This window comes from uncultured Roseovarius sp. (genome assembly GCF_963972555.1).
In the GTDB taxonomy this organism is placed as follows: domain Bacteria; phylum Pseudomonadota; class Alphaproteobacteria; order Rhodobacterales; family Rhodobacteraceae; genus Roseovarius; species Roseovarius mucosus.
The window spans coordinates 1-49675 of record NZ_CAXAUM010000024.1 but is presented as its reverse complement, the minus strand read 5'-3'; the positions used below and the strand labels follow the sequence as shown (position 1 = coordinate 49675).

Annotated in this window: 44 protein-coding genes, 1 tRNA gene and 1 riboswitch; of the genes, 13 read left to right on the top strand and 32 right to left on the bottom strand. The window is 61.9% G+C overall.

Annotated features, from left to right (window positions below; genetic code table 11):
• From AACZ65_RS17005 to miaB, 4 genes are all read right to left on the bottom strand, one after another.
• Positions 1-571 (bottom strand): PhoH family protein (locus tag AACZ65_RS17005; protein ID WP_339672873.1); only part of this gene is annotated, 571 nt, incomplete at its 3' end.
• Positions 572-797: 226 nt separating this feature from the next.
• Positions 798-1103 (bottom strand): hypothetical protein, encoded by a 306-nt coding sequence (locus AACZ65_RS17000; protein ID WP_339672867.1) that lies wholly within the window; start codon positions 1101-1103, stop codon positions 798-800.
• Positions 1104-1115: 12 nt separating this feature from the next.
• On the bottom strand, positions 1116-1616 hold the full coding sequence (locus AACZ65_RS16995) for an OmpA family protein (RefSeq protein WP_339672871.1): 501 nt from the start codon (positions 1614-1616) through the stop codon (positions 1116-1118).
• A 261-nt stretch (positions 1617-1877) separates the two neighbouring features.
• The gene (miaB, locus tag AACZ65_RS16990) at positions 1878-3200 is read right to left on the bottom strand and encodes a tRNA (N6-isopentenyl adenosine(37)-C2)-methylthiotransferase MiaB (RefSeq protein ID WP_339672865.1); all 1323 of its coding nucleotides are present in this window, start codon (positions 3198-3200) and stop codon (positions 1878-1880) included.
• A gap of 113 nt (positions 3201-3313) precedes the next feature.
• Here miaB and AACZ65_RS16985 point away from each other — a divergent pair, with 113 nt between their 5' ends.
• A complete protein-coding gene (locus AACZ65_RS16985) occupies positions 3314-4189 on the top strand; it encodes a glycosyltransferase family 2 protein (protein WP_339672864.1) in 876 nt (291 codons plus the stop codon).
• Positions 4190-4196: 7 nt separating this feature from the next.
• Here AACZ65_RS16985 and AACZ65_RS16980 read toward each other — a convergent pair whose 3' ends face one another.
• From AACZ65_RS16980 to AACZ65_RS16925, 12 genes are all read right to left on the bottom strand, one after another.
• A complete protein-coding gene (locus AACZ65_RS16980; protein ID WP_339672863.1) occupies positions 4197-4427 on the bottom strand; it encodes a hypothetical protein in 231 nt (76 codons plus the stop codon).
• A gap of 146 nt (positions 4428-4573) precedes the next feature.
• A complete protein-coding gene (locus AACZ65_RS16975) occupies positions 4574-5365 on the bottom strand; it encodes an enoyl-ACP reductase (protein ID WP_037268917.1) in 792 nt (263 codons plus the stop codon).
• Positions 5366-5371: 6 nt separating this feature from the next.
• Positions 5372-6601: a beta-ketoacyl-ACP synthase I gene (gene fabB, locus AACZ65_RS16970; protein WP_339672859.1), complete on the bottom strand. Its 1230-nt coding sequence runs from the start codon at positions 6599-6601 to the stop codon at positions 5372-5374.
• Positions 6602-6917: 316 nt separating this feature from the next.
• Complete coding sequence (locus tag AACZ65_RS16965) at positions 6918-7196, bottom strand: HlyU family transcriptional regulator (protein WP_339672857.1); 279 nt, start codon at positions 7194-7196, stop codon at positions 6918-6920.
• 85 nt (positions 7197-7281) lie between these two features.
• Positions 7282-9267, bottom strand: coding sequence for an RNA polymerase sigma factor RpoD (gene rpoD, locus AACZ65_RS16960; protein ID WP_339672854.1), 1986 nt, complete (start codon positions 9265-9267; stop codon positions 7282-7284).
• Between the two features lie 118 nt (positions 9268-9385).
• Complete coding sequence (gene dnaG, locus AACZ65_RS16955; protein ID WP_339672851.1) at positions 9386-11335, bottom strand: DNA primase; 1950 nt, start codon at positions 11333-11335, stop codon at positions 9386-9388.
• 39 nt (positions 11336-11374) lie between these two features.
• Positions 11375-11662, bottom strand: coding sequence for a DNA primase (locus AACZ65_RS16950; protein WP_297542273.1), 288 nt, complete (start codon positions 11660-11662; stop codon positions 11375-11377).
• Positions 11663-11722: 60 nt separating this feature from the next.
• Entirely contained in the window at positions 11723-12280 is a 558-nt protein-coding gene (locus AACZ65_RS16945; RefSeq protein WP_339672848.1) for a sarcosine oxidase subunit gamma, read from the bottom strand.
• Positions 12273-15203, bottom strand: coding sequence for a sarcosine oxidase subunit alpha family protein (locus AACZ65_RS16940; protein WP_339672846.1), 2931 nt, complete (start codon positions 15201-15203; stop codon positions 12273-12275). Before AACZ65_RS16940 ends, AACZ65_RS16945 begins: the two co-directional genes overlap by 8 nt.
• Positions 15200-15457, bottom strand: a complete 258-nt coding sequence (locus AACZ65_RS16935; RefSeq protein WP_339672844.1) for a sarcosine oxidase subunit delta — start codon at positions 15455-15457, stop codon at positions 15200-15202. Before AACZ65_RS16935 ends, AACZ65_RS16940 begins: the two co-directional genes overlap by 4 nt.
• Positions 15458-15514: 57 nt before the next feature.
• Complete coding sequence (locus AACZ65_RS16930) at positions 15515-16768, bottom strand: sarcosine oxidase subunit beta family protein (protein WP_339672841.1); 1254 nt, start codon at positions 16766-16768, stop codon at positions 15515-15517.
• 132 nt (positions 16769-16900) lie between these two features.
• Positions 16901-18331 (bottom strand): Glu/Leu/Phe/Val dehydrogenase, encoded by a 1431-nt coding sequence (locus AACZ65_RS16925; protein ID WP_037268896.1) that lies wholly within the window; start codon positions 18329-18331, stop codon positions 16901-16903.
• A gap of 317 nt (positions 18332-18648) precedes the next feature.
• Between AACZ65_RS16925 and AACZ65_RS16920 the strand changes: the two genes are divergently transcribed.
• Genes AACZ65_RS16920 through AACZ65_RS16910 form a run of 3 tightly spaced genes read left to right on the top strand, consistent with a single transcriptional unit; the run spans position 18649 to position 21568 of the window.
• Entirely contained in the window at positions 18649-20448 is a 1800-nt protein-coding gene (locus tag AACZ65_RS16920) for a pilus assembly protein TadG-related protein (protein WP_339672838.1), read from the top strand.
• Positions 20445-20981: a TadE/TadG family type IV pilus assembly protein gene (locus AACZ65_RS16915; protein ID WP_037268894.1), complete on the top strand. Its 537-nt coding sequence runs from the start codon at positions 20445-20447 to the stop codon at positions 20979-20981. The genes AACZ65_RS16920 and AACZ65_RS16915 overlap by 4 nt, the downstream gene beginning before the upstream one ends.
• The gene (locus tag AACZ65_RS16910; protein ID WP_339672835.1) at positions 20981-21568 is read left to right on the top strand and encodes a TadE/TadG family type IV pilus assembly protein; all 588 of its coding nucleotides are present in this window, start codon (positions 20981-20983) and stop codon (positions 21566-21568) included. Before AACZ65_RS16915 ends, AACZ65_RS16910 begins: the two co-directional genes overlap by 1 nt.
• Here AACZ65_RS16910 and AACZ65_RS16905 read toward each other — a convergent pair.
• Complete coding sequence (locus tag AACZ65_RS16905; protein ID WP_339672833.1) at positions 21565-22044, bottom strand: hypothetical protein; 480 nt, start codon at positions 22042-22044, stop codon at positions 21565-21567. The two genes, AACZ65_RS16910 and AACZ65_RS16905, sit on opposite strands and share 4 nt — an antisense overlap.
• 155 nt (positions 22045-22199) lie before the next feature.
• On the opposite strand from AACZ65_RS16905, the gene AACZ65_RS16900 reads away from it, so the two are divergent.
• Complete coding sequence (locus tag AACZ65_RS16900) at positions 22200-23102, top strand: pirin family protein (protein ID WP_339672831.1); 903 nt, start codon at positions 22200-22202, stop codon at positions 23100-23102.
• 77 nt (positions 23103-23179) lie between these two features.
• Here the strand turns inward: AACZ65_RS16900 and AACZ65_RS16895 are convergent, their stop codons facing one another.
• Both AACZ65_RS16895 and AACZ65_RS16890 read right to left on the bottom strand, forming a co-directional pair.
• The gene (locus AACZ65_RS16895) at positions 23180-24382 is read right to left on the bottom strand and encodes an aminotransferase class V-fold PLP-dependent enzyme (protein WP_339672829.1); all 1203 of its coding nucleotides are present in this window, start codon (positions 24380-24382) and stop codon (positions 23180-23182) included.
• A gap of 147 nt (positions 24383-24529) precedes the next feature.
• Entirely contained in the window at positions 24530-25222 is a 693-nt protein-coding gene (locus tag AACZ65_RS16890) for a TIGR04283 family arsenosugar biosynthesis glycosyltransferase (RefSeq protein ID WP_339672827.1), read from the bottom strand.
• 64 nt (positions 25223-25286) lie between these two features.
• On the opposite strand from AACZ65_RS16890, the gene AACZ65_RS16885 reads away from it, so the two are divergent.
• Positions 25287-26033, top strand: a complete 747-nt coding sequence (locus AACZ65_RS16885; RefSeq protein WP_339672825.1) for a folate-binding protein — start codon at positions 25287-25289, stop codon at positions 26031-26033.
• A 52-nt stretch (positions 26034-26085) separates the two neighbouring features.
• On the opposite strand, the gene AACZ65_RS16880 is transcribed toward AACZ65_RS16885, so the two are convergent.
• From AACZ65_RS16880 to lepA, 3 genes are all read right to left on the bottom strand, one after another.
• Positions 26086-26160 (bottom strand) — tRNA-Val (locus AACZ65_RS16880).
• A gap of 19 nt (positions 26161-26179) precedes the next feature.
• Positions 26180-26707 (bottom strand): HU family DNA-binding protein, encoded by a 528-nt coding sequence (locus AACZ65_RS16875; protein WP_339672823.1) that lies wholly within the window; start codon positions 26705-26707, stop codon positions 26180-26182.
• Positions 26708-26799: 92 nt separating this feature from the next.
• Positions 26800-28599 carry a translation elongation factor 4 gene (lepA, locus tag AACZ65_RS16870; protein WP_339672821.1) on the bottom strand — a complete coding sequence of 600 codons (1800 nt, stop codon included), beginning with the start codon at positions 28597-28599 and terminating at the stop codon, positions 26800-26802.
• A gap of 165 nt (positions 28600-28764) precedes the next feature.
• On the opposite strand from lepA, the gene AACZ65_RS16865 reads away from it, so the two are divergent.
• Complete coding sequence (locus AACZ65_RS16865; RefSeq protein ID WP_339672820.1) at positions 28765-29274, top strand: PhnA domain-containing protein; 510 nt, start codon at positions 28765-28767, stop codon at positions 29272-29274.
• Positions 29275-29277: 3 nt separating this feature from the next.
• Here AACZ65_RS16865 and AACZ65_RS16860 read toward each other — a convergent pair whose 3' ends face one another.
• On the bottom strand, positions 29278-30066 hold the full coding sequence (locus AACZ65_RS16860; protein WP_339672819.1) for a crotonase/enoyl-CoA hydratase family protein: 789 nt from the start codon (positions 30064-30066) through the stop codon (positions 29278-29280).
• 109 nt (positions 30067-30175) lie between these two features.
• Between AACZ65_RS16860 and AACZ65_RS16855 the strand changes: the two genes are divergently transcribed.
• Positions 30176-31288 carry a pyridoxal phosphate-dependent aminotransferase gene (locus AACZ65_RS16855; protein ID WP_339672817.1) on the top strand — a complete coding sequence of 371 codons (1113 nt, stop codon included), beginning with the start codon at positions 30176-30178 and terminating at the stop codon, positions 31286-31288.
• Positions 31289-31303: 15 nt separating this feature from the next.
• On the opposite strand, the gene AACZ65_RS16850 is transcribed toward AACZ65_RS16855, so the two are convergent.
• The 4 genes from AACZ65_RS16850 to AACZ65_RS16835 are packed head-to-tail and all read right to left on the bottom strand — an operon-like array spanning position 31304 to position 36073.
• Positions 31304-31960, bottom strand: a complete 657-nt coding sequence (locus tag AACZ65_RS16850) for a DUF3726 domain-containing protein (RefSeq protein WP_339672815.1) — start codon at positions 31958-31960, stop codon at positions 31304-31306.
• Positions 31957-33636 carry a hypothetical protein gene (locus tag AACZ65_RS16845; protein WP_339672812.1) on the bottom strand — a complete coding sequence of 560 codons (1680 nt, stop codon included), beginning with the start codon at positions 33634-33636 and terminating at the stop codon, positions 31957-31959. The genes AACZ65_RS16850 and AACZ65_RS16845 overlap by 4 nt, the downstream gene beginning before the upstream one ends.
• Positions 33633-34622 carry a membrane dipeptidase gene (locus tag AACZ65_RS16840; RefSeq protein ID WP_339672810.1) on the bottom strand — a complete coding sequence of 330 codons (990 nt, stop codon included), beginning with the start codon at positions 34620-34622 and terminating at the stop codon, positions 33633-33635. Before AACZ65_RS16840 ends, AACZ65_RS16845 begins: the two co-directional genes overlap by 4 nt.
• Positions 34619-36073 (bottom strand): aldehyde dehydrogenase family protein, encoded by a 1455-nt coding sequence (locus AACZ65_RS16835; RefSeq protein ID WP_339672869.1) that lies wholly within the window; start codon positions 36071-36073, stop codon positions 34619-34621. The genes AACZ65_RS16840 and AACZ65_RS16835 overlap by 4 nt, the downstream gene beginning before the upstream one ends.
• 140 nt (positions 36074-36213) lie before the next feature.
• Between AACZ65_RS16835 and AACZ65_RS16830 the strand changes: the two genes are divergently transcribed.
• On the top strand, positions 36214-37119 hold the full coding sequence (locus tag AACZ65_RS16830) for a LysR family transcriptional regulator (RefSeq protein ID WP_339672808.1): 906 nt from the start codon (positions 36214-36216) through the stop codon (positions 37117-37119).
• An 11-nt stretch (positions 37120-37130) separates the two neighbouring features.
• On the opposite strand, the gene AACZ65_RS16825 is transcribed toward AACZ65_RS16830, so the two are convergent.
• Positions 37131-37817, bottom strand: a complete 687-nt coding sequence (locus tag AACZ65_RS16825; protein WP_339672806.1) for an arylesterase — start codon at positions 37815-37817, stop codon at positions 37131-37133.
• On the opposite strand from AACZ65_RS16825, the gene AACZ65_RS16820 reads away from it, so the two are divergent.
• The 4 genes from AACZ65_RS16820 to AACZ65_RS16805 all read left to right on the top strand — a co-directional run bounded on the left by AACZ65_RS16820 (position 37816) and on the right by AACZ65_RS16805 (position 43896).
• A complete protein-coding gene (locus AACZ65_RS16820) occupies positions 37816-38493 on the top strand; it encodes an ATP-binding cassette domain-containing protein (RefSeq protein WP_339672804.1) in 678 nt (225 codons plus the stop codon). The genes AACZ65_RS16825 and AACZ65_RS16820 overlap by 2 nt on opposite strands.
• Complete coding sequence (locus tag AACZ65_RS16815) at positions 38490-41012, top strand: FtsX-like permease family protein (RefSeq protein ID WP_339672802.1); 2523 nt, start codon at positions 38490-38492, stop codon at positions 41010-41012. Before AACZ65_RS16820 ends, AACZ65_RS16815 begins: the two co-directional genes overlap by 4 nt.
• A gap of 135 nt (positions 41013-41147) precedes the next feature.
• Entirely contained in the window at positions 41148-42014 is an 867-nt protein-coding gene (locus tag AACZ65_RS16810) for an inositol monophosphatase (protein WP_339672799.1), read from the top strand.
• 112 nt (positions 42015-42126) lie between these two features.
• On the top strand, positions 42127-43896 hold the full coding sequence (locus AACZ65_RS16805; RefSeq protein ID WP_339672797.1) for a helix-turn-helix transcriptional regulator: 1770 nt from the start codon (positions 42127-42129) through the stop codon (positions 43894-43896).
• Positions 43897-43960: 64 nt separating this feature from the next.
• Here AACZ65_RS16805 and AACZ65_RS16800 read toward each other — a convergent pair whose 3' ends face one another.
• The 4 genes from AACZ65_RS16800 to gcvT all read right to left on the bottom strand — a co-directional run bounded on the left by AACZ65_RS16800 (position 43961) and on the right by gcvT (position 49354).
• A complete protein-coding gene (locus AACZ65_RS16800) occupies positions 43961-44506 on the bottom strand; it encodes a YaeQ family protein (RefSeq protein WP_339672795.1) in 546 nt (181 codons plus the stop codon).
• A gap of 371 nt (positions 44507-44877) precedes the next feature.
• Positions 44878-47727 (bottom strand): aminomethyl-transferring glycine dehydrogenase, encoded by a 2850-nt coding sequence (gcvP, locus tag AACZ65_RS16795; RefSeq protein WP_339672792.1) that lies wholly within the window; start codon positions 47725-47727, stop codon positions 44878-44880.
• Between the two features lie 122 nt (positions 47728-47849).
• Positions 47850-48209, bottom strand: a complete 360-nt coding sequence (gene gcvH, locus AACZ65_RS16790) for a glycine cleavage system protein GcvH (RefSeq protein WP_297542206.1) — start codon at positions 48207-48209, stop codon at positions 47850-47852.
• Between the two features lie 20 nt (positions 48210-48229).
• On the bottom strand, positions 48230-49354 hold the full coding sequence (gene gcvT, locus AACZ65_RS16785) for a glycine cleavage system aminomethyltransferase GcvT (protein WP_339672790.1): 1125 nt from the start codon (positions 49352-49354) through the stop codon (positions 48230-48232).
• Between the two features lie 166 nt (positions 49355-49520).
• Positions 49521-49607, bottom strand: a riboswitch (glycine riboswitch).
• Positions 49608-49675: the final 68 nt, after the last annotated feature.

Sequence of the window (49675 nt, the reverse complement as noted above, 5' to 3'; positions counted from 1 at the left end):
CGTTCAGCGCATCATAGAGCGGCTGCATGTAGGGATCGACCTTGTCCTTCATATCCCCCGGCAAATAGCCCAGCTTCTCGCCCGCCTCGACGGCCGGACGGCTCAGGATGATCCGGTCCACATGCCCCTCGATGAACATATTGACCCCGACAGCGACCGCCAGATAGGTCTTGCCGGTGCCCGCAGGCCCGATGCCAAAGGCCAGCTCATGCGCAAACAACGATCGCACATAGGATTTCTGCGCCTCGGTGCGTGGCTCCACGTATTTCTTGCGGGTCTTGATCTCGACCGGGCCGCTCTTGAACATCTCGAGCTGATCGCCCGCCAGCGCGCCGGTCTCACTCTCCGATCCGCCCATCCGCAATTCGCGGTCCACGTCGCCACGCTCGACCGCGCGCCCGCTTTCCAGCCGGGAATACAGCGCCTGCAACACGCCTGTCGCCTCACGCACCGGACCATCCTCGCCCATGACCGACAGGTGATTGCCGCGCCGGACAATCTGCACCCCCAGTTTTCGCTCGATCTCGGCAAGGTTCCGATCATACTCGCCGCAGAGGTCAATCAGCAGCATGTTATCCGGGAATTCGATCACGGACTCTTGCAAAGAGGCCAGATCGGCGGCGGGGGGCGGCGCGTTATTACCCAAGCATATCTCCCACAGGGTCAGAGGTTCCCCTTCACAGTGCCAAGATGCCGCCGCCTGCGCAAGCAGACAGCCGCGATTCCGGGCAAACCGGCGAAAAAAATGCGGGCCAAAAGGGGCCCGCACATTGGTTCATCAGATGGGACAATCCCGATCAAATCGGATCGCCGATCAGGCTCGTGGAGCCTTGCTTGAAATTGCCCGTCGCCACGGTGGGCGGGGCAATGCCCGAACAGACCGGCTTGCCGAACTTGTCCAGACGTTGCGACAGATAGCCTTCGACGCCATCGTCGATGATCCAGTGGTCACAGCCGTTGGGATCAACCCAGATCCCGGCCTGCATCTGGCTCAGATGCCCCCTGTCAAAGATATTGCGGTCCACTGTCTTGTCCGGGCCCGCGTCACAGGCCGCCAATAGTCCGACCATGGGCAGGGCGAGCGCGATTTTATAGGTTTTCATAGCTCAGCCCCCTCAGCGCCAGCACAGGATTTCGACACGGCGATTCTGCGCCATGCCCTCGGCGGTGTTGTTCGACGCCTTGGGCATCCGCTCGCCATAGCCGCGCACATCCGCGATGCTGGCCCCGGCGCTGCGCGCCACCGCCGCCACCGAATTTGCCCGCCGCAGCGACAGGCCCATGTTGTACTCATCCGAGGCGCGGCTGTCGGTATGACCGACGATGGTGTAAGAGACGGCTTGCGTCTGCTGGAAGAACTCGCGCAGGCGTTGCTGCCCCGACGAGCTTATACGCGCGCTATCCGTTGCAAAGAGCTGGTCGGTGTTGACCACCCCGCACAGATTGACCTCACGACACACCGGAATACCTTGGCGCGTCACATGCGGGCTCATATAGCCCTCCGCGCCGTCGTCCATCACCCAATGTTCGCATCCATCCGGATCCACCCAGATGGTCGGAATATAGCGCTCCCCCAAAACGGTCCGTTGCTGCTGCGCGGCTGCACCGCTTGCCATCACCGCGACGCCAAGAGCAATGGCACTTGCCCCCCGCATGACCGCGTGAAGCGTATTCGAAATGCGTTTCGTCACGACCCCAGTCCTTTTATTGCCCCCAGAAGGTGGTCAACTCCATGACCCCCAACCATTTAATAAGACTGAATTGTATCAAGTCTTCGCTTAAAGTGAAGCAAATTTCACCAGATATTGTGCCCCTCAGGGAAACAATGCCACGCTCTGGCCACAATTCATCCACAGCGCAGGGAAATCGCCGTAGATTCAGGAGGAAATCAACTGACCGGCCAGTGAATTCGGCCCGCTCTCGATAATCTCGACCTGCCGCAAATCGCCAATCGCCACATCGCCGGTGACATGCACCGCGTGCAGGTGATCGGACTTGCCCACCATTTGCCCCGGCATTCGCCCCGCCTTTTCAAACAGCACCCCAACCCGGCGCCCGACCATCGCATCCTGCGCCGCGCGCTGCTGACGGGTGATCAACTCTTGCAACCGATAAAGCCGCTCGGTCTTGACTTCTTCAGGCACCTGCGGCCGCTCGGCAGCGGGCGTGCCGGGACGGGTGGAATATTTGAACGAAAAGGCAGACCCGTAGTTGACGGCTTCAATCAACTCCATTGTCGCCTGAAAATCGGCATCCGTTTCCTCGGGAAAGCCCACGATGAAATCCCCCGACAACAGGATATCCGGCCGCGCCGCGCGGATGCGCTCGATCAGGCGCAGATAGCTTTCGGCAGTATGGCTGCGGTTCATCCGCTTGAGGATACGGTCAGACCCCGATTGCACCGGCAAATGCAGATAGGGCATGAGTTTGGCACAGTCCCCATGCGCGGCAATCAGGTCATCGTCCATGTCATTGGGATGGCTCGTGGTGAACCGGATACGCTCCAGCCCGTCAATCTCGCTCAAGGCCCAGACCAGCCGCGCCAGCCCCCAATCACCACCCTCGCCAGCCCCGTGATAGGCATTCACGTTCTGTCCCAAGAGCGTGATCTCGCGCACGCCACGCTCGACCAGATCCCGGGCTTCTTCCAGCACACGGCTTGCCGGGCGGCTCACCTCTGCCCCGCGCGTGTAGGGCACAACGCAGAAAGCACAGAACTTGTCACAGCCTTCCTGCACGGTCAAAAACGCGGTCGGCCCGCGCCGCGCTTTGGGTCGGTGCCGCAACGTGTCGAACTTGTCGTCAATCGGGAAATCGGTATCGAGCGCCTTTTCCCCCGCACGCACCCGCGCTTCCATCTCGGGCAGGCGGTGATAACTCTGCGGTCCCACCACCAGATCGACCAGCGGCTGGCGGCGCATGATCTCTTCGCCCTCGGCCTGTGCCACGCACCCTGTCACCCCGATCTTCAGATCGGGCTTGTCCAGCTTGAACTGCTTCATCCGCCCCAGTTCGGAATAGACCTTTTCCGCGGCCTTTTCGCGGATATGACAGGTGTTGAGCAGAATCATGTCGGCCTCGGCCGGATCTTGGGTCTCGACATATCCTGACCCGCCCATGGCCTCGGCCATGCGCTCGCTGTCATAGACATTCATCTGACAGCCATAGGTCTTGATAAAGAGCTTTTTCACATCTGCCATGCGCCCGGCCTCCGCCCTTGGGTTCAGGCTGTCTGACTACATCAGGGGATAGGGCACTTGCAATGCCCCCGCGTTTGTCGGACTTTGCACAAAAACCAAGGGTAGAGCCGCGCATGACCGCCCCCGACCTCAAGAGCTTTCTCGCCAACTCCGGCAAGGCCCTCGCCAAAGGCCCCATCGCCATGGTCTTTGCAGAGGATGAGACCGAACTCAACTCTACCCTGCGCCACCATCTCGACACTGGCTTTGCCGCCGTGCTGCTCTTTGCGCCCGACAACTTTACCTTGGCCCGCGACGTGGCCGACACCCCCGGCCTTTACCGCATTCGCCACGACCTATCCTCTGGCGATAGCCTGACCGAGGCGGTCAACGCCGTCATCGCCGCCGCCCCCGGCCTCTGGATGTATTACTGCTACAACGCCGAATACCTGTTCTATCCCTTCTGCGAGACCCGCACCGTGGGCGAAATGCTGGCCTTTCACACCGAGGAACGCCGCGACGCGATGCTGACCTATGTGATTGATCTCTACGCTGGCGATCTCGATACCTACCCCGATGCCGTCTGCCTCGAGACGGCGCATATGGACAAATCCGGCTATTACGCCCTCGCGCGCCCCGACCCCGAGAACCACAACCACCCCAGAGAACGGCAGCTTGATTTCTACGGCGGCCTACGCTGGCGCTACGAGGAACATATCCCCGCCAAACGCCGCAAGATCGACCGCATCGCGCTCTTTCGTGCCAAACCAGAGCTGAAACTGCGCGAGGATCACACCTTTTCCGACGAGGAATACAATACCTACGCCTGCCCCTGGCATCACAACCTGACCAGCGCCATCGTGTCCTTTCGCACCGCCAAGGCGCTCAAGCGCAACCCCGGCTCAACCTTCGACATCCATAGCTTCAAATGGCACAACTCGATCCCGTTCGAATGGCATTCGCGGCAATTGCTCGATCTGGGTCTGATGGAACCGGGCCAGTGGTTCTAATTGCGGATTAATCCGCCACCCGCAGCAAAAGCGCCGTCAGCGGATCCAGCCCGGAATCCTTGGCCACGGCAATGCCACCGTCCAGCCGCGCCAAGAGGGCGCGCGCGGTCTCGTTGCCGTCAATCATACTTTGCGCCTGCGCAACCGCGCCCTGCAGCGCGTCATGCACCCCCGGCGCCAGCGCCCGCTCCTGCCAGATGGACACCAGCGCACAGAGACCAAGTGAGGCACTCGTCATCCACGCCCACCGCCGCGCGCGGCGGGCACGGGCAAGTGATCTGATCTCAGCGGGTTGGCCGACCTGGCGAAATTGCTCCATGCGCGCAGCCTGATGCAGCAACACGGCAAGACTTTGGCAACAACGAGGCCAGAGCCGGTCCGACCTCAGAGGTTCTCGGCCTGCGGCATGCCCAGAACGTGATACCCCCCATCGACATGGATGATCTCACCGCTGGTGCAGGCCCCCGCGTCCGACGCGAGATAGACCGCCGTGCCGCCAATCGCCTCCAACGTGGCATTCGCCCGCATCGGCGCATTCACCTCGGTATGCCGAAACGTCTTGCGCGCGCCACCAATCGCGGCCCCTGCCAGCGTTTTCATCGGTCCGGGGCTGATCGCATTGACGCGGATCCCATCCGGCCCCAGATCATTCGCCAGATAGCGCGTCGCCGATTCCAGCGCCGCCTTGGCCACGCCCATCACGTTGTAATTCGGCACAACCTTGTTCGACCCCTGATAGGTCAAGGTCAACAGACAGCCGCCATTGTCCTTCATCATCGGATAGGCCCGCCGCGCCACCTCGATGAACGAATAGGCCGAGATTTCCAGCGAATGTTTGAAATTCGCCCGACTCGTGTTCAGGAACCGCCCCGTCAGCTCCGACTTGTCGGAATAGGCCACCGCATGCACCACGAAATCAATCGTCGGCCACCGCTCCGCCAGCGCCGCGAAAGCGGCATCAAGCGAGGCGTCATCGGTCACATCCACATCAAGCAAGAGGTCAGAGCCAACGCTCGACGCCAGCGGCTCGACCCGCTTGGCAAAATTCTCACCCTGATAGGAAAAGGCCAGTTCCGCCCCCGCTTCATGCATCGCCCGTGCAATTCCCCAGGCGATGGAGCGGTCATTGGCCACCCCCATGATCAGGCCGCGCTTGCCCTGCATCGCAATCGTCATCTCATCTCACCCGTGAAATTTGCTCAGCAACATCGAGCCATTGGTGCCGCCAAATCCAAAGGAGTTGGTCATCACCGTATCCAGCCCGGCATTGTCCACCCGCACCGTCGCAATCTCTGCCGGATCAAGTGCCGGATCGAGCGTTTCGACATTGATCGAGGGCGCTATGAAATCATTCTCCAGCATCAAGAGGCAATAGATCGCCTCCTGCGCGCCCGTGGCCCCCTGGGAATGACCCGTCATCGACTTGGTGGAACTGATCGGCGGCGTGCTGCCTTGGCCAAAGACCCGGCGCACCGCCTCGACCTCACCCACATCGCCCACGGGTGTCGAGGTGCCATGCGCGTTGATATAGCTCACGCGCCGCCCCTCTGGCAGCGTCGCCACCGCCAAACGCATCGCCCGTTCGCCGCCCTCTCCCGAGGGGGCCACCATATCGGCCCCGTCCGAAGTGGCGCCATAGCCCGTCACTTCGGCATAGATCTTGGCCCCGCGCGCCTTTGCACGCTCCAACTCTTCCAGCACGACGATACCGCCCCCCGCCGAGATCACGAACCCGTCGCGCCCCACGTCAAAGGCCCGGCTCGCCGTGGTGGGCGTGTCGTTGTATTTCGACGACATCGCCCCCATCGCATCAAAGAGGCACGACAGCGACCAATCCAATTCCTCTCCACCACCTGCAAACATCACATCCTGCTTGCCGAACATGATCTGCTCTGCGGCATGGCCGATGCAATGCAGGCTGGTGGAACAGGCCGAGGTGATCGAATAATTCAGCCCCTTGATCTTGTAGGAGGTGGCCAGATTGGCCGAAATCGTCGAACACATGGTCTTGGGCACGGCGAACGGTCCGATCCGCTTGGTCGATCCCGTATCCAGCGCCACCTGATGCGCCGCCAACATCGCGCTTGTCGAGGGGCCGCCCGATCCCGCAACAACCCCGGTGCGAGGGTTGATCACGTCGCTTTCCTCAAGGCCTGCATCGGCAATGGCCTGCCCCATGGCGATATAGGCATAGGCCGCCCCGCCCCCCATGAACCGCAGCGCGCGCTTGTCCACATGCTGGGTCACATCGAGATTGATCGCCCCGGCCACCCGACTGCGAAAGCCATGCTCGGCCATCGCCTCGTTTGCGGTGATGCCCGACCGCCCCTCTCGGAGTGATGCCAGAACCTCTTGGGCGTTGTTGCCAATGCTGGAGACGATCCCCAGACCTGTGACCACGACACGACGCATGGGTGCCTCCCTCTGCTTTGTTACAGCCTCTGTAAGACAGCGTGAGTTGAGGGGCAAGCGGTTAGGGGGCGATCCGCTGACCAGCGCGCGCTCTGATTACGCTTTGTGCAAGGGACCGACAGCGCGCACGCCGCTCTACCCGCACCGATTAACGCCCCGCGCGCCCGCGAGCATTGACTATCCGTTAACCGCCGGCACGCGCATAGGACCAAAACCGCCCCTGGACTGGGACCTTACAAAATCCCCTGACAAACCTTACAGAGCTTACATTTTCCAGATGCCTGACCTAGGGCCTCGCTTCGCCGATCAACACGCCTTACTTGCGAAAGATCGCCTCGCCCTGCTCGTCAATGACCTGCTTGGCCTTGCGCACACAAAACGCCCGCGCCTCATCGAGACTGGCAATGGTATCGGCCCGCAAAAGCTGATGCACCTGCACTTCGCCGTCGATGTCCTTCTCGATCCGCGCCGCGACCCTGTATCCGCCTTCGGCCGCTTGTGGCGCGGGTAAGATACGGAAATCCTTGTATATTTCCGCCTGCACCTCGGGCTCGGCCTTGGCTTTGCCCCCAAACAATCGCGACAGGATCGACATTTGGCCTCCAGATTATGCACCGCAGGGTGCGCATTCATTGCGCACCCCATAACTCTCTGTTTTCAAAAGCGGATTTTCATCCGCCCTACTGATCCAGAAAACTCCGCAGCTTCCGGCTCCGGCTGGGATGCTTGAGCTTGCGCAGCGCCTTGGCCTCGATCTGGCGGATCCGCTCGCGGGTCACAGAGAACTGTTGCCCCACTTCTTCCAGCGTGTGATCGGTGTTCATACCGATGCCGAACCGCATCCGCAAAACCCGCTCTTCGCGCGGCGTGAGCGACGACAAAACCCGCGTCGTGGTTTCCTTGAGGTTGTCCTGAATGGCGCTATCCAACGGAAGAATAACGTTTTTATCCTCGATGAAGTCGCCAAGCTGGCTGTCTTCCTCATCGCCAATCGGGGTCTCAAGCGAAATCGGCTCCTTGGCGATCTTCATCACCTTGCGGACCTTTTCCAGCGGCATTTGCAGCTTTTCCGCCAATTCCTCGGGCGTTGGTTCGCGGCCAATCTCGTGCAGCATCTGACGACCGGTGCGTACCAGCTTGTTGATCGTCTCGATCATATGCACCGGAATACGGATGGTGCGCGCCTGATCCGCGATGCTCCGCGTGATCGCCTGACGGATCCACCAGGTCGCGTAGGTGCTGAATTTATAGCCCCGGCGATACTCGAACTTGTCCACGGCCTTCATCAGGCCAATGTTGCCTTCCTGAATAAGATCAAGGAATTGCAGGCCGCGATTGGTGTATTTCTTGGCAATCGAAATCACCAGACGCAGGTTGGCTTCGACCATTTCCTTCTTGGCCTGCCGCGCCTCTTTCTCGCCCTTTTGAACCTGCTGCACGATGCGGCGGAATTCGGAAATGTCCAGGCCCACATACTGGCCGACCTGCGCCATGTCCGAGCGCAGTTCCGCCACCTTCTCGGGGCTGCGCTCAATGAACATCTGCCAGCCACGGCCTGCTTTGCGCGCCATGTCCTCCAGCCAGTTGGGATCAAGCTCGCGACCGCGATATTCTTCAATGAATTCAGAACGGTTGATACGCGCCTGATCGGCCAGTTTGACCATGGCACTGTCGATCTGCATGATCCGGCGGTTGATGCCATAGAGCTGATCAATCAGCGCCTCGATGCGGTTGTTGTGCAGATGCAGCTCGTTGACCAGCTCGACAATCTCGCTGCGCAGGGTCTGATAGGTCTGCTCCTGCTCGCGGCTGAACGATCCATCTTCGTTCAATGTAGCCGAGATGCGGCTGTCCTGCATCTCGCTCAGCATGGCATAGTCCGACGCGATCCGGTCCAGAGTATCCAGGACACGCGGTTTTAGCGCGGCCTCCATAGCAGCAAGGCTCATATTGGCCTGCTCGTCATCGTCGTCATCGTCATCGGAATGGATCGGATTGCCATCGGCATCCAGATCAGGCTCGCTCTCATCGCGGCTCATGCCACCGGGGGCACTTGTCACATTGGCCGCGCCGACCACCGGCTCGGCATCCTCATCGCCCAACTGGGTGCCAAAAGTGGCCTCAAGATCGATCACATCGCGCAGCAGGATGTCTTCACCCAAGAGTTCGTCGCGCCAGATGGTGATCGCCTGAAAGGTCAGCGGGCTCTCGCAGAGGCCCGCGATCATCGTGTTGCGCCCGGCCTCGATCCGCTTGGCAATGGCAATCTCGCCCTCGCGGCTCAGAAGTTCGACCGACCCCATCTCGCGCAGATACATCCGCACCGGATCATCCGTGCGGTCGAGCTTTTCTTCCTTGCCCGAGCCAAGCGTGATCTCGCCGCGCCGCCCGATTTCGGCCACAGCGGTCGAGCGCCCCTCTTCCTCTTCGGCGTCCTCGGCCTCAATGATGTTGATTCCCATCTCCGAGAGCATCGACATCACGTCTTCGATCTGTTCCGACGACACCTGATCCGGTGGCAGAACCTCGTTCAGCTGGTCATAGGTGATAAAGCCCTTTTCCCGCGCCTCCGCGATCATCCGCTTGACCGCCGCCTGGCTCATGTCGAGCGAAACTTCGGCTTCGACTTCCTCTGGCTTATCGTCGTCGGTATCTTTGGCGGCCATGAATGACTCCTCGGCTATGGGCGGGGCGGGTGATTCGGTTGACCCGAATCAATAGCGCGTTCTGTTGATTCGCACACCCGTCTACCCTGATTTATTCGGCACTTCCTTACGAAAACAATCATCGTCCCGGTTTAGAAAAGGTTATCTTGTCGAGCAAGGCGTCGAACTGTTGTTTCTCATCACGTTTGATCCGCGCGCCATTTTCGCCCAGGTCGTATTCGGCCCGGTCCTCTTGCTGGCTGCGGACTGCGCGGTTGCGCGCCTCGGCGGCCTGCCCCAGACGGTAGGTCAGCGACTCATCGGCAAGCCCTTCAATGTCTTCTGTCGCTTCGGACAGCTCTGCCATCCAGCCGCGTTGTGCCGTCAGCTTGGCCAACTCTTCGGTCAGGGTCAGGATGGCAAGCTCCTCATCTCCGGGGTGCCGCACCGGTGGGGTGAGCGCGACATGGGGCAAAGTCATCAGCTTTTCAAGGGGTGCGGGGCCCATCTCGGCCTCAATTCGAGCGTTGAGGCTTTCGGCCCCGTCGGCCGCATAGCGCAAAATCATATCCCGCAGACATGCCAGATCAGGATCACGACACTCTAGCTTTTCAAGGCCTGCCTCGAACCGCGCTGCGACAGAGGGGCAAGAGATCAACGTCGCCAGAACCACCGCCTCACGCAGGTGCACCGCACCATCCCCCTCCGCCGCCACCAGAAGCGAGGACTTCGTTGCCGCCCGCGCCGGCTCCGGCGGCGGCCATTTGCCGCCACGGGCACGGGGCGTAAAGCCGGTGCTCCGGCGCGGATTAAAGAGCTGCCACCGCAGATCCTTGATCGCTTGCCCATAGTGGCTACGAATCGAGGGGTCGCGAATCAGCATGATCTTTTCGCGCAGCACCTTGTCGAGTGCCGCCCTGCGCTCCGGACTATCGAAATCGTGGCCCTCGGTTTCACGCTGCCACAAGAGCTGCACCATAGGCCATGCGCCCTCAATGCGCGCTTGTACCGCGCCTGCCCCCTCGGAGCGCAAAAGATCGTCCGGGTCTTTGCCTTCGGGCATCAACGCAAAACGCAGTGATTTGCCCGCCTCCAAGAGCGGCAGCGCCAGATCAATCACCCGATAGGCCGCGCGCAGCCCGGCTGTATCACCATCCAATGCAATCACGGGCTCGGGCGCGATCCGCCACATGAGTTGCAACTGATGCTCGGTCACAGCGGTACCCAAGGGCGCCACCGCCGCCCCAAACCCCGCCGCGACCAGTGCGATTACATCCATATAGCCTTCGGCCACGATCAGCGTTTGGCCCTTGCCCGCCGCCTCGCGCGCAGGTCCGTGATTGTAGAGCGTGTGGGATTTGTCAAAAAGCTCGGTTTCCGGCGAATTCAGATACTTGGCCGGGTCACTCTGGTCCATCGCCCGCCCGCCAAAGGCAATGCAGCGCCCGCGCGCATCGCGGATGGGGAACATGATCCGGTTGCGGAACGTGTCATAGGGCTTGCCGCCCTTCTGACTGTCCTTGGCCAGACCGCAGGCCAGGATCATCTCTGGCGGCACGCCCTTGGCCGTCAGATGATCCCACAGGCCCTGCCAGCCATCGGGCGCAAAGCCCAGATCGAACTGCGCTTGCGTCTCCTCGCTCAGCTTGCGCCCCTTGAGATAGTCGCGCGCCGCAGCCCCGGCCCCGCTGCGCAGTTGCAGGCCGAAGTACTTGACCGCCTGTTCCATCACCTCGATCAATTGCCCGCGCCGATCGGCCTTGGCCTGTGCCTGCGGATCGCGCTCCGGCATCGGCATGCCCGCCTCGGCGGCAAGGATTTGCACCGCCTCCATGAAATCGACATTCTCGGTCTCACGGACAAAGGAAATCGCATCGCCCTTGGCGTGACAGCCAAAACAGTAGTAGAACCCTTTTCGGTCATCCACATGAAAAGACGCGGTTTTTTCCTGGTGGAATGGGCAAGGCGCCCACATGTCACCTTTACCGGGATTGGACTTGCGATTGTCCCACGACACCTTGCGCCCGACCACATGGGAGAGCGACAGGCGGTTTTGCAACTCGTCAAGAAATCCGGGGGGCAGGCTCATGCCCCTATATTGGGCGCGCGCGGCTCAGAGTCCAGAGGGCTACTGCGCCTCGCATTGCGTGACATAGCTGCCTGCCACGTCCTCGGCCAATTGCGCCTCGTCCAGCGAATAGACCCAATCCACCAGGGGCTGAACCGCGGGCGCATAGGTCGACATGTCGCCTGTCATCTCGGCGGTGATCGCGGTGATCGCGGCGGGGGCCTCTTCGCCCGATTTGCGCGCCTCCACGGCCAATGCCACGATCTCGCCCGTGGGCGCACACATCGGGTTCTCGGCAACGGCCATCACGGGCAAGAGGCAGAGGGCAGCGGTCAGCATCGGGCGCATGGGCGATCCTTTCGTTCAGACCCGGCTCTCATAGGCCAGATTTCCGCCTCTGTCAGCGCCCTACATCGGTGAATTTTGTCGCGCCGCAACCCGTGCCATCGCAATCTCCGCCTCATGGACCAGCGTAGCCGCCATCGACCGGAACACCATGATCTGCCATGTCTGCGGCCCCACACGGCTCACGGACCCGGCCATATGCGCCACATCCGTGCGCGCGGTATGGCCCGGTGCAAAGACCGCCTCGCGCAGATCGAGAGGACAGAGCCGCGCCAGAACCTCGACCGCTTGCCGGCCCTCCAATTGCACGACCGCCCAGGCGTCCGACTGGTCTGTCAGCGCCGCATGAGCTGCCAAGCTTTCATCAGGCTCGGGACCGATCAAAAGGGCCAGCTCGCGCCCGAACCAGAGCGCGCGCGCCGCCGCCTGCCCCGTCATGCGTCCCGGTTCCGGCCATGCCACGCCATGCGCTACCTGCATCGCGGCTGATAATGCCCCGGCAGAGCCTCGATAGGGCGCAAGCGAGGTCATCCGCCCCGGCACCATCTCGGTCAGACGCAGTCCGCCCACTGTCACCGGCAATAGCCCCTCACAGGGGGTTTGAACCTTGAAGTCAGCCACGCAACCGCCCTCCTTCGGGATCAAACGCCACCAGAGGTGTGACTTCGCACACCGTCTCGGACTTGCGCAGGTGATCCACAACCCGCACCCGTTCGCCCATCCGCTCCGGCCCGCGCCTGAGGAAGCCGATGCCGATCACATGCCCAAGCGTCGGCGAATAGCAGGCGCTCGTGACATAGCCTTGATCGTTGTCGCTGACCGCTTCGGCGTGCTCATCAAAGATATGCGCCCCCGCCAGTAGCTCCTTGACCGCGCCCACCGGTTTCAGGCCCACCATGCGCTCACGCTCCGGGTCCATCAGACCGGGGCGAGCGGCCGCCGCCTTGCCGATGAAATCCTTCTTGGCGCTCATCATCCCCTGCATACCGATGTCATAGGCGGTCACGCGGCCATGGATTTCGGCATGGGTGATGAACCCCTTTTCGATCCGCAGCACATTGAGTGCCTCAAGCCCGTACGCCCCGCCGCCCATAGCCTCGGCGCGTTTGACCAACGCGCAGAACAGCGCCGCCCCGTAGCGCGCAGGCACGGCGATTTCATAGGCATGCTCGCCCGAGAACGAGATCCGAAAGAGCCGCCCCGCCACCCCAGCCAGGCGAACCGCGCCACAAGCCATATAGGGAAATCCGGCATCATCAATCGGTGCGTCCAGCATCCCATTCAGCAACGCCCGCGCTTGCGGCCCCGCTATGGCGAACTGTGCCCACTGCTCGGTCACGGACACGATCCGTACATCCCATTCGGGGCGCAAAACCTGCGCTACGAATTCCAGATGCCGCATCACCTGCCCCGCCGCCGCCGTGGTGGTGGTCAATACGAAATGCCTTTCCCCTAGACGCGCGCAGGTTCCGTCGTCCATGACATGCCCATCCTCGCGCAGCATGAGACCATATCGCACACGGTCCACCTTCAGCGTCGAGAACATGTTGGTGTAGACGAAATCGAGGAACCGTGCGGCATCAGCTCCCTGCACGTCGATCTTGCCAAGGGTGGACACATCGCAGACACCAACCGCGCCGCGCACCATCGCGACCTCACGGTCGCAGGATTGCCGCCAATGGTTCTCACCCTTTTGCGGGAAATAGCTAGGCCGATACCACAGCCCGGCTTCAATCATCGGGGCACCGCGCGCAGTGCTCTCTTGATGCGAGGTGGTGCGCCGCTCTGGGGCAAAGCCTTTGCCCTTGCCACCTGCCCCCAAGGCCGCGATCGGCACCGGCACATAGGGCGGACGAAAGGTGGTGGTGCCAGTCTCGACAATACCACGCCCCGTCGCCTCGGCCAGCACAGCCAGCGCGGCGACGTTGGAATTCTTGCCCTGATCCGGGGCCATGCCTTGCGTCGTGTAGCGCTTCATATGCTCGACCGAGCGGAAATTTTCGCCCGCCGCCTGCACCACATCCTTGACCGTCACATCGTTCTGGAAATCGAGCCACGCCCGGCCCTTGCCCGGCACCTGCCAGATCGGAAAGATGTCATAACTGGTCTTTCCGGCCGTAGGAGCCGCCAGTTCTGGCGCACGAAACCCAAGGTCCACCGCCACCGCTGCCCCCTCGGCCAATCCGCTTTCCAGACAGGCTTGGGTGGAAAACGCACCTGCCGCCGCCCCTGCCACGCGCATGCCCGGCACAGCATTTTCTGGCGGTAAAAACGCCTGCCGCGCCGCGTCCCACGTGGGCCGCGCCCCCATGTGACAGGCCAGATGCACCGTCGGGTTCCACCCGCCCGAAATCGCAAGGCAATCGGCAGCGATCCGGTCCTCACCTTTGGCCGTGGCAAGCGTCACCGCCTCCAGCCCACGCCGCCCACTCGTGCCACAGACCTGCGCTCCGGGATAAAACGGCACATCAAGGTCACAGCGCGCATAGGGACGCGCGTCGATCAATGCGGCCACATGCACGCCCGCCGCCTGCAAATCGGCCACCGTGCGATGAGCGCTGTCGTTATTGCCGAAAACCACCGTGCTCTGTCCCGGCGCCACGCCCCAGCGATTGACATACGCACGCACAGCCCCCGCCATCATGAGCCCTGGCCGGTCGTTGTTTGGAAAGGCGATGGCCCGTTCCAGCGCCCCCGCAGCCAGCACCGCGCGCCGCGCCACGATCCGCCAGAAACAGCCCTTGGGCGCGTGACCGCGCGCGGCAATATCCGGTGCCAGCCTTTCCAGCGCGCCATAGGTGCCGCCATCATAGACGCCGGTCACAGCCGTGCGGGTCATGATCCGGACATTCGGCATCGCGGCCAGTTCCGCCGCGATCTCATCCACCCAATCGACACCAGCCAGCCCGTCGACCTCTTCGGTCTCGGCCAGGAGGCGCCCGCCAAGTCGCGTGTCCTCTTCGGCAAGGATCACATCCGCGCCCGCCTCTGCCGCCGCCCGCGCCGCCATCAGCCCCGCAGGACCGGCCCCGATGACCAGCACATCGCAATGGGCATGGGCCCGCTCGTAGCTGTCCTCGCACGCGTCCCCCGACAGCGCCCCCAAACCGGCAGCACGGCGAATGAGCGGCTCATATACCCGCTCCCAAAAGGCGCGCGGCCACATGAAGGTCTTGTAATAGAATCCAGCCCCCAGAAACGGCGCGAAGACATCATTGACCGCCAGCAGATCCAGCCCCAGCGTCGGCCAGCGGTTCTGGCTTTGCGCCCATAGGCCCTCGTGCACTTCGACGGTCGTCGCCCTCAGGTTCGGCTCTTGCGTGGCACCCCGTCCCACCGTAACCAGCGCATTCGGCTCCTCACTGCCTGCGGTCATCACCCCACGCGGGCGGTGATACTTGAAGGACCGCGCCACCATCCGCACGCCGCTGGCCAAGAGCGCCGAGGCCAGCGTATCGCCTGCAAACCCCTCATATCGACGGCCGTCAAAGTGAAAGCTCACCGGATGCGCCCGGTCGATCAGCCCTTTGCCTTCGAGCCTCATGCGCCCGCCTCCGTCGCCAGAGCCACGCCCAGAACCTCATGCGTGACCGTATTGCGCGTCACGATCAGCCAGGCTCCGCAACCCTGCTCGTGCTGCCACAAATCACGGGTCACACCCGGCAGGTTGTCACGATTGTGGATGTAATCATCCCACTCCGGCGCCCAGATTTCGCCCTCTGGCCGCGGGAGTGCCGCCCCCTGATAGTAGAACTCGCGACGATCCCGCTCGCCACAGATCGGACAGCCCAGCCTCATCTTATCCGCGCCTTCATCGTTCCAGAAATACTCAAAATCCCGCCCTCTGCGCGCATCTCAATGCAGGTTATGCTGCGCGCCCGTGCCCTCTTCGTCCATCAACCCGCGGCCTGTGCGGAACCGGTCCAGCCGGAATCCCGTCGCTGCGGGATGCGGCCGGTCGGTGGCGATGAGATGCGCGAGCGCGTCGCCCGACCCCGGCACGGCCTTGAACCCGCCATAGCACCAGCCGCAATTGAGATAGAGCCCCTCGATCCCCGCGTGGTCTATGATAGGCGAGCCATCGGGCGACATATCCATGATCCCGCCCCAGCTGCGCAGCACGCGGGCATTGCCGATCATAGGCATCAGCGTCATGCCCGCCTCCATCACATGCTCGACAATCGGCAGGTTGCCGCGCGCGGCATAGGAGGCATACATGTCCAGATCGCCACCAAAGACCAGCCCACCCTTGTCGGACTGGCTGATATAGAAATGTCCCATGCCAAAGCTGATCACATGGTCGATGCAGGGCTTTAATCCCTCGGTGACAAAGGCCTGCAAGACATGGCTCTCGATCGGCAGGCGCATACCCGCCATTGCCGCCACTTGGCTTGAGCGCCCGGCCACCACAATTGCCAGCTTTTTGGCGCGAATGGCACCGCGCGTGGTCTGCACGCCGCGCACGCGACCATTCTCGATGTCGATCCCCGTCACTTCGCAATTCTGGATCAGGTCCACGCCCCGATCGCTTGCCCCGCGTGCATAGCCCCATGCCACCGCATCATGCCGCGCCGTGCCTGCGCGCCGCTGCAAAAGGCCACCGTGAATGGGAAACCGCGCCTGGTCGTAGTCAAGATACGGCACCATGCGTTTGAGCTGCGCCACACTCAGGAGTTCCGCATCGTCGCCGCGGTTGATCATCGCATTGCCACGCCGGGCGATGGCATCGCGCTGCCCGTCCGAGTGAAACAGTACGATCTGCCCGCGCTGAGAATGCATGACATTGTAATTCAGATCCTCTTCCAGTCCTTCCCATAGCTTCAGGGAATGGCTGTAGAACTCAGAATTGCCCGGCAGGAAATAATTGGCGCGCACAATGGTGGTGTTGCGCCCCACGTTACCGCCGCCCAGATAGCCCTTTTCCAGCACCGCGACATTGGTGATCCCGTGGCGCTTGGCCAGGTAATAGGCGGTCGAGAGACCATGACCACCGCCACCGATGATGATCACATCATACTCGGGCTTGGGCGTTGCATCGCGCCAATGCGCCTGCCAGCCCTTGTTGCCGGTCAGCCCCTCTTTCAGAACCCGCAGGCCGGAAAACCGCATGCCACTCCCCTTGCGCCCATGTGTGCGCCAATCTGGCGCGACTGAACCAACTTCAACCCTCAATAGCAATAGCAGAGCCGAAGCTCTGCCATGTTTCCCGCCATTTTTAGGCCCGTGCGCGACGTGAGCCCATCAGAGCCCCATCGCCCGGTAACTCGCGGCAACCTTGGCGATGGACACCAGATAGGCCGCCGTGCGCAGGTCTGTCACGTCCTGACGGCTATGCCAGACTTCGCGCATCGATTGATATGCGGTGCGCATCGTATCATCGAGACCCGAGCGCACCAGCTCCAACTCGCCCGCGCCCTTGAGGTATTTCTGCTTGAAATCGGGCGACATTTCCCACGCATCCCCAAGCCCACGGTTCAAGCGCTGCAACTCCGTGACCAAGAGTTGGTGCCGAGCCTCCTCCTGTCGTCGCCCGATCCGACCAAAGCGGATATGGCTCAGGTTCTTGACCCATTCGAAATACGAGACCGTGACGCCGCCAGCATTGGCATACATGTCAGGAATGATCACTGTGCCCTTCTGGCGCAGAATGTCATCTGCCCCTGCCGTCACTGGCCCGTTCGCCGCCTCGATGATGAGCGGCGCCTTGATCTCAGTGGCGTTCCCGAGGTTGATCACCCCCTCCATTGCCGCAGGAATGAGGATGTCACAGGCCTGTTCCAAGACCTTGGCGCCATCTTTGACATATTTGCCCTCGGGATACCCCTCGACACCGCCATGGCGCGCGATCCAGTTGCGCACCGCCTCGACGTTCAGCCCGTTCTCATCCACCAGCGCCCCATCGCGTTCGATGATCCCGGTGATAAGACAGCCGTCTTCTTCGCTCAGGAACTTGGCCGCGTGATAGCCCACGTTCCCCAGGCCCTGTACCACGACCCTCTTGCCATCGAGTGCGCCCGACAGGTTCGCCGCCGCGACATCCTCGGGATGACGAAAAAATTCCTGCAGCGCATATTGTACGCCACGCCCGGTCGCCTCGACCCGGCCCTGAATGCCACCACCGTTGATCGGCTTGCCGGTGACGCAGGCGCGGTAATTGATGTCCGTGGTGTTCATGCGTTTGTATTGATCGGCAATCCACGCCATCTCGCGCTCGCCGGTGCCCATGTCAGGGGCAGGCACGTTTTGAGCGGGGTTGATCAGATCACGCTTGATCAGCTCATAGGCAAAGCGTCGGGTGATCAACTCCAGCTCATGCTCTTCCCACTGGCGCGGATCAAGCCGCAACCCGCCCTTGGACCCACCAAACGGCGCCTCCACCAGCGCGCATTTGTAGGTCATCAACGCCGCGAGCGCCTCGACCTCGTCCTGATTTACACCCATGGCGTAGCGAATACCGCCCTTGACCGGCTCCATATGCTCCGAATGAACGCTGCGATACCCAGTAAAGGTGTGGATTTGTCCGCGCAGCCGAACGCCGAACCGTACGGTATAGGTCGCATTGCAGACGCGGATCTTTTCCTCAAGGCCCGGCGGCAGATCCATCAGCGCCACCGCGCGATTGAACATCAGATCCACACTCTCGCGAAAGCTCGGTTCCTTGTTGGCGTTCATTCGTCCTCTCCCTTTTTCGGCCCGGCCATGACGACTGGATCCAGTCGCGCGCAACCCCGGTGTCCTATCCCATGGTTAACCGACACCGGCCGTTTGTCCACCCGCTGCCGCCAGCCCCTTGGCAGAGGCGCGCTGCCCAAGGTGTTTGTCGCCATAGCCAATACAATCGCGGAGCAGCCACTATATTGTTGAATTTAATCGGTTAACTTCTGATTTTCCGCCTAAAACCCGCCATAATTCAGCCATAGACAAAGTGGATAAAGCTGGATGGTGCAGTGCGGAGTTGGGGAAAGGCTTCGTCACAATGAGGTGTTATTATGCTTTGGAATAGCAAGACGTCTGATCGGGGGGCACGGTCGAAATTGCGCGGTACGACGCGCGCAGGAGAGTACGCAGAGCGCTTCTTCAACGAGGAAGACGGCACGGTCACCGTGCTTGCCTTTTCAATCTTCGTCATGTTCTTGATCATGGGCGGTATCGGGATTGATACCATGCGGCAGGAAATGGCGCGGGCTAGCCTTCAGGCGACGCTGGACCGGGCAGTTCTCGCCGGGGCCACGGCGGTCAACAACACGACTGCGCGCGCTGTCATCGAGGATTACTTCTCCAAATCTGGGCAGGCCAACTACCTCGCTGCGGAGCAAGAGGGCGATATCGACATTCGCCTCAACTCATCCAAGGTAACGGCACGCGCCTCTCAGACTCTCGACACCTATCTGATGCGCCTCGCCGGGGTCGACACCCTTACATCCGGGGGCAATTCGACCGCAGAGGTGACGATCCCCAAACTGGAAATCTCCATGGCGCTTGATGTTTCAGGCTCCATGATGGGCGAGCGTATTGATGCGCTCAAACCCGCCGCCAAGAATTTCGTGGATTCCATTCTCGATAGCACAGAACCCAATGATGCGGTGATCTCAGTGGTCCCGTTCAGCTGGGGCGTAACCCCGTCCAAGGAAATCTACGAGGCGCTCACGGTTAATGAAAATCATTTGTATTCCTCGTGCCTAGAACTGTCGGACGCAGATTTTGAATCCACAACGATTGATCCCAACACGGCCTATGATCAGTTGATCTACACCTCCCGTGAGGGCACCACATTTGGCGATCTGACGACAACCCCCTTGGGCAGCTTCCTCGACACCTATTACCAGTCCTGCTACACGCAGGATTACTTCAAGATCCTGCCCTACGCGACGACCAAGACAGCACTTCATGACAAGATCGATTCACTTGAGGCGGGTGGCAGTACCTCGAACGACGAGGGCGTGAAATGGGCGGCAGCGTTGCTCGACTCGGCCTTTCAACCCGTTGTTCAAAGCCTGCAGCAACCGATTCAGGTTCCGCAGGATGATGGCACAATCCTGACCTATTCGCTGGTGGAACCAACGCTTACCAACATGCCCGCGGTCTTCAACGAGAGTGACACGCTCAAGGTCATCGTTCTGATGGGTGACGGGGCCAATGACAATTCCTATCGGTTCAGCAACACCTACCGCGGGCCGAATTCGGACCTCTTCAAGCTCACCTACCAGCAAATGCAGTTTAGCTACCTTCAGCGGAACTATGACGGTCGCCGCTGGTACGGGTCGCAATATCAGCAGTATTGCGGATACAGCGGCTACACCTGCATTTACACGCCGACTGGCGAGGAACAGGTCAGCTACTACCTGCGCCGCCCCTCTGACAGCCGCATGTTCAATGTCACCGATGGCGGTAGCGTGTCTTGGTCCACCTTCAATAACTACAGTGCATCCACCTTGCCCGGCTTCATTTCCAGCGAGCGTCTAAGCTGGGAAACAGCATGGGGTTTGATGTCGCCACGTTTCTACTACAACGTCACCGGCAGTGCAGGTCCTTGGAACAGCTACCTTGGCAACCCGATCGATCGGAGCAAGAAGAATGAGCGCCTGGACGACATCTGCGACGCGGCCAAATCCGAAGGGATCGTGATTTACACCATCGCCTTTGAAATGGGCAGCCAACCGACCGGTGCCGACGAGATCAAGAAATGCGCCACGTCGCCCAATCACCACTACAATGCGACAACCGTGAATATTGCCAGTGCCTTCAGTGCCATCGCGGCCAATGTGAAACAGTTGAGGTTGACCCAATGACCCGCGTCTTCAGGAACTTTCTGCGCCGTTTCCGGCAGGACGACACCGGCACAGCCTCACTCGAATTCGTTCTGGTGGCACCGTTCTTCATCGGCATCATGATTTTTTCGATCGAGATGGGCTTTGTCACCATGCGCGCCACCTTCCTCGAGCGAGGCCTTGACATGGCCGTGCGCGAGGTACGTCTTGGCACCGGAACGGCACCCCAGCACGATGCGATCAAGCAGATCATCTGCGATAACGCGATCTTGATCAACGATTGCGAAAACAACCTGCGCCTCGAAATGCGCTCTGCGGACATCCGCAATTTCAACGGGCTGGACGCTGAGGCCGATTGCACGGATCTGGCAGAACCCGCCAAACCGGTTCGCCAATTCGTGCCCGGGCAACAAAACGAGCTGATGCTATTGCGGGCCTGCCTCAAGTTTCGGCCGCTATTTCCAGCAGGAATGCTGGGCAGTCGCCTTGTTCCCGAAAACGGAAGCCAAGCCTCACTTGTCGCCACAACAGCCTTTGTTCAGGAGCCGATCTGATGACCCTGCGCCCTGCCTTTAAACTGCTGCGCCGGTTCTGGAAACAGGAATGCGGGACCGCCGCCATGGAAACGGTCGTGATGTTCCCGTTCCTGTTTATGGGACTGACCTTTAGCTACGAATACTTTGACATGTTCCGCTATCAGAGCGTGCGAGAAAAGGCGACCTATACAATTGCCGACATGCTCTCACGCGAAACGGCTGAGGTAAACGATACCTATATCGACAACGTCAAGGTCCTGTTCGACATCATGAGCAACGATGCCGGCACCAATCAGGTGCGCGTCACCGTGGTGCGCTACCACCTCGACGCGGCCAACAATATAGACGAATTCGAGCTGCGCTGGTCCGAGGTGCGCGGCTCGGGCGACCTCAACCCTCTGAGCGCGGATGATGTGCGCAACGCCCATGCGACCTTGCCGCAGATGATTGATGGACAGGAAATCATTCTGGTCGAGACCTCGTCGGAATATGATCCGGTATTCTCCACCGGCTTCACCGATGGCACCAATATCAAAACTCGGATGTTCGTGCCGCTGCGCTTTGCGGCACAACTCTGCTTTGAAGGTGTCTGTACCGCTGCCTAATCCTGGGACTGACGGGCGAGCAAATCCTGAATTTGCTCGGCCATGAACTTGGCCGGCGTGCCGGATGTGACACCGCCCACGCCTACGCTGCGCCCCACGCGCCACCAAAGCCCCGGTTGCCAGACCGCCGGGGCTTTCTCCGTGAGCAGGATGCGAAAACCGTTGGACGGTTTAAAGGCGAAAACGCCCCGATCCACCGACCGGATCTGCGCGACCGGCGCGATCATGCGCCCCGTATTGTCACGCAGCCCGTCGCGCGTCAGCACCAGCCATTGGGCCGTGGCCCGCCACATCCGCTCGGCCAAAAAGACGCAAGTGGCCCCAAACCCAACCATGAACACCTGCCAACCAAGGCTCGGAGATTGAGCCAAGGCAAGATAAAGCAGCGTCAGCCCCAGCCCTGCAACCGAGCCGACCCCCAAAATCCGCCGCCCCGCCGACGCGCCTAATGCCGCCAAAACCTCTTCGTCTTGCATGCCAGATCTCCCTTTGCGCCCGCATTTACCCCGGATCGTCCCCCATGGCGAGAGGGGTGCTGCGCAAAACGCACAGATGCGGTTCGCCGATGAACAGACTGCGCCATTCCAACAGCGCAGTGGCTGCCTATATCCTGTTCGAAAGGAGACTTTCCATGTCTATCAGACCCGTTTTGGAGCAACGCCAAGCCACCCCAACACTGGAAGGCGCAGGCGTACACTTGCACCGCGCGTTCGGCTTCAAGGACCCTACAGAACTCGATCCGTTCCTCTTGTTCGACGATTTTCGCAATGACGATCCCGCCCGTTATACGGCGGGCTTTCCGTGGCATCCGCATCGCGGTATCGAAACCATTACCTATGTCCTCGCGGGCGAGGTCGCGCATGGTGATAGCTTGGGCAACCAGGGCCGCTTGGGCGCAGGCGATGTGCAATGGATGACCGCCGGGTCGGGTATCTTGCATCAGGAAATGCCGCGCGGCAATGCGCTTGGGCAGATGCATGGATTTCAACTCTGGGCCAACCTGCCCGCCGCGCAGAAAATGACCGCGCCCCGCTATCAGGACGTGAAATCGACGGACATCCCCGAGATTATCGATGATGACGGCACCCGCGTGCGGGTGATCGTCGGGGATTTCTGGGGACGGCGGGGCCCAGTGGACGGTATCGCCGCGGACCCCCAGTATCTCGATATCTCGGTGCCCGCCGGGGTCAAGAAGACGTTCCCGGTCGACACCTACCGGCGCAGCTTTGCCTATGTGTTCGAGGGGGCCGGGGCCTTTGCCGACGCTTCAGAGCCCAAAAGCGTTCTTCTGGAAAAGGAAGTGGCGGGACAAGAGGTGCATGTGCGCGATCTTTCCGGCGACCGGACACTGATCCGCTTTGGTAGCGGCGACAGTGTGACGGTACAAGCCGGCGAAGAGGGCGTGCGGTTCTTGCTCATCTCTGGCGCACCCATTCAAGAGCCAGTGGCCTGGCATGGCCCAATCGTGATGAACTCCAAGGACGAGTTGCGCCAAGCGATGCGCGAATTGCGCGACGGAACCTTCATCAAGTAACGCGTGGCGCGGGCCAATGCCCGCGCCCCCCACATCCCACTGGCGTTCAGACCCGGGTCGCGGGCGGAACGGTTACGTCACCCTTTATCCGAAATCACCCGGGCTGCCGCAGACAATCCGCCCGCCCCATGCGGAATATCGAGCGCGCTCAATCCGGCCTCAATTGCGCCAAGCGCGCCCAGAACCATGTGGGCATTGACATGCCCCATATGGCCGATGCGGAAAAATCCATGCCAGGCCGGATCGCCCGGCTCTGCCATGCCAAGACCGATCCCCAGTGTCACGCCCGCATGATCCTGCACCCATGAGCGCAACCGCGATCCATGCGGCGCGCCGATCCGCAGCGCGGTCACGGCCCTGCTGCGCAGCGTGGGATCGCTGATGTTCAGCTCCAATGGCCCCTCTTGTCCCCATGCCTCGCAGGCGGCCCAGATGGCCCTCGCCAACCGGTCATGCCGTGCCCAGACTGCCTCGACACCGCCCTCCGCCGCGATCAGGTCGAGCGCTGCGCGCAATCCGTAGAGGTGATGCGTGGGTGCGGTACCACCGAAATACTGATAGTACATTTGCGGGTCTGCGCGGTGGGTCCAATCCCAATAGCGGCTGACCAAGGGCAGCGCGCGCCGCGCCTCGGTCGCCTTGTCGGAAAAGAACACAAAGGCCAGACCGGGCGGTACCATCAGCCCCTTTTGACTGCCAGCGACCATCACATCGACGCCCCAGGCGTCCATCTCGAACCGGTCACATGCAAGCGAGGCGATGCAATCAGCCATGAGGAGCGCGGGATGTCCTACCGCATCCAATACCGCCCGCAAACCGGCAATGTCATTGAGGACAGAAGTCGACGTATCAACATGGGTCGCCAGAACCGCCTTGATCCCATGCGCCTTGTCCGCGCGCAGCGCCTCTTCCACGCGGTTGAGATCGATGGGAGCGCGCTTGCCGAAGTCCAGCATATCAACCGCGATTCCCTGCCCCTGCGCGACCTCCGCCCAGCCATGCCCGAACCGCCCCGTGGCTGGCACCAGAACCCGGTCGCCGGGTTGCAGCGTATTGGCGAGCGCTGCCTCCCACGCCCCGTGTCCGTTCGAGATATAGATCGCTGCATGCTGGCGTGTCCGCGCCACGGCACGAAGATCCGGGATCAACCCCGCCGTCATCTCGATCAGATCCCCCTCATAGATATTCGGGGCGGCACGGTGCATGGCGCGCAGCACCTCTTCGGGCATGACCGAGGGGCCGGGAATGGCCAGATAGGCGCGACCGTGGGCGAGGCTCATTTAGGGGGACTCCTGCTTTTTCCGCCGCACCTTACGCCCTTGGCAAGCGGCGTCAATCACCGCATCGGTTTTGCGTAAGTCGCCGATCTGATCCACCACGTGCCGCTCAACGACAAGAAAAACCGAACGCCATTTGCCCGGGGTTTCCTAGCGGTTCCGGGCCCCGCGCCGATACGCCTGAACCAGCTGCACCGGGTCTGCTCCGCAGAGATAGCGCATCAATATCCACAGGTTGCGCGCGCCCCGCCGCAGCCAGCCGTCGCGTTGATACTTCGCGGCAGACGTTCTGACCGCGAGCGGCAAGAGCGCGATACGCCCTTTGAGCGCGCGTGCCATGGCAACATCCTCCATCAGTGGAATATCGGCAAATCCACCCACCGCCTCATAGTCCGCCCGCGAAATCAATAACGCCTGATCCCCATAGGGCAGGCCGAACACCCGGCTGCGCAGATTGGCCCAACCCGCCACCAACCGGGGCATCACCCACGTTGCGTCGAACCCAAGTTGAAAGGCGGCGGGCGCACCCTGCACCATTTGCGCGCTGACCGCACCGGCCCATCCGGCTGGCAAGACCGTGTCGGCATGCAGGAACATCAACCAACCCCCACCCGCCACCTGAGCCCCGCGCCGCAATTGTCCGCCCCGGGATGCCGCCCCTTGCACGATGACTGCCCCCGCAGCATCGGCGATTTGCAGCGTGGCATCGTCAGATCCGCCATCGGTGATAACCACCTCTCGGATCACGCCCGCCTCCAGCCCCTCCATCAAAGCGGCAAGGCAGCCGGGCAGGACAACAGCGGCGTTGCGTGTAGGAATCACCACCGAGAGTGCTGCGCGCATGACGACCCCTGTTGTGTCTGTTCTCGTGACCTATATTACACGCGAACAACACGGGGGAAGAGGCATGACACGCCGTATTCTGGAGATCACTGGCACCGATGCCCTGCATTTTCTGCAAGGTCTTGTGACCAACGACCTGCACAAGCTGGATCAGGGCATGGTCTATGCCGCCATTCTGACGCCGCAGGGCAAGTATCTGGCCGATTTTCTGCTCTCGCGTCACGGCGATGCGATCTGGCTCGATGTGGATGAGAGCCTCGCACCCATGCTGCTGCAACGTCTGAGCATGTACAAACTGCGCGCCGACGTGGCGATACGTGAAACCGATCTCAAAGTTCGGCGCGGCACTGGTCCCACCCCAATGGGCGCGCTCACCGACCCGCGTCACCCGGATTTGGGCTGGCGTCTATATGGAGAGGTCGACGGCGACGACGGCAGCGATTTCGACCGGATTCGCGTGGCCCATTGCATCCCCGAAACCGGAATTGAACTGACCCCCGAGACTTTTATCCTTGAGGCCGGGTTTGAACGCCTCAATGGCGTTGATTTCCGCAAGGGCTGTTACGTCGGCCAAGAGGTAACAGCACGGATGAAGCACAAGACCGAATTGCGCAAAGGGCTCACGCTTGTGGCGGTGCATGGGTCAGCTTCTGTGGGCAGCGAGATTCTGACCCCCGAAGGCAAAAGCGCGGGCGCGCTCTACACCCAGTCCAACGGGCGCGCTATCGCCTATCTGCGCCACGACCGCGCCGTACCGGGCATGACCGCAGGCGAAGCGCGGGTAGACCCGCTGGCAATCTCGGCGCAATAAGGTCTATGCGTCAACGCGAGCGGCCTGTATCTCACGAAAAGAAAAGAAATAATGGTGGGTGATAAGGGATTTGAACCCCTGACATCTTCGATGTGAACGAAGCGCTCTACCACTGAGCTAATCACCCGCCGTGGGGGCTTTTAGCGTCACTCTTCGACCGGTGCAACACCCTCTTTCATATCTTCGTCACTGTCTTCGTCGTCGGCTTCGGTGTCGGGTCCGGCACCGGGTTTTGACTGCCGGATTTTGGCCACGATGATGCGGGCATTGGCCAAGTCACGCACCCGGTTGATCTTGATCTTGCCCAAGGGCGGCAGATTGACTTCGCGGCCTTCGGCCAAAACCTCACCCAAGACCGCCAGAACCGCCTCAACCACGGGCTTGGCATTCTTTTTCTTGATGTCGCCCTTGGCGAGAACCTTGTCGATCAGCTCCTGCTTTTTCAACTCCGGTCCGGCATCGGCGGGAATTTCTTCGGCAACCGTCAGGGCGATCACATTCGTTGCGCCGCTGTCCGGGGTCGTGCTCTCCGCCACCTCTGCGATGGCGACCTCGGGGGCGCTGTCCACGGCTGCCGCGGATTTGCGCGGGCGGCGGGGCTTGGCCGTCGTGGTTTTGGCGGTCGCGCGGGTGGTCTGCTTGCGCGGGCTTTTGGTCTTGGCCTTGGTCGTCATGATGCGCCTCAATTGTTTCACTGCTGGAAACACGCTAGCGCCCGACGTAGCGAAACGCCAGCAAGAGTTGCATGTGGGCGCGAAGCGTCCGCTTAACTGTCCATCTTGAGCGCGGAAATGAACGCCTCTTGCGGGATGTCCACCTTGCCGAACTGCCGCATCTTCTTTTTACCGGCCTTCTGCTTTTCCAAGAGCTTCTTCTTGCGCGTGGCATCCCCGCCATAGCACTTGGCGGTCACGTCCTTGCGCAGCGCCGAGAGCGTTTCGCGCGCGATGACCTTGCCGCCGATGGCCGCCTGAATCGGGATCTTGAACATGTGGCGCGGGATCAGATCCTTGAGCTTTTCGCACATCGCGCGACCACGCATTTCAGCCCGGTCCCGGTGAACCATCATCGAGAGGGCATCCACCGGTTCGTCATTCACGAGGACCTGCATCTTGACCAGATTATCCTCACGATAGCCTTCGAGGTGATAATCAAAGGACGCATAGCCCTTGGTCACGGATTTCAGGCGGTCGTAGAAATCAAACACCACCTCGTTGAGCGGCAGATCATAGACCACCATCGCGCGGGCACCGGCATAGGTCAGGTCCATCTGGATTCCGCGCCGATCCTGACAGAGCTTGAGCACATCGCCCAGATACTCATCTGGCACCAGAATCGTCGCCTTGATGCGCGGCTCTTCGATGTGATCGACATAGGTCAGATCGGGCATGTCGGCGGGGTTGTGCAGATCGCGGCGCGTGCCGTCCTTCATGTAGAGGTGATAGATAACCGACGGCGCGGTGGTGATCAGCTCGATATTGTATTCCCGCTCGATCCGGTCGCGGATCACCTCAAGATGCAAGAGCCCAAGGAACCCGCAGCGGAACCCGAATCCAAGGGCCGCTGACGTTTCCATTTCATAACTGAAAGAAGCGTCATTCAGCGCCAGCTTCTCGATCGCATCGCGCATATCCTCGAACTCGTTGGAGTCCACCGGGAAAAGCCCGCAGAACACCACCGGCACCGAGGGTTTGAACCCCGGCAATGCCTTGTCACAGGGCCGTTTTTCGTGGGTGATGGTATCGCCCACCTTGGTATCGCGCACCTGCTTGATCGAGGCGGTGATAAACCCGATTTCGCCGGGGCCAAGGCTTTCGACCTTTTCCATCTGCGGACGGAACACGCCGATCCGCTCGACGTTATAGGTGGCCTCGGTCTGCATCATATGGATGCGGTCGCCCTTCTTCATGCGCCCGTCCATAATCCGCACCAGAACGACAACGCCCAGATAGGCATCATACCAACTATCCACCAACATTGCCTTGAGCGGCGCGCTCTCATCGCCCTTGGGTGCGGGCAGATGCTTGACGATGGCCTCCAGCGTCTCGGTAATGCCGACGCCAGTCTTGGCCGAGACGCGAATGGCACCGCTTGCGTCAATGCCGATCACATCCTCGATCTGCTCGGCCACCCGGTCACATTCCGACGCGGGCAGGTCGATCTTGTTGAGCACAGGCACAATCTCGTGGCCCGCATCAATCGCCTGATAGACATTCGCCAGCGTCTGCGCCTCGACGCCTTGCGTGCTGTCCACCACCAAGAGACTGCCCTCGACCGCGCGCATGCTACGGCTGACCTCATAGGCAAAGTCCACATGGCCCGGCGTGTCGATCAAATTGAGCACATAGGTCTCACCATCCTGCGCCTTGTAGTCGATGCGCACGGTATTGGCCTTGATCGTGATCCCGCGCTCACGCTCGATATCCATGGCATCGAGCATCTGCTCTTTCATGTCACGGTCCTGAACCGTCCCGGTTGACTGAATCAACCGGTCGGCAAGGGTGGATTTCCCGTGGTCGATATGGGCCACGATCGAGAAATTGCGGATGTGAGCGAGGTCTGTCATAGCCTTGGCATATGTATGGGAATAGGGGTTTGGTCAAGGTGGGATGATGCACGCGGGCCAGTGCAAATGCAGCGTCGCAACAGCAAAGGTGCAGTCCGGGCTTTTGTCGCGCGCCGCACGGGTCTAAGGGGGACCATAGCCCCCTTTTTACCGGAGTTCCCCGTTATGCACTGCGCTCTTTGTGCCACCGATACCGCCCTCACCCCATACCTTGTCGCAGGCGGCCCCGAAGGGGCCAGCGTCAGCCTCTGCGCCACCTGCGCCGATCAGATTGCAGGCACGCCCGAGCCCGAGCATTGGCGCTGCCTTGCCTCGTCCATGTGGGCCGAGGATGCACCGACACAAGTGATGGCTGCGCGCATGCTGGCCCGGCTGTCAGACCATGATTGGGCGCGCGATCTGGCTGATCAGCTCTGGCTAGACGACGAAACCCGCGCTTGGGTCGACAATATTCCCCGCGACAGCGGCCACCGCGACAGCAACGGCGTGCCGCTTGCGCAAGGGGATACCGTGGTTCTGATCAAGGATCTGCCGGTCAAGGGTGCCAATTTCACCGCCAAACGCGGCACGGCGGTGCGCGGCATTTCTCTGGTGCTTGACAACCCCGCCCATATCGAAGGCCGGGTCGAAGGTCAGCGCATCGTGATCCTGACCGAGTTCGTTAAAAAACGCTGAGCTCTAACCCCGAAACCGAGGTTCCCGTCCCGCAAGATTGGCCGCGATCTGTTCCATCTGATCCGGCTTGCCGATCAATGCGGCCTGTTCCCGGCTCTCTGCCATCAGAATCGCCGCCTCATCCGCCCCGCTCTCGGCCACGCCGATCAGGCGCTTGGCGGCACGTATGGCCGTGGGACTGCGGCCCGCGATCTCGGTGGCCAGATCACAGGCCGCCGCCAGCGGATCATCGGCCAGATCCGTGACCAGCCCCCACTCCCGCGCCTGCACCGCAGAAACGGGCCGCGCCGTGTAGGTCATGCGCCGGATCACGTCAGAACGGGTGAGATGCGGCAAAAGCGCCATGCCCCCCATGTCCGGGATCAGCCCCCATTTCATTTCCATGATCGCGAGCTCCGTATCGGGGGCCGCAATCCGCACATCCGCCCCAAGCGCAAGCTGAAACCCCGCGCCATAGACAACCCCGTGCAGCGCCGCGATGATCGGCACCGGCACTTGCCGCCAGACCATCGCCACTGCCTGAAAGAGATTACCCGTGCCATGGCTGCGCGGCAGGATCAGCGCCTCGGGATCTCCCGCTGCCAGTTGCGCAAAGCTCATCACATCAAGACCCGCACAAAACGCCTTGCCTTCGCCCGAGAGCACCACGGCGCGGATATCCGCATCCACTAGCGCCTGCCCCGCCGCCACAATCGCCTCGGCCATCTCCGGGTCAACCGCGTTGCGCTTGTCCCCGCGCGTGAGCGTCACATGCGCGATGTGATCCCTGATCTCTGTCGTCACTCTGGCCATGCGATCCCCTCCGGCTTTGCGTCATGAAACACCATGGCCCGTCCGCAGGCCAGCACAACGTCGCGGCACACCCTTGCAAGGCGGCGACGCATCCCGTTAACTGCGCCCCATGACATATCCGCGCTATACCCCGTTGATCGACAGCCTGCCCGCCACTGTTCCCTTTGTCGGACCAGAGGAACAGGAACGCCAACGCGGCGCGCCTTTCGCGGCACGTCTGGGGGCAAATGAGAACCTCTTTGGCCCCTCGCCCAAGGCATTGGCGGCGATCCGCGCCGAGGCGGAGAATGTCTGGAAATACGGCGACCCCACAACCCATGATCTGCGCGCAGCACTTGCAGTTCATATGCGCGCGGTCCCAGAAAACGTGCTGGTGGGCGAAGGTATCGACGGTCTTCTGGGCAATCTCGTGCGGCTCCTGATCGGTCCCGGCGACGCGGTCGTCACCTCAGACGGGGCCTATCCCACGTTCAATTACCATGTAACCGGCTTTGGCGGGGTGCTGCACAAAGTGCCCTATCGCGACGACCGCGAAGACCTGCCCGCCCTCATCGCCCGCGCGCGCGATGTGGGGGCGAAGTTGATCTATTTCGCCAATCCCGACAATCCGATGGGCACCTGGGTGCCCGGCGCAGAGATTGTCAGCGCCCTCGACACCCTGCCCCAAGGCTGCCTTCTCTGCCTTGACGAGGCCTATGTGGAATTTGCACCCGAAGGCACCGCGGCTGACATCGCCGCCGATGATCCCCGCGTCGTCCGCATGCGCACCTTTTCCAAGGCCTATGGCATGGCCGGGGCACGCATCGGCTATGCGGTAGGGGCCACAGACCTGATCAAGAGCTTTGACAATATCCGCAATCATTTCGGCATGAACCGCATGGCGCAAGTTGGGGCGCTCGCCGCCCTTCAGGATCACGACTGGCTCGCGCATGTGCAGGCAGAGGTGCGCCGTTCACGTGACCGCATCGCGCATATCGCGAGGGACAACGGGCTGCGCGCACTGGACTCCGCCACCAATTTCGTGACCGTCGATTGCGGTCGCGACGGTGCCTTTGCCCGCCGCGTTCTGGCAGGGCTGGTGGCGCGTGGGGTATTCGTGCGCATGCCCTTTGTCGCACCGCAGGATCGCTGCATCCGTATCAGTTGCGGGCGGGCAGAGGAGATGGACGTCTTGGCCAGAACCCTGCCCGAGGCGCTGCGCGACGCGGATCAATCCGGCTAGGCTCGTCTGCGGTGCTCAGTCATTGTCGCTCGATTGTGCCCCGGCCCGTTGCCGTGACACCTCCGATGCGGGAACGGTCGTCAGAAGGGCGAGGGCATCCAGCGACTGCCACACGCCCCGCTCGATCCGTCCGTCAAACCGGCCCGGTGCCGCGGCCCCGCTGGATTGCGACACGCTGATCGTCACCCGAGCGCCAGTTCTGTGGCAAATCTCGCGCAGCGCGGATAGATCCGGCACTGGCTCTCGCCCGGTCAGACAGATCGTTTCTGACCCAAGGTCCAAATCCACCGGTGCGCCCAACCGCTCGGCCGCCTGCGCCAGGAAAGGCACGAGCAGCACCGGCTCGACCAAATCCTCAAGGGTTACAGGCAGCGCGCCCGTCCACTCCGGACCTCCGGCTTGGTCCATCAGCCGGATTCCCGCGCGCAACGGGCTGGCCGCTGATTCCGCGTCCAGAGCCCGCAATAGCATCGTAGGGGCCGGCAGACCGGCCCGCGCCAACCAGCAACAGGCCCAGCCCGCCTCTTCCGCCTCGCCCCAGCTTAGCCCCGCGCCCCGCGCCGCCTTGGTGGCGAGGGCCGTGATTTCGGACTGCGACAGTTGCATCACCTCGCCCGCCCAATCCGGCGGTTCTGAACCTGCTCGTGTCGGGTCTTGGGCCATCTCGCTCATGTATCCGCCCCCGCCGCCAGATCCTGTGGATAGGGCGCGCCCTGAAAGAGGCTGATCCGCACCCAACGATCCGAGCGCGGATCAAACCGCGTCGCGCCAAAGAACGCCAGCTTGCAGCGCAAGAGGTCAATCGGCAGAACATCGGCGGCAATCAGATTGTCGCGCACCTCGGCATAGGGCCGCATCGCTGCCATCTGCACCCGGCGGAGCATGTGGCGATGCTCGGGCTGGGCCAGCAGGACCTTTGCAATCGGCGTATCCTCGGGCCAATCCGCGAGCGCCCGCGCCAAGGCCACTGCCTGCCGCGAGATATCCAGCGGAAGTTCCCGTTCCGCCCCCGGCTCTGCCGCCCGTTCCCCCAAACGCGGCTCAAGCTTTTCCTCGGAGACATACCAGAACCGCGCGCAGCCCGCCGGCGTACCGTGATCCAGCCCCATTGCCCAACTGTATCGCTCGGACAAAAGCGCCCGCACCCGCGCCACCGTCATCGACCCATCGATGCCAAAGGCACTGTCTTCGTCGGCGGCCATACATTCGGCCAGACCATCCACGAGGTCACCATGCGGTTCTATCATCGCGGCGGCCAGCGCCTCTTGTGCCTCAAGCGGCAGCCGCGCCTCGGCCCAGCGCCAGAGCGCATCCCAGGGATGATCGCCCAAGCGATCCCAGACGTCACGCATATGCGCGGCGACCGCGTCCAAACCGTTGCGCAACTCCAGCAATCGCGCCTGTTGCACCAGGTGCCCGCTCTGCCAACCTTGCGCATTCTCCTGCGCGGCCTTCAGCGCCGCGTCGAATCCCGCCAATGTCTCGGGCGTGGCGGTCCGTTGGGCGCGCACCCGCGCCAGCGCTTCTTCCCGCGCCATCATCCAGTTGTTGAGCAAGACCGGATGCCGCACCAGAAATGGGGCCATCCCAAGCCCGGTAGAATTGCCGACCCCCAACATGCGCCGCAACTCCGGAGCCAAGGCCACAGCGCAGGCACCGCCCCGCATCTGCGCCAGATGCTCGACCAGATCGACCGTATAGGCCCGCGTCAGCCAGACCGAGAGCATCTCTGCCTGAAAGGGTGCGCGCATTTCCGGGCGATCCGCAATCTGCGCGCGGTCCGCGGCGCCGAACTTGCCCGATCCATAAACCGCAGTGGTGCGCATGAGATAGCCGGTTTCGGCCAATTTCGCCGCATCGGGCTGTTGCCCTGCGGCCAAACGAGCGACCACATGGTCAAAGAGGCGCACCGATTTGTTGGCACGGCTCAGGCTCAATTCCCGCACGCTCACGCGCCCAGCCTCTTGCAACGGCACATTGCGCTCCAGACGGGCCAGATCGTCTGCGTCGGGCACGCCATCAAACAGCGTGAAAGTCGCATCCCAAGCGGTGGCAATCACCCGATCCGACCGCATCTCGTCGGGCAGGTCATGGCCAAAGGCCACAAGGCTATAGGTCCGCTCCGGTCCAATGGCGCAGTAAACCGCCCGCCCTTGACCTCGCGCGTCAAATTCCCAGACCGGACGCTCAAATCGCCAGTTCTCGTTTTGCATTCTGCGCAACATCTGGCGCAGAAAAGAAAGGCGGGTCGGATGGGCCGCGCCCATTCGCGCCAGCCGCATCACTGTATCAGGACTGCGCCGATACGGCGTGGCCTCTGGCATCGGATTGAGGGCGCCGCAGGTCATCGAGCGGCTCCGTCTGGCCCGAACGCTTCATCGAAGAACCTCAGCCAATTGCCCCCCATGATACCCTCGACCTCTGGCCCGCTCATCCCCACCGCATGCAGCCCTTCGGCAATCGCACCAAAATGCCGGTTGTCCTGAAACCAATCCGGCATTGGCGGAAACCCCGGCGCATCAGCGCTGCCTTCGCCAAAGTCCACCGCTTTGGTCCACCGGCCGCTCCGCATCCATTCCACGACCGAGTCGGGTTGATCCTGACAAAGATCACTGCCGATCCCCAGCCGCTCTGGCCCCATCCTTTCGGCGGTGCGCGCCACCATCTCGCAGAAGTCATGAACGGTGCAGGCACCGCCGCCCTTGAGGTGATGCGGATAAAGCGAAAAGCCCAGCATGCCACCGCTTTCGGCCAGGGCCGCCAGAACCCGATCGGATTTGTTGCGCCGCGCGGGGTGCCACGTGGCGGGGTTGGCGTGAGTGATGGCAATCGGGCGGCTCGAATGGGCAATTGCATCGAGCGTGGAGCGCTCGCCCGAATGGCTCATGTCCACGACCAGACCGACGCGGTTCATCTCCGTAACCACCTCGCGCCCCATCCGTGTGAGGCCGGTGTCCTCTGCCTCGTAACAGCCCGTGGCCAAAAGGGATTGGTTGTTATAGGTCAATTGCATGAACCGCAGGCCCAGTCGGTGCAATACCTCGACCAGCCCGATATCATCCTCGATACAGCTTGGGTTTTGTGCGCCAAAGAAAATCGCGGTGCGCCCGGTCTCTTTTGCGCGGGTCACGTCCCCGGCCTCGAACCCCTGAAAGATCAGATCGGGAAACCGCTCGAAGTGTCGGTTCCACGCCTCGATTTTCAGCACCGTTTCGCGGAAATTCTCGTGATAGGTGATCGTGACATGCACCGCGTCCACGCCACCTGCGCGCATCTGGCGAAAGATCTTTTCCGACCAGTTGGCATATTGCAGCCCGTCGATCACCATGCTCATTCCGGCAGTCCCCGCGCGACATAGGCTGTCTTGACCGTGGTGTAAAACTCAGCGGCATACTGACCCTGTTCGCGCGATCCAAAACTAGACGCACCGCGCCCGCCAAAGGGCACATGGTAATCGGTGCCCGCGGTGGGCAGGTTCACCATTACCGTGCCTGCCCGCATGTGCGCGCGAAAATGATTGGCACGCGCCAGACTGCGCGTCATGATCCCGGCGGTCAGACCGAATTCGCTGTCATTGGCAACGCTCAGCGCCTCGTCGTAGCTGTCCACCTTGATCACGTAGGTGATCGGCGCGAACATTTCCTCGCGGTTCAAGCCCATGTCATTGCGTGTGCCCGCAAAGACCGCCGGGGCCATGTAATAGCCTTCGGTCGCGCGCTCCAACCGCTCTCCGCCACACAAAAGCTCTGCTCCCTCTGCCCGACCCTGTTCGATATAAGCCAGATTTTGCGCGAGTTGCCCGGCGCTGACAACCGGCCCGATCTGTGTGCCCTCCTCCAACGCGTGCCCGACCTTGAGCGCACGGGCTGCATCCACCAGCCGCGCGACAAACTCATCATGCACCGCCGCATGCACAATCAAGCGCGAGGCTGCCGTGCATTTCTGCCCGGTGCCGCCAAAGGCTGCGCCTGTCGCATGTGCCACCGCAAGGTCCAGATCGGCATCGTCAAGGATCAGCATCGGGTTCTTCGATCCCATTTCCATCTGCACCTTGGTCATGTTCGGCACCGCCGCAGCCGCGATGCCACGTCCGACACTGACCGAGCCGGTAAAGCTGATGGCATCAATACCCGGATGTGACACCAGCGCCTCGCCTACTGCGCGCCCCGGCCCCATGACAAGGTTGAACAGGCCGCGTGGCATATCCTGCCTTGCGATGATCTCTGCCAGCGCGACCGCGCTGGCCGGGGTCAGATTGGCCGGTTTCCAGACCACAGCATTGCCAAAGGCCAAGGCTGGGGCGATCTTCCACGCAGGTGTCGCCACAGGAAAATTCCAAGGGCTGACAATCGCCACCACACCCACAGGTTCCCGGCGCACGTCAATATCAATGTCGGAGCGCACACTCTGGGCGAAATCCCCCATCTGGCGCAGCACTTCGGCGGCATAGTACGTGAAAAACTGCCCGGCGCGATACACTTCGCCCACGCCTTCGGCGCGCGGCTTGCCTTCTTCACGGGCAACGAGTGCACCGATCTCCGGGCTGCGTGCCATCAACTCCGTGCCAATCGCCATCAGCACGTCATGGCGTTTCTGAATGCCCGCCGCCCACCAGGCCGGCTGTGCAGCCCGCGCTGCGGCAATCGCCTCTTCCAATTCCGGGCGATCCGCCTGCGCATAATTGCCGATCAAGTCCGATACATCCGACGGGTTGCGATTCTCAATGCGTACCTCGGAGTCGCGCCATACACCTGCAATGAAATTTCCGGTCTGCTGCGCCGTCATCCGTTCTTCCTTTTCCGTCGAGTCACCCTTGTGGCGGGCCATGCCCGCCTCCGCCAGACGATCCGCGATTGACCGAATTAAGGCAAACAAATATAACTGCACTCAACTTCAGTTTCCCTGAAACATGCAACAGGCCAGCCATGATCCGGACCGAAGCCCTTCGCGCCTTTGTCACCGTCACCGAACATGGCAACATCCGGGATGCGGCGGAAATCTTGTGCCGGACGCAATCGGCGGTCTCGATGACCCTCAAACAGCTTGAGGCGGAGTTGGGCGGCCCCCTGTTCGAAAGCGACCGCAAGAGCAAGCTGACGGACCTTGGCGCATTCGTGCTTGATGTTGTGGGGCCTCTCCTTCGCGAGCATGACCGCGCGCTGGAGCTGATCGCCGGTTATGCGCGGGGCTATTCTGGGCGGCTGCGGATCGCGGCGGTGCCCTCGGTCGCAGCGCTGATCCTGCCCGCCGTTCTCAAGACCTTTGTACAAGCTCGCCCCGAGGCCGAAATTGACCTCTACGATACCGACAGCGCCAGCGTCCGCGAGATGCTCTTGCGCGGCGAAACCGACCTTGGTCTGGCCAGCCCCGCCGGAGAAGCTGACGGTCTGCGCGCCATCCCACTTTTCACTGATCCGCTGGTATTTGTCTGCAATGCGGCGCATCCGCTCGCCTCACAGCCACGCCCGCTGGCATGGCATCAACTGACCGGAGAGCGATTGATCCTGAACGAAACCCTGAGCGGGCTTGCGACGCCCGAGTTCCGCACTCTGGCGGCACAGGCGCGCCTGTCAGTGCGCAACCTGACCTCACTCTTGGCGATGGTCCAGGCCGACGCAGGCGATACGATCCTGCCCGGTCTGGCCACCCGCGCCTTGCCCTCGGGCGTAGTCACACGACCTCTGGCCGATCCCGCCTGTCAGCGCCGCGTCAGCCTGCTGGTCCGCGACGGGCGCACCCCCAGCCCTATTGCCGCCGCCTTCATCGACATGCTTTGTGATGCCCTGCCCGATATGGCAAAGCGCTTTGGCCTCCGTGAACGCTGGGGGTAGGGCCGTCGGTGCTATTCCGCCGTTGCTGCCTCAATCAAGGCCAGCACACTTGGACCCAACCCTTCGACGATGCGCGCCACCCCATCGGCATTCGGATGAATGCCATCCGCCTGAAACCACCGCTGCAGAGCCGCAGGATCGCCACCACCAAGACCAGCAAAGAAGTCCGGGGCAAGGAGGGCACCATAATCCTCTGACAATTCGGGGTAGATCGCATCAAACGCCGTCTTATACTCTGGGCCGTAATTGCCCGGCGCCGTCAGCCCGACCAGCAAGACCTCAACACCCTTGGCCTGCGCGACCTGCAGGATCACTTCGAGATTGTCACGGCTGACTGCCGGATCAATCCCGCGCAAGAGATCATTGCCACCCAGCGCCACGATCATCGCATCCACCTCGGGTGTCAGGCTCCACTCCACTCGCGCAGCCCCGCCCGCAGTGGTATCCCCAGACACGCCCGCATTGATCAGCGTGGCCTCAACCCCTTGATCATCCAGCCATTTCTGCATCTGCGGCACCAGCCCATCCTGCTCGGGCAGACCGTAGCCCTGGGTCAGGCTATCCCCCAATGCCAGAACCGTGACCGGCTCATCCGCCATCACGGGGCTGACAAGGCAGAGAAACGCCGCTACCACCTTGCCCAGAGGCCGCAGCACCCCATATGACAGAAAACCTTTGTAAATCAGGCGCAAACGCATGAGTTCTCCTATCCTGTCCCTCTCCGACATCACCTTGTCTCTGGAGGGGAATGCCGGTCTTGTGCACATACTTCACGGGATTACCCTGGATGTCCACAAGGGCGAGACCCTCGGCCTGATCGGCCCCTCGGGTTCCGGCAAATCTTCGCTCTTGATGCTCATGGGTGGGTTGGAGCGCGCCACTTCTGGCCATATCACCGCCTTGGACAGCAACCTGTCGGCCATGAACGAGGATCAGTTGGCCCGCCTGCGGCGCGAGAATTTCGGCGTCGTGTTCCAATCCTTTCACCTCATTCCAACGATGACCGCGCTCGAGAATGTGGCAACCCCGCTCGAGTTGGCGGGGGCGGCGGATGCCCATGCCCGCGCGCTCGAGGAACTGGCCGCCGTGGGCCTTGCCACACGCGCAGGGCATTACCCGTCGCAACTTTCGGGCGGGGAGCAACAGCGCGTGGCGCTTGCGCGCGCCGCAGCGCCCCGCCCCGCCATCATCCTCGCGGATGAACCCACCGGCAACCTCGACAGCACCACAGGGGCCGCGATCATCGACCTGCTCTTTGGCCTGCGCGACCGGCATGGCGCGACCCTCGTGCTCGTGACCCATGATCCCGAGCTTGCCGCGCGCTGCGACCGCGTGGTCAGCCTGCGCGATGGCCGCATTGAGGGCACCGCATGAGCCTGCGCATCGCGGCTCGCCTGGCCCGGCGCGAATTGCGCGGTGGATTGCGTGGATTTCGCATCTTTCTCGCCTGCGTGATCCTTGGCGTGGCGGCGATTGCCGCCGTCGGCACCCTGCGCGAGAGCATCCGCGCCGGCATGATCGAGCAAGGGGCGGCAATCCTTGGCGGCGATGCGGAACTCGAGCTGACCTATCGCTTCGCCACCGCGGACGAATACGCCTTGATGGCCCGCAATGCCGATGCCGTCTCGGAGATCGCCGATTTCCGCTCCATGGCCATCGCCCCGGACGGGCGGCGCGAACTGACCCAACTCAAGGCGGTGGATCACGCCTATCCTTTGGTTGGCGCCGTGGTTCTTTCCCCCGACATGCCGCTCGATGTGGCGTTCGGTGGTTCCGGAGGCCTGCCCGGCGCCGTCATGCAGCCCATTCTCGCGGCGCGTCTGGGGATCAAGGTGGGCGACACCTTTCGCTTGGGCGAGCGCGAGTTTCGACTGATGGCCGAACTGGTGAAAGAGCCGGATCAAACCCGCGCAGGCTTTGGCCTTGGCCCCCGCACCATCGTCAGCCGCGCCAATCTCGACGGTTCTGGCCTTCTCAGCGCAGGCTCGCTCTTCACCACCAAATACCGCCTCGATCTGGCCGAGGGCACCGATCTTGCCGCCTTCGAGACCCGTGTGATGCAAGAGTTGGATGGCTCTGGCTTTCGCTGGTCCGATGCCCGCAACGCCAGCCCGCGTGTCGCCGAGTTCGTGACCCGGCTGGGGGCCTTTCTGGTGCTCGTGGGGCTCTCGGGCCTCGCCGTGGGTGGTGTCGGCATTTCTGCTGCGTTGCGCGCCTATCTCGCCGGCAAGGTGAAGGTCATCGCCACATTACGCACTCTCGGGGCGGATCAACGCACGATTTTCCTGACCTATTTCATCCAAGTCGGGGTTCTGGCCCTGATCGGTATCCTCGGGGGTCTGATCCTCGGCGTGGGCCTGCCGGTGCTCCTGGGGCCCGTCATCGCGGCGCGCTTGCCCGTGCCCGCGATCTTTTCGCCCTACGCCGCCCCAATGGCCGAGGCCGCACTCTACAGCGTGCTGAGCGTGCTCATCTTCACGCTATGGCCGCTCGCCCGCGCGCGTGAAGTTCGCGCCGCCGCCCTCTACCGCGAAGCGGCGGGGGCCGCCCGCCGCTGGCCGGGCTGGCCATGGATCGCAACCACGTTCGGTCTCATTGCCGCCCTGCTTGTGGCCGCCATCCTCTTTTCCGGCAATCTGCCCCTCACACTCTGGACCGCTGGCGGCATCGGGGCCGCACTTTTCGTGCTGTCCTTGGCGGCCATGCTGGTGCAAAAACTGGCCCGCAGCTTACGCCCCCGCCTGCGGGGTCGCCCCGCCTTAGGCTGGGCCTTGGGCGCCATCGGCGGGCCGGGCACCACTGCGGGGCCAGTCATGCTCTCGCTTGGTCTGGGCCTCGCGGTGTTGGCCGCCGTCGGTCAGATCGACGGCAACCTGCGCCGCGCCATTGCCGCCGACCTTCCCGAACGCGCGCCCTCCTTCTTCTTTGTCGATCTGCAAAAGGACCAGATGGCATGGTTCCTCGACCGGTTGGAGAGTGACCCCGCCGTCAGCCGTATCGACAGCGCGCCAATGTTGCGCGGCATCATCAGCCGCATCAACGGCCGCCCCGCGACCGAGGTTGCCCCCGGACATTGGGTGGTCGAGGGCGACCGCGCCGTGAGCTACGCCGATGCCCTGCCCGCTCGCACCAAGATCATAGAAGGCACATGGTGGGGCGAGGGCTATACCGGTGCGCCGCAACTCAGCTTTGCCGCCGAAGAGGCCATGGAAATGGGCATCGGCCTCGGCGACGAGATCACCGTGAATATTCTCGGGCGTGACATCACCGCCCCCATCACCTCGCTGCGCGAGGTGGATTTCTCCAGCGTCGGCATGGGCTTTGTCCTGCTGATGAACCCGGCAGCGGTGGCGGGCGCGCCGCACACCTTCATCGCCACGGTCTATGTCGATGATCTGGCGTCCGAGGAACAGATCCTGCGCGATGTGACCGACCGCTTTCCCAATGTCACTGCCATCAACGTCCGCGATGCGCTGACCCAGGTGACCGACCTTCTGGCCGGTCTCGCGTCGGCGACCTCCTGGGGCGCGTCAGTCACGCTGCTCACAGGCTTTCTCGTACTCATCGGCGCGGCGGCGGCGGATCAGCGCGCGCGCACCTACGAGGCCGCCATCCTCAAGACCCTCGGGGCCACGCGCGCCAGAATTCTCTCGAGCCTCGTCTTGCGCGCGCTCATACTCGGAGGGGCGGCGGGGCTCGTGGCGCTTGGGGCGGGGATCGGCGGCGGTTGGGCGGTCAGTCATTTCGTGATGGACACGCCCTTCCGCGTGATCTGGCCCTCTGCACTTGCGATTATTCTGGGCGGCATGATGGTGACGCTGCTGGCAGGCTTGGTCTTTGCCTTGGGGCCGTTGCGCGCCCGCCCCGCCCGGACCTTGCGCGCGCGCGAATGACCTCTGCGGACTTGGTTCTTTATGGGCGAAATACTCTGGGGGTCCGGGGGTGAAACCCCCGGTTTTTCTGGCCATTACCGCGTTGATTTCAGACCTCAAGGCTGGCACTCCACCGGGGCACCGACAGGAGATGACATGACCGATTCGCTGCCGATCCCGCTCTCTGCTCCGCTGACGCCCGCGCAACAGACCATGCTGGTCAACCTGGTGCGCCGCGCCGCGCGCGCCGAAATCATACCGCGCTTTCGCACCGTGACGCGGGCCGAGGCCATTACCAAATCCGGCCCGCATGATCTGGTGACAGAGGCCGATCATCAGGCCGAGGCAATGCTGTCGCGGGGCCTGCAACGGATGTTTCCCCATGCGTTGATCGTAGGCGAAGAGGCAGTCGCGGTCAAACCGGCCCTGCGCGAGGATGTGTCCGAGGCGGAGCTGGCCTTCATCATCGACCCGGTGGACGGCACCTGGAATTTCGTGCACGGCCTGCCGCTCTTTGGTGTGATCATCGCCGTCACCCGCTTTGGCCGCCCGGTTCTGGGGCTGCTTTACGATCCAGTCTCGGACGACTGGATCATCGCGGACGAGGTCAATCCGGCCCGGATGGCTGCGGTTCAGGGCGCCGAGCGTCCGGTGCGCGTGTCTTCTGGCGGCGCCTTGTCTGAGTTGCAGGGCTACATGCACTACTACCTTATGACACAGGCTCGGCAGGATAAGGTGGCCCCCTTGCTGCCCGCGCTTGCGCGCTGCATCGCGCTGCGCTGCTCGTGCCATGAATACCGTCTGCTGGCGCAGGGGGCCGTCGATTTTGTCCTGTCGGATGTTCTGAACCCATGGGATCACGCCGCGGGCGTGCTCATCTGCCAGCAGGCAGGCGGCGTAGCGCGGATGCTGGACGGGCGCGATTACAACACTTCGATCACCAAGGGCGTTTTGCTCAGCGCAGCGAACGAGGAAATCTGGGCTAGTCTGAAAGATCACTTCGCCTGTCTTTTGGACATCTGAAACCAAGAAAGAACTTTTCATTTGCCTTTAAAACGCCATTTCTGCATGACTGAGTCATGGCTTCGGCCCAATTTTACCTCATCGGATTTCAGGCATGACATCGACCCGGCGCATGACGGATCAAATCGACGTTGTCACCCTGTCCGACGCGGACCGGGCGGCAGCGATTGATCGGCTTTATGATGTCGCCCTTGATCCTGCGCGCTACGAGGCGCTGCTCGACCATTGGGAGAGCGCAATCGGCCCCCTGCGCGCGCATGTCGATTTGACCGCGCCGCGTCTGCTGGACGAGCCGCAGATATCAGAGCATTTCCGCCGCGCCACCGAGTTCCTCGATCGTCTGGCACCTGAGGATGCGGATCACAAAAGTTTGGACGCCATGCTGGCCCCGTTCGACCGGGTGCCGGCCCTCTTGCTGGATCGCTGCCGCCACATCCGCGCCGCCAACCCCGCCGCACATCAGGCCATGGCCCTGGCTGCAAACGCGCGTCTCTGTGATCTGCCCATCCACGAGGCCGATATGGACGCGCTCGCGGGGGCGCTCGAGATTTTGTTCGACAGTCGGGAAAAGGATACTGCCGTCTTGCGGGTGCGGTCGGTGCAGGCCGGGCAGTTGATCGTCTTTCGGCTGCAACGCTGTATTGCCCCCGATGGCACGATTCTGGTGCTCGCCGCCTCCAATGAAATCAGCATGCCGCCGGGTTTCTGCGAGATATTGATCGAGGCCTTCGAACTGACCCAGACCGAGGCCGATATCCTGTGCCATCTGGTTGATTGTCGCGGCGTCAGCGAGATTGCCGCCGAGCGCGGGCGCTCTGTGGACACCGTGCGCGCCCAGATCAAATCACTGCTCGCCAAAACCGAGACCCATTCGCAACTCGAACTGGTACGCCTTGCGCTCTCGATGATCGACATGACGGCGATGACCGTGCGCGCAGCACCCGGCCCGCATGTTGTCAGCCGGGGTTATGCGACCCTGTCAGAGCGGGATTACAAGTCCTTGGTCATGCCAGACGGTCGGCGGGTGGATTATCTGATCCTCGGGGTCCCACGCGGGCGCCCTGTGCTCTATCTACCACTAGATTTCGGACTGGTCCGCTGGCCTGCATCGGCTGAAACCTGTGCCACGCTGCGGGGGCTCAAGGTAATCGTGCCTCTGCGCCCCGGCTATGGCCTGTCGGATATGGTGACGCGGGGCGCGGATTATGACTCGGCGCTCTGCGATGACACAATACGCGTCCTACGTGCCGAGGGGGTGACGCGCTGTCCCATCCTCTGCCTCAGCGGCGATGCCTTTTATGCGGTCAAGCTGGCCCGGCTCAATCCCCTTGCTTTCAGCGGGATCGTGGCCTGTTCCGGCATGTTACCACTCACCCGCCGCGAGCAGTTCGAGCGGATGCATAAATGGCACCGTTTCATCCTCGCAGGTGCCAAGTACACGCCGCATCTGTTGCCCTTCATGGTCAAGGCGGGCTTTTTGCTTGCGCGCAAGATTGGCAAGCGTAACTTTTTGCACGCGGTCTACGGCAACTCTACCGCCGACGTGGCAGTGATCGAAGATCCAGAGGCCTTCGAGGCGCTCGCAACAGGGTCGGAAGTGGCCCTCTCCGACACCCATTCCGCGCATGAGGCCTTCGCGCGACAGCTTGTCTCTGGCCAACTCGAGGATTGGAGTAGCGAGGTTGAGGCGCTGCGCAGCAAGCTGCCGCTCATCTTCCTGAACGGCACCGATGATCCGCAGGTGCCGCTGGCCACTTTGGAAGAGTTCCGCCGCGACTACCCCTGGATCGAATTCCATCTGCTCGAGGAGGCCGGGCAACTGGCATTCTTTCGGCATTGGCGCCGGGTTCTCGACCGGCTCACACCTTTGCTCGCAGATTGATGTCCCCCGCTGGAGGCATTGAGCGCAAACCCCGCTGAACCCGGTTTGCGGCGCAAATCGCGGTTTACGCGGCGCTCTTCCATTCTTGCGGGGTCACGTAAACGATACTCTCTCCGACACTGACCATCACATCGCCGTCTTGGATATTGATCTGGAGCTTCATCGTGCGGTTGGCCATTTTCTTCAATTCGTCCGTTTCAGCCTCGGAAAAATTGATCACCTGAAGATTGTCAAACCGGGTGACGCCGTTCTTGATCTTGTCCCACCACATCTCGGCCGTCCTGCCACCATAGGGATAGACGATCACCCTTTGGGCCTTGCCACAAGATTGTCGTAGCACTTTCTCACTCGGAAGCCCGAGAGCAACCCAGACGTCCAGCTCCCCACTCAGGCTTTTTTGCCAAATGTCCGGCTCATCATCCGTTGACAGGCCCTTGGTCATTTCCAGACGTTCATTGGCATTCAGCGCAAACGCCAAAAGGCGCACCATCAACCGTTCTTCCGTCTCTGACGGATGCTTTGCAACCGTCAGCTTGTGAGTCTCGTAATAGTGACGATCCATGTCAGAGACGGTGAGTTCTACTTTATAAATAGTGGCATTTTGCGCCATGAGATGTTCCATAACGTGAGAGATCGGTAACCTTACAGCGTCTCGGGCACGTTTTAAAGCGTCCCCGTTTAATCGATGCCCTATCCAGCCAGCCAGAGGCAATTCCAGCAAGCAGCGGGGGCCCAGAGGGCTGAGGTGAAAGCCAAGCTGCTTTAATCGCGGCCTTACCCTATTTGGGGTATGACAGACTCAGGTTCTTCACACTAGCGTGAGAACACGTGATCAGAGCGGCCCGTTTGAGTGATGGCGCATCCGTTTCTGTCGCTTGTCCGCGCTGGCTGCTATGGGGCGGATTATTTAAAAAGAGCCTTTTCATCAGGACAAAAGGCGGCCTCGAAAGGCCGTCTTTTTCTTTTTCACACCGGCTACGGTTACTCCGCAGCCTCTGCATAATCTTCCAGCGGCGGGCAGGTGCAGATCAGATGCCGGTCGCCGTAAACATTGTCCACGCGGTTGACCGGCGGCCAGTATTTATCGACCCGGAAGGCACCCGGCGGAAAACACCCCTGCTCGCGGCTATAGGGCCGATCCCAATCCTTGACGAGATCCTCCATCGTGTGCGGCGCATTCTTGAGCGGGTTGTTTTCCGGGTCGATCCGGCCCTCTTCGATGTCACGGATCTCTTCGCGGATGGCCAGCATAGCGTCGCAGAAGCGGTCAAGCTCGGCCTTGGTCTCGCTCTCGGTTGGTTCCACCATCAGCGTGCCCGCCACCGGCCAACTCATCGTAGGCGCATGGAACCCGCAGTCGATCAGCCGCTTGGCTATGTCATCCACGGTCACGCCCGCACTCTCGGCAAAGGGGCGCACATCAAGGATGCACTCATGCGCCACCCGCCCCCCACGGCCCTTGTAGAGCACCGGAAAGGCCCCTTCGAGCCGTTTGGCGATGTAATTGGCATTGAGGATCGCCACCCGTGTCGCCTGCGTCAGCCCGGAACCACCCATCATCAGGCAATAGGCCCATGAAATTGGCAAGAGCGAAGGCGAACCAAAGGGCGCGGCACTGACAGACCCCTCGGCCCCGCCGGTTTCGGGATGCCCCGGCAAATGCGGCACAAGATGCGCCTTGACGCCAATCGGTCCCATGCCGGGACCGCCTCCGCCATGCGGGATGCAGAACGTCTTGTGCAGGTTGAGGTGGCTCACATCGCCCCCCAGATCACCTGGGCGCGCAAGCCCCACCATGGCGTTCATATTGGCCCCGTCAATATAGACCTGACCGCCGTGGCTATGGGTGATCTCGCAGACCTCGCGCACCGTTTCCTCAAACACACCATGGGTCGAGGGGTAGGTGATCATGCAGCCTGCAAGATTCTCGGCGTGCTTCTCGGCCTTGGCGCGGAAATCCTCCACGTCGATATCGCCATTCTCGGCGGATTTGACCACGACCACATCCCAGCCCACCATCTGTGCGCTCGCGGGATTGGTGCCGTGGGCGCTGACGGGGATCAGGCAGACGCGGCGATGCCCTTGCCTCTGCGCCCGGTGATAGGCGGCAATGGTCAAGAGACCCGCATACTCCCCCTGCGCGCCGGAATTGGGCTGCATGGAAATCGCGGCATAGCCGGTGATGTCACAGAGCTTGGCGCTCAGGTCGTCGATCATTTCCTTGTAGCCCAGCGCCTGATCGGCGGGCACAAAGGGGTGCAGAAGCGAGAATTCGCGCCAACTGACCGGCATCATCTCGGCCGCGGAATTGAGCTTCATCGTGCAGGAGCCCAGCGGGATCATCGCGCGATCCAGCGCCAGATCACGATCCGCCAGCCGCCGCATGTAGCGCATCATTTCCGTCTCGGCGCGGTTCATGTGGAAAATCGGGTGGGTCAGATACTCGGACTCGCGCTGCAGAACATCGGGGATACGGTATTCCGGCGTGAAATCGGCATCTTCCATGATGATGCCAAAGGCGCGCCAAACCGCCTCGATGGTCGCGGTGCGGCTGCGCTCGTCAAGCGTGATACCAATCTTGGTTTCCCCCACGCGGCGCAGATTGATCCCCTCGCGCACCGCCGATTGCAGCACGCCACGCTGCAAGAGGCCGACATCCACCGTGATCGTGTCAAAGAAATCGCCCGGTTCAACATGGAAACCCGCCGCTTCCAGCCCCTTGGCCAAACGCACCGTCTTGCGGTGGATCCGCTGCGCGATGGCGCGCAGGCCCTTGGGGCCGTGAAACACCGCATACATCGACGCCATGACCGCCAAGAGCGCCTGCGCGGTGCAGACATTCGACGTGGCCTTTTCGCGGCGGATATGCTGTTCGCGGGTTTGCAGGCTCAGGCGGTAGGCGCGGTTGCCGTGGCTGTCGATTGACACGCCCACGATTCGCCCCGGCATGGCCCGCTTGTAGGTATCCTTGGTGGCCATATAGGCGGCATGCGGCCCGCCATAGCCCACCGGCACGCCGAAACGCTGCGTCGAACCCACGGCGATATCCGCCCCCATGGCCCCCGGCTCCTTGAGCAGGGTCAATGCCAACGGATCGGCAATCACGATACCCAGCGCGCCGCTGTCATGCAGGGCCGCAATCTCGGGGGTGAAGTCGCGCAGCGTGCCATAGGTGCCAGGATACTGGAAGATCGCGGCAAACACCTTGTCCGCCTCCAGATCATCCGGGCTGCCGACGATCACCTCGATACCCAAGGGGGCGGCTCGGGTCTGGATCACGGCGATATTTTGCGGGTGACAATTCTCATCGACGAAAAACGCCTTGGCCTTGGACTTGGCCACACGTTGCGCCATGGTCATGGCCTCTGCCGCCGCCGTCGCCTCGTCCAGAAGCGAGGCATTGGCGATTTCCAACCCGGTCAGATCGCTGACCATGGTCTGAAAGTTCAAGAGCGCCTCAAGCCGCCCTTGGCTGATTTCCGGCTGATAGGGGGTGTAGGCGGTATACCACGCCGGGTTTTCAAAGATGTTCCGCTGAATCGCGGGCGGCGTCACCGTGCCGTGATAGCCTTGGCCAATCAGCGAGGTCAGAACCTTGTTCTTGGACGCGGTCTGCCACATGTGGAATTGCAATTCCTGCTCGGACTTGGGCTTGCCGAAATCGAGCGGCTTTTCCTGGCGGATGGATTTCGGCACCGTCTCGTCAATCAGCGCCTCAAGCGATGCGACGCCCAGAACCTTGAACATCTCGTTCATTTCCTCGGGCGAGGGGCCGATATGGCGGCGATTGGCGAAGTCATAGGGCAGATAATCGGTCGCTTTGAACGACATGGGTTTGTCCTCATCAGATCGCGCAGGCGGCATGACGCTGGCCCGCTGCTTCTTCTTGGCAAAAGTACTCCCGCCGGAGGCCCGAAACCCTTTTGGGCCATCCGCGCCTCCGGCGGGCGGGCTCAGGCGATATGGGCCTGATAGGCGGCCTCATCCATATAGTCGTCCATCTGGCTGGGATCGGCCGGCTTGATCTTGAAGAACCAGGCATCGCCCATCGGATCTTCGTTGACCTTGCCGGGATTGTCGATCAGCGCCTCGTTGACCTCGACGATTTCGCCGTCAATCGGGGCGAGAATATCCGAGGCGGCCTTGACGCTCTCGATCACCACCACCTCGTCATCCTTGCTGACCTCGGTGCCCACTTCGGGCAGATCGACAAAGACCACATCCCCCAATTGCTCGCTGGCGTGTTCGGTGATGCCCACGACCACGACGTCATCCTCGACGCGCAGCCATTCATGTTCTTCGGTGAATTTCATCGCTTTCCGGCTCCTGTTGCTCAGCGTTTGAAAGTTGCAGGGGTAAAGGGCAGCTTGGCCACCCGGACGGGCAGGCGTTTGCCGCGCACCTCACCGTATAACTCGGTGCCCTCGGCCGCCAAGCCCTGAGGGACATAGCCCATCGACATCGGCGCCTCGATGGTCGGGCCAAAGGCCCCGGAGGTCACGTGACCGACGGCCTCGCCGCCCTCGGCGGTGGCGAAGAGTGGTGTGCCCTCGCGCATCGGCGCGCGGCCCTCGGGGCGCAGGCCCACTCGGGCGCGCGGCGCACCCTGTTGCAATTCGCCCAGAATACGCTCTGCGCCGGGAAACCCGCCCGCACGTGCCCCGTCCGCGCGGCGCACCTTCTGGATCGCCCAACTCAGACTTGCCTCGACCGGCGTCGTGCCCGTGTCGATGTCATGCCCATAGAGGCACAAACCCGCCTCGAGCCGCAAACTGTCACGCGCGCCCAATCCGATCGGCTCCACATCCTCATGTGCCAGGAGTGCGCGCGCGAGCGGCTCTGCCTGTGCCTCGGGCACCGAAATCTCGAACCCATCCTCGCCGGTGTAGCCCGAACGCGAAATCCACAATTCGCCAAAGGTGCTCTCGAAAATGCCCACATCCATGAAGCGCATCGCGGCCACGCCCGGCACCAGCCCCGCCAGCACCACCTCTGCAGCGGGGCCTTGCAGGGCCAAGAGCGCGCGGTCGGTGATCTCTGCCACCTCGATCCCCGGCAATCCGGCGCGCATATGCGCGATATCGGCGGCCTTGCAGGCGGCATTGACCACGACGAACATATGATCGCCCCGGTTGGCCAGCATCAGATCATCCAGAATACCGCCCGCGTCATTGGTGAACATGCCATAGCGTTGCCGCATCACACCCAGACCCAGCAGATCCACGGGTACGAGCCCTTCCATCGCTTGGGCCACGGCGGCATAGCCGCCCGGCGCGCGCAAGATCACCTGCCCCATGTGACTCACATCGAACAGCCCCGCCTTGGCGCGGCAATGCAGATGTTCCTTCATCACGCCCAGGGGATATTGCACCGGCATGTCATAGCCCGCGAAGGGCACCATCTTGGCCCCCAACTCGCGGTGCAATGCATTCAACGGCGTTATTTGCAGATCAGACATCCGCATCCTTCCCTTTGCTCTGGTCCGGATCATCAGTCGATCAGTCCGGCACCGCCCTCGCGCCATGCCCATTACAGGCCGCGCCACGATGCCCCCTCTGTCCTTTTGCCTGAGATCGCTATCCCGTCGGCGTCCCGGTCACGTCCGGGCTCTCTCCAGAGTTTCGAGGATCGGGCAGGTCCTTGCGCCTGAGAGTTTCCGGGGCGGTTGCTCCTTCGGCACTGGCTTGCGCCAGTTCTCCCTATCCGATCTACGGCACACGCTAGTATACAGCACGCCGCAATTCAAGCCTGTTTGAGACAAGGCACCGCTGAAAAGATC

Coding starts and splice junctions, on each gene's coding strand:
- AACZ65_RS16835 (WP_339672869.1), bottom strand. CDS start 36,073: ATGACGGCGCAGCAGACCGGAAATTTCATTGCAGGTGTATGGCGCGAC.
- AACZ65_RS16905 (WP_339672833.1), bottom strand. CDS start 22,044: ATGCAAGACGAAGAGGTTTTGGCGGCATTAGGCGCGTCGGCGGGGCGG.
- gcvT (WP_339672790.1), bottom strand. CDS start 49,354: ATGTCTGATCTGCAAATAACGCCGTTGAATGCATTGCACCGCGAGTTG.
- rpoD (WP_339672854.1), bottom strand. CDS start 9,267: ATGGCCGCCAAAGATACCGACGACGATAAGCCAGAGGAAGTCGAAGCC.
- AACZ65_RS16900 (WP_339672831.1), top strand. CDS start 22,200: ATGTCTATCAGACCCGTTTTGGAGCAACGCCAAGCCACCCCAACACTG.
- AACZ65_RS16845 (WP_339672812.1), bottom strand. CDS start 33,636: ATGACCTGCGGCGCCCTCAATCCGATGCCAGAGGCCACGCCGTATCGG.
- AACZ65_RS16985 (WP_339672864.1), top strand. CDS start 3,314: ATGACCGCCCCCGACCTCAAGAGCTTTCTCGCCAACTCCGGCAAGGCC.
- AACZ65_RS17000 (WP_339672867.1), bottom strand. CDS start 1,103: ATGAAAACCTATAAAATCGCGCTCGCCCTGCCCATGGTCGGACTATTG.
- AACZ65_RS16815 (WP_339672802.1), top strand. CDS start 38,490: ATGAGCCTGCGCATCGCGGCTCGCCTGGCCCGGCGCGAATTGCGCGGT.
- AACZ65_RS16820 (WP_339672804.1), top strand. CDS start 37,816: ATGAGTTCTCCTATCCTGTCCCTCTCCGACATCACCTTGTCTCTGGAG.
- AACZ65_RS16805 (WP_339672797.1), top strand. CDS start 42,127: ATGACGGATCAAATCGACGTTGTCACCCTGTCCGACGCGGACCGGGCG.
- AACZ65_RS16965 (WP_339672857.1), bottom strand. CDS start 7,196: ATGTCGATCCTGTCGCGATTGTTTGGGGGCAAAGCCAAGGCCGAGCCC.
- AACZ65_RS16885 (WP_339672825.1), top strand. CDS start 25,287: ATGACACGCCGTATTCTGGAGATCACTGGCACCGATGCCCTGCATTTT.
- gcvH (WP_297542206.1), bottom strand. CDS start 48,209: ATGAAATTCACCGAAGAACATGAATGGCTGCGCGTCGAGGATGACGTC.
- gcvP (WP_339672792.1), bottom strand. CDS start 47,727: ATGTCGTTCAAAGCGACCGATTATCTGCCCTATGACTTCGCCAATCGC.
- AACZ65_RS16935 (WP_339672844.1), bottom strand. CDS start 15,457: ATGAGGCTGGGCTGTCCGATCTGTGGCGAGCGGGATCGTCGCGAGTTC.
- AACZ65_RS16915 (WP_037268894.1), top strand. CDS start 20,445: ATGACCCGCGTCTTCAGGAACTTTCTGCGCCGTTTCCGGCAGGACGAC.
- AACZ65_RS16830 (WP_339672808.1), top strand. CDS start 36,214: ATGATCCGGACCGAAGCCCTTCGCGCCTTTGTCACCGTCACCGAACAT.
- AACZ65_RS16800 (WP_339672795.1), bottom strand. CDS start 44,506: ATGGCGCAAAATGCCACTATTTATAAAGTAGAACTCACCGTCTCTGAC.
- AACZ65_RS16975 (WP_037268917.1), bottom strand. CDS start 5,365: ATGACGATTGCGATGCAGGGCAAGCGCGGCCTGATCATGGGGGTGGCC.
- AACZ65_RS16940 (WP_339672846.1), bottom strand. CDS start 15,203: ATGAGGCTCGAAGGCAAAGGGCTGATCGACCGGGCGCATCCGGTGAGC.
- AACZ65_RS16855 (WP_339672817.1), top strand. CDS start 30,176: ATGACATATCCGCGCTATACCCCGTTGATCGACAGCCTGCCCGCCACT.
- AACZ65_RS16840 (WP_339672810.1), bottom strand. CDS start 34,622: ATGAGCATGGTGATCGACGGGCTGCAATATGCCAACTGGTCGGAAAAG.
- AACZ65_RS16910 (WP_339672835.1), top strand. CDS start 20,981: ATGACCCTGCGCCCTGCCTTTAAACTGCTGCGCCGGTTCTGGAAACAG.
- AACZ65_RS16810 (WP_339672799.1), top strand. CDS start 41,148: ATGACCGATTCGCTGCCGATCCCGCTCTCTGCTCCGCTGACGCCCGCG.
- AACZ65_RS16980 (WP_339672863.1), bottom strand. CDS start 4,427: ATGACGAGTGCCTCACTTGGTCTCTGTGCGCTGGTGTCCATCTGGCAG.
- AACZ65_RS16890 (WP_339672827.1), bottom strand. CDS start 25,222: ATGCGCGCAGCACTCTCGGTGGTGATTCCTACACGCAACGCCGCTGTT.
- lepA (WP_339672821.1), bottom strand. CDS start 28,599: ATGACAGACCTCGCTCACATCCGCAATTTCTCGATCGTGGCCCATATC.
- miaB (WP_339672865.1), bottom strand. CDS start 3,200: ATGGCAGATGTGAAAAAGCTCTTTATCAAGACCTATGGCTGTCAGATG.
- fabB (WP_339672859.1), bottom strand. CDS start 6,601: ATGCGTCGTGTCGTGGTCACAGGTCTGGGGATCGTCTCCAGCATTGGC.
- AACZ65_RS16850 (WP_339672815.1), bottom strand. CDS start 31,960: ATGAGCGAGATGGCCCAAGACCCGACACGAGCAGGTTCAGAACCGCCG.
- AACZ65_RS16895 (WP_339672829.1), bottom strand. CDS start 24,382: ATGAGCCTCGCCCACGGTCGCGCCTATCTGGCCATTCCCGGCCCCTCG.
- AACZ65_RS16950 (WP_297542273.1), bottom strand. CDS start 11,662: ATGCGCCCGATGCTGACCGCTGCCCTCTGCCTCTTGCCCGTGATGGCC.
- AACZ65_RS16865 (WP_339672820.1), top strand. CDS start 28,765: ATGCACTGCGCTCTTTGTGCCACCGATACCGCCCTCACCCCATACCTT.
- AACZ65_RS16875 (WP_339672823.1), bottom strand. CDS start 26,707: ATGACGACCAAGGCCAAGACCAAAAGCCCGCGCAAGCAGACCACCCGC.
- AACZ65_RS16825 (WP_339672806.1), bottom strand. CDS start 37,817: ATGCGTTTGCGCCTGATTTACAAAGGTTTTCTGTCATATGGGGTGCTG.
- AACZ65_RS16930 (WP_339672841.1), bottom strand. CDS start 16,768: ATGCGGTTTTCCGGCCTGCGGGTTCTGAAAGAGGGGCTGACCGGCAAC.
- AACZ65_RS16925 (WP_037268896.1), bottom strand. CDS start 18,331: ATGAACGCCAACAAGGAACCGAGCTTTCGCGAGAGTGTGGATCTGATG.
- dnaG (WP_339672851.1), bottom strand. CDS start 11,335: ATGAGCCTGCCCCCCGGATTTCTTGACGAGTTGCAAAACCGCCTGTCG.
- AACZ65_RS16860 (WP_339672819.1), bottom strand. CDS start 30,066: ATGGCCAGAGTGACGACAGAGATCAGGGATCACATCGCGCATGTGACG.
- AACZ65_RS16995 (WP_339672871.1), bottom strand. CDS start 1,616: ATGGCAAGCGGTGCAGCCGCGCAGCAGCAACGGACCGTTTTGGGGGAG.
- AACZ65_RS16920 (WP_339672838.1), top strand. CDS start 18,649: ATGCTTTGGAATAGCAAGACGTCTGATCGGGGGGCACGGTCGAAATTG.